Consider the following 55,436-nt stretch of genomic DNA (forward strand, 5'->3'; position numbering starts at 1 on the left):
CTTATCAAGACAAAAGCAATTACCCCAATGTGCCCTATGTTGCCACGGATAACTTTGCGCTCGTAGAAGCCGCATTTGAACACTTACGCCAAAAGGGTATAGAAAGGTTTGCGTTCTATGGCAGTCCAATTAGTGAAGGGCAGCGATGGGCGCAAGAGCGCGAAAACGCGATGTTAGCTCTTACTAAGCAGCATGGATATGAGTGTTATGTATATCGTGGTCATGCTGTGAGGGCCGAGACTTGGCAATATTCTCAAAAGAGGCTTACCGATTGGCTTAAAAGTTTGCCTGCGCCTACCGGGATTGTAGCGGTTACAGATTCCCGTGCTAGGCATCTACTCCAAGCATGTGACCATTTAGACCTACTGATTCCAGAGCGATTTGCCGTTATTGGTATCGATGACGATGAACTTACGCGATTCTTGAGCCGAGTTAGTTTGTCCTCTGTCAGACAAGGTTGTCTCGAAATGGGTTTTCAAGCTGCGAAGCTACTTCACAGGCAACTAAAAGGGCACGCGCCTAAGAACACCCAGTTACTCGTCCCCCCCGTTACCGTAGCAGAGAGGCAGTCAACAGAGTTTAAAGCCATCAAAGACCCTCTTGTAATGCAAGCCTCGCATTTTATAAGAATGAATGCTTGTAAGGGTATAAAAGTTGACCAAGTGCTGGACCACGTAGGCATTTCAAGGTCTAACTTAGAGGCCCGATTTAAAGAAGAGCGGGGTCATAGTATTCACACCGAAATACACAATGAAAAATTAAACAGAGCATGCAGAATGCTAAAGGAGACTGACGCGCACAGTAGCGAAATAGCAAAGCGCTGTGGCTATCCTTCTGTTCAATATATGTATGCGCTTTTTCGTAAACACTTTGACCAAACTCCTGTTGAGTACCGCCAAGCAGCGCAACCTGATTATTTAGAAAGTGAATCAGAAAGTTCGGTTATCAACATCTCCTAGATTAGGACCACAACAATAGAGAAAACAATATGGACACAACGTTAACCAATGATACTTCCAGTGAATCGACAAACACTGGATTTATTCTCTTCATAACTATTGTAGCGACGATAGGAGGGTTCCTTTTCGGATTCGACAGTGGCGTGATAAATGGCACTGTTGATGGGCTACAAACCGCTTTCAATTCTGAAAGTGTAGGCACGGGTTTTAATGTATCCAGTATGCTTTTAGGCTGTGCTGTCGGCGCTTTTTTTGCTGGACGCTTAGCAGATCAATATGGCCGCAAGTCTCTACTACTCGTTGCGGCTATTTTCTTTTTAATAAGTGCGTGGGGTTCAGGTGTTGCAACAAACAGTGTCGAGTTTGTTCTTTATCGAATTATCGGAGGTCTTGCTGTAGGCGCCGCTTCTGTAATGGCGCCCGCGTACATCGCAGAAGTATCACCCGCAAAATACAGAGGTATGCTCGCTTCAATTCAACAAATAGCTATTATAGGGGGCCTTTTCACAGCATTTCTCAGTAACTATTTTCTTGCTGATATTGCATCAGGGTCTACTCAAAAACTGTGGTTGGATTTTGAAGCTTGGCGCTGGATGTTCTGGATGGAGATAGTGCCGGCGTCGCTTTTTTTCATAATGCTTCTTTTCATTCCTGAGAGTCCTCGTTTTTTAGTAGTCAAGCAGAAAACTGGGGAGGCAAGTTCGGTACTAAGCAAGCTTTATGGACAACAAGCGCAGCATAAACTCACAGAAATAGAGGCATCACTGTCTGACGATCATAAGCCTCAGTTAAAGGATTTAATTGATAAAAGCTCAGGGAAGCTGAAATCTATAGTATGGATTGGAATTGGTTTAGCTGCGCTGCAGCAACTCGTGGGTATAAACGTTGTTTTTTACTATGGAGCCGTACTATGGCAAGCAGTAGGTTTTTCTGAGTCTGACGCATTATTAATAAACGTTATAAGTGGGGCTATAAGCATAGCAGCATGTATTGTCGCCCTCGCCGTGATCGACAAAGTGGGCCGTAAACCGTTATTAAAGTGGGGGTCTATTGGCATGACAGTTACGCTTGCCGTGGTCGCCATTGCCTTTTTAAATGCTGAACAGTCTGTTGATGGAAAATTATCTCTAAACGAATGGGGCCCAATAGCCTTGATTGCAGCGAACCTTTATGTTTTCTGCTTTAACTTCTCATGGGGGCCTGTAATGTGGGTAATGTTAGGAGAAATGTTTCCAAATCAGATAAGAGGTTCAGGCCTTGCTGTTAGTGGTTTAGTCCAGTGGTCAACAAACTTTCTAATAACTTGGTCATTCCCAATGTTGCTTGCCGGTATAGGGCTCGCAGGAGCTTACGGCCTTTATGCGCTTTTCTCACTGCTGTCGATTGTATTTGTTATACGTTATGTCTATGAGACTAGAGGCGTAGAGCTTGAAGAAATGAAGGGCTAATTACCTGTCCTAAAGAATTAGGCTTCTGCAATTTAGTTAAACAGGTGCCTCAGTGAATGCTTGCTGGCACCTAGTTACTACTCTTTCTAAATAAAACTTGTGACACCGTAAGAGAATTTTGATAGCAGCTCTCAAGTAGTTAGTTACGTCAAAGCCCTTACATATTGAAAGTGCTCTTTTGCGACGACTAATTTTGAAAAATAACTACAAATCTTGGGTATCAATCTTCAAGAAGATTGCCTATTCATGATGAACCTTTGAATTGTTATGAGAAGAGCAAAATTACATGTTAAGACACCTTACCTTTGTCGCCTCATTACTTATATTAGTTGCTTGTACCCTTCCTGAACCTGAATCAAGTTCCAGCAAAGTAAAATACAATGAACAGCCACAACCTAGTCACTTACTAGTTGAAGATAATATCCACCCGCTTAACGTTCACACCGAAACTCCAAGGTTATCTTGGCATGCCAATGTTGAATCACAAGAGGCTTACCAAATACAAGTCGCTACTAGTCGGGACAAGTTAATTTCTGGTTTACCAGATCTTTGGGACAGCGAGAAAGTCATATCTAGTGTTTCTGTTAACGTTCCCTATCAAGGCACGGCGCTAGAGGCAAACAGTAAAGCCGTTTGGAGAGTTCGAGTCTGGTCAAAGGGCGCCGAACAGCCCGGCGAATGGAGCACTCCCTCAACCTGGGAAATGGGCTTACTTAACAAATCCGACTGGCGCGCAAAGTGGTTGCAAGTTAAGCAGCGTGATATCGCACAAGTAACAAAAGACCGAATGGATTGGATAAAATATGCAGCCAATGTTCATCCAAATATCACAGAGAAACTAACAGAGACCGCTTTTAACAAACAACTAGGCGTTGTTGAACAATTAAAACAGCAGCCAACTGCCAGCTTATTTCGTCACTCATTTACTACAGAAACTGGCAAAAAAATCGCGGGAGCAAAACTTCACAGCACAGCTGGTGGGTACTATCAAATATTCTTAAACGGACAGAAGGTTGATGATCGACTTGCTGACCCGGGTCAAACTGATTTTGATAAGCGTATTTTATATAACACAGATGAAGTCAGCGATTTACTTTTAAACGGTGAAAACACTATCGCCGTTCACCTAGGTAGCGGCTGGTATGACGAAAACATTGCCTTTAGTAAATGGTCGAATCCAGACGCTGCTAAGAATAAAAGAAAGCAAAAAACCTTATCCTATGGTCAGCCGAAATTCATAGCCCAATTAGAATTTTTTTATGAAGATGGAAGCAGTCAAATTGTAGCGTCTAATGAAAACTGGATATCACACCCTTCACCTATTTTAAAAGAAGGGCTTTTTTCTGGAGAGCTCTACGACGCCAATGAAGCTGTTGAAGAATGGAACGTAAATACATCTGCAAATAACCTAGTTAACTGGCAACCGGTTGAAGCCTTGGATGAATGGCCTACTGAATCATTGGAACCACAGCTTCTGCCGCCAATAAGAGCAATAAAAAAATTAGAACCTATTAAGCTTTATCAACCGCAAAAGAATGTTTGGGTTTTCGACTTCGGACAAAACTTCACTGGTATACCAACATTAAACCTAGAAGCTCTAAATTTAAAACCAGGGCAAGCTGTCCATATGCGCTACGGAGAATGGGCAGACATAGACGGTAATTTAAGCCAAAAGTCTGGGGGAGGTGCACCACTTCTAAAACAGGTTGATACCTATATAGCTTCTGGAGAAGACGCACAATTCTGGAGTCCGATTTTCACATGGCATGGTTTTCGTTATCTAGAACTAACTGGCATAGACTTTGAACCAGAATTAAATGCCGTATACGGACATCTAGTTCGAAGCGACGTTGAAATTGCTGGGCAATTTAAAAGCTCTAGTAACTTACTAAACAAAATTCATGACATGGCGCTGTGGAGTTACGAAGGAAATTTAATGGCGCTACCGATGGATTGCCCAATAAGAGAGCGAGCTGGGTGGACAGGTGATGCACATGCAGCGCTGATTACTGGTAACTACAATTACGACATGCAAAACCTCTGGGAAAAATATTTAGGTGACTTCGAGACATCGAGTCACATCGCACCGGCAGTCGTACCTGGCAAACGTTCACATGGCGAAAAGTACGATTGGGCTGTAGCTGAAGTTATTATTGCTTGGGAGCATTATCGCCATCATGGAGATATCCAAGTAATCGCCGAACAGTACGAGAGTATGGTGGAATACATGGACGCTGCAGAGACACAACTAACCGATAACCTTCTGCGCGATGGCTATGGTGACTGGTGTGATCCAGTTCGAGTACCCGGGATGACGCGCAAACGCTGTAATCCTGAATATACTCTACCAACGATGACGACATCTGGCTTTTTAGCACATGGCGCCGACCTAATGGCTAAAATGTCTACGCTTCTGAATAAACCGGAAAAAGCGAAACACTATAGTGCTTTATTCGAAAGGATTGCCTCGCAATATCACAAAGAATTTTATAACCCAGAAACCGGGCATTATGGGAGCCAAACCGCTGACGCCATGGCACTTAGATTCGGTATTACCCCTATACACTTAAGGGCTTCTGTTGCCGAAGCACTGAATAAAGATGTTGTGGAAAACTGGAATGGTCACGGCTCTATTGGAGCATTGGGTCAAACTTATGTATATCGCGCACTGAGCGATTACGGTTACGGAGATACTGCTTTTGGTATATTTACAGCTCAGGGCTATCCTGGTTATCAGTGGCAATTCGATAATCTAAAAGCAACAACCCTATGGGAGCGTAAAGGCGTATGGGATCCAACTAAAGACCCTGAAGGTAGAAACCCGCCGGGCCGCTCATTAAACCACCCTTTTCACAGTGGGTATGACGGTTGGTTTTACGAGGGTTTAGGCGGTATTCGGCCTCTCGGCGACAATCCAGGATACCAGCATTTCGAACTATCGCCTGTGTTCCCTAAAGACCTGGAATGGGTTGAAGCAAGTTATAAGACCGGCTATGGAAAAATAGTGAGCAACTGGCAGCGCCATGGCAAAACTATCCATTGGCAGTTCGAGGTACCGAACAATTCATCAGCCAAGGTTTCATTGCAAGGGAAACCAAGGCGTATATATGAAGCTGGGCAATATTCAGTGACGATTGAACAGTAGAATATAATGATGTGTTAAAAAGCGCCGTCTTCAATACGGCGCTTTTTTTTGATTAATTGAAAATAAATTGAAACGATTCAGTTTTAGAAAGTTGAACGAACGCCTAGAAGGAAGCGCCTGCCAGTGTATTCGTTCAAAATGACACGCTCTCTTACATCTGCGAAACGAATAGTGTTTTCGTCTAACAAATTACTCACATCAAGTGTAATTTTGGTATTTTCACTTAGCGCGTAGCCAAATCCTAAGTCTAACTGTCCGTAAGCATCAAAGTGCTCTGCTATGCCCGCTAGCCCAGCACGTTTGACTAAGAATTGATCTCTCCAGTTCCAAGAGACCCTTGCAGAAAAGTCATCATCTTCATAGAACGCAACTACGTTATACGAATGAGGTGTAAATCCCTCTAACCCGTTTCCAGGCGCAGTTGCTAGTGGAAGGTTTTGGGGCGACGCTAGCGCCTCATCGTCTTGGCCCGTTACAAAAGTATAATTTGCTTGTATACCTGCATTACTGAGGAAACCAGGAAGAAAATCAAAGTACATTAGCCCTGCAAGCTCGTATCCTTGAATTGACCCACCATCTCGGTTTCTATCTGTCGTGTCTCGGAAAATAATTTCACCAAAGGCGGGATGACTAAATCCAGAGGGTACAAGTTCAGTGCTTTCTGAAATAAAAGTCTCAATATCTTTATAAAACAGAGATATTGAAAACGCGTTACCGTTGTCAGCATAGTATTCTAAAGAAGCGTCGTACTGCCATGCTTCGTAAGGTTGTAAATCCGTGTTGTTGGAACGACGAGTGGACAGTCCAAATAAACCGCTAAAACTTTGATTTGGCGTGATATCGCCTAAGTTAGGTCGCGTAATGACTTTAGCTACTGCCGCTCGCAAATCCACGTTGTCACTCAGTGATACTTTTGCGTTTAAACTTGGGAGCAAATTAGAATAAGAGTTCTTCTTCTCAACTATTTGTCTCTCTGTTGTGACATAGTCTAGACCCGATGTAGCGCCATCAGCGTCCACTGGGTCAATTCTTATCAACTCTACTGATGGGCCCGATGCTGAGGTATCGGTCTCAACATACCTTAGACCTAAATTTGCAGACCAAGGGAATTCATTAAACTCACCATCAAGATCTAGCCTCACATAGGCACCGTAAGTTGTTTCCTGTACATCTCGAGCTAAATCAGGACGCGCCTGTGAAGAACAAACGTCATTATTTCCAGACCCCTGACGAACAGCCTCGCAATAGCCATCTTTATCAGTCAACAAAAACGAGGTTGGAAAACTTGCGCCTGAGTCACTAAGTAGACTCGGTACTGAAATAGGAGTGAAAATATCTGAAGGCAACGCGAAAAAGCGACCTCCCATATTGGGCCTTGGGCCATTCGGTACATTTATCGTCTCCCATGGCGCCTGAACGCCATCGGTTGGGTCAAATGGCGCGACGAAGTTTGAGTCTGCAAATAAAGTGCCTGCAGAATTATAACCTGGGTCGAACGGTCCTTCTGGAGAGTTAGGTCTATAAATACCAGAGTTGAAAGGCAACGCAGCTTTCTTACGGTCACTGTAGAATACTCCCGTTTGAAAACCACGGATAGCCCCGGAATCCAATTCGAACCCGACATCAAACTTACTTTCAAAAACTTCATCCTCTAACTCAATGGAGGGTGTCAAAGCGACATGCGCACGGGCATTTGCAGGGTCCGCCAAATCGAGAGAAGTAGACCATGAAGGAACATCAGCATTTGTCCATGTGATAATATTTGTTTCAAAATCGGGGCTTACCTCACCTGCTCTAGGGTCGTCAAGGCTCCCGGGCTCTAAGGGGGCGTTCCACGGATTAGTATCTTTGATTGCTGCTTGAATCCTTGTTGCATCGTTTCGAGTTGTAGCCCGCGACCAAGAAATATCGGCATTGAACGAAACGCCATTATCTAAATAAAGAAAACCGTTCCAACCCAACGCAATAGTTTCACTATCGCCGCCGCCCTCTTCGTAACGATAATCTACGGGACCAAATGTCTTAACAAATGATGTAGCCGTCCCGTTCTCATCTGTTTTCACATCAGAAAAGAATGGAAACTGCATTGGCGCGTTGATGCCCTGTGTGGTGGTGGTTCGTTTAAAATCTACATAGAGAGCATCAACCGTCATACCCATATCGGCGCTTGGTTCGTACTGAAAAGTACTATTAATACTTAAACGCTTTCTATCATCTATAGTAAAACTTTGCCCCATCTCCTGGGGGAAACGAAACTCAACAACGTCATCCGAGTCAACAGTTGGTCCGTTATAGTAAGACCATGCTCCACCACGGTGTTCTTCTAACCTTGTTTTTCTATCTTCATAAGATACAGCGAAGAGCAACCCCATCGAGTCCTCAGCGAATGTATTGCTTACCAGTCCAGATACTCGAGGTCCCCATTCCTCCCCTAAATCTTGATATCGGGCCTGTGCAGAGCCTGACATATGAAAACCGATACTATCGAGTGGGCGAGCAGTACGCATGTTTACACTAGCACCTAAACTCCCTTCCCACATATCAGAAGTGGGACTTTTTACCACATCAGCTCCGCTCAAAACCTCTGCCGCAAGCGCCTGAAAATCAAATGCTCTTGACAGATTTACATCGGAGAAGAAGTAATCTACTTCACCAGTTTCAATAGTTGCTATAGTTCGATTATTTAACCGTACAGTATTGAATTCAGGCCCGAACCCTCTAACTGTAATTTTTGAACCTTCACCAGATTGACGGTCGATAAAAACACCTGAAATCCTTTGTAGAGATTCAGCGATGTTTTGATCTGGAAATTTGCCTAAATCTTCTGCTGAAATTGAATCTACAACGCTATCTGCTGACCGTTTATTATCCAGAGCTCCTGTTAGAGATGATCTTATTCCTAACACTTCAACTACTTCGACATCGTTTGCCTCTGGGGTGTCTTGTGCTTGAGATTCGTGAGAGACGTAAAGTGCAGACATGCACGCTAAGTAAATTAAACTATGTTTCAATGTGTGACTCATTTTTTATCCTTAAAATTTAATAAATGAGGTAGGCACTGCCTTGATGTTAAAAATATTGTTCTTATCAGCCACTCAGTGTCTTTCAACTATGAAGGCAACAATAAACAATTAATTAACACGGATTTAACACTACCACTCATGCAAAAATTTAGAATCAAAAATGATCATTTATAGTCAAAAAGTGAAAAATCATAACTTCTATGTAAAATTGAATAAGCAATTATACTTTAGTAGCGAAAACGGTTTCGGTAATACCGAGTAGCTGGAGCGCCTGTTTAATCAAGTTGCTACTCAGTACTTTTAAGTGCGGCTATATCGTTAGGTGAGTTTGCAGCATCTATATTTATAACGTTATTAACATGCAATAAGGTGCTAATTACCTACATTATTTGGGCTACTCTGTGGTCCTTAATTATTAATCACTAGCTACAAATGGCGGAAAATAGCGTATATCAGAGGGTCAAAATGGATCTAACCTTGTTGTGGGTTAACACCGAGGGATTTCTTAATTAACTGAATTACATACTCATATCTGAAGCATTACGCTTTTTGCCGTCACCGGACAGAGCTGCACCAATGGTTCCTACATTATCAAAAGCTATCTAGTAGCTAGAATTTACACAATGAGCTGTCCACTTACTTCGCTCATTAAAACAAAAAATCCACCTCTAGATAAGCTAGAGGCGAATTTTGTAGATTTACTTAATTATTGAAAAGTTAATTAAAGGTTTGCTGTAACCCCTAACACTATGCGTCTGTCAGTTAACCCTTGTGCACAAAGCAACGCACCTTCATTTACGCACCACTCAGTACGATCTTCGCGAAGTAGGTTTATGCCGTCTAGCCCAACGGTAAAGGTGTCGTTTATATCGTAACTCACACTCATGTTAAGCTGTGCTCTATCATCAACTATTCGCGGCATATCAAAGCTTATCAAGTCCCCAGTTTTGAACGCTGAACGCCACGTGTATCGTGCTCGCACACTGAGGTCATACTTATCGTAAAACAACGTAATGTTGTATGCGTTTTGAGATAAGTCTTCCAACTCAATCCGTTCCTCTACAATATCGTCGGCAAGTGTAGGTGTAGATTGATCAGCATCTGTACGCCCCAATAGTTTATTCAGCGCGTTTCCATCTCCTGTTGCTGGACGGAACGTTTCAATACCTGCACCTGCTTCCTGATATGTATAGTTTGCGATTACCCCAAAACCAGAAGCCCATCCAAGCTCCTCCTCATATTCAGAAAGGTCATGTTGAAACGCGACCTCAATACCAGTTTGTGTCTCCTCATTCGGCAAGTTAATTGTTGTTTGGAGTGGAACACAAATTCCCGTACCGGGAACCGACGACCAAACATTTCGGTCAGTAACAGTGGGGTTAAATATACCGCCACCTTCACATGGGGCTGTAATATCACGCTCAATTTGACCATTTTCCCCGATAGGTTCCTCTGGATTATCACGGACTGCGGCAAAGATATCCGTTCTTTCTTTATGGAAGACACCTACACTGACAAAGCTTGAGTCAGAAAAGTAGTATTCGGCAGATAGATCGTAAGAAATAACCTCCTCAGGAGTCAAAGCGGGATTTCCAACTGTTACTGCGGCACCGGCGCCTCCTGGAAAATTTATGGACGTGGAAAGGTTATCAAAGTTGGGTCTTCGAATATCTTTAGCAACACCAGCTCGAATTACTAAATCATCGATAACTTCAGACGCAATATTGAATCTTGGCAGATAATAGTCATAAGACGCACTTTCCTCGCGCAGGCCTGTTACTACACCGTTCTCTATGTTGTTACCTACCGAAGTAATATCTGTACTAACGTAACGAACCCCAACATTTCCGCGAAATGTCATATCATTGATATAAAAGAAGTAGTCTCCTTGCAAATATAACGCTGTTGTCTCTTCTTCAATGTCAAAAAATGAATCTAGCTGAAGCTCAGGCTGTGCCAATGACGGATATGGCTCTGATATATTTCCATTTGCAATTTGAGCAGCGTTATTCTCAGCGATAGCGTTATTAATCGCAGTCAAAACTTGGTCTGGGTTGTTAAACGATAAGTCACCGTCTACGGTAAGGTAGTCAGCAATGTACAAGCGTCTTCCATCAGCATCGTTAAAGTTTGAAGGGCCAGCAGAAACAATATTTGAAAACAGATCAGCCCTAGGTCTATAGAATGCTGAGTTAGGGTTAGAAAAGTTTGACGTGGTGTTTATATCGTTACTTTCTGCCTTATTCTTATTCCATCTCAAACCTGCTTTAATGCCCGAAAAATACGGATTTAAATCGGAGATGTCGTAGTCCCCATCTAGTCTAAATGCGGTTTCGGAGTTTTCTTGAGTACTTCTACCCACACCGACACCACGAAGTGCATAGTTAGCTGGATTCAACAAGTCTTGGCTAGAAGGTCCAAATTCAGCATTTTGAGCTATCCCGAATTGAAGTGTGCCGCCCGAAGCATCAAATTCAACAGGCACACCGTTATCAATACTTAACCCTTCACTTGGTTGCGGGCCATTCAGATTGATAAAATCGAGTGTCGTATTTAAACGAGGAAACACTGAATCTGAACTTGAATAAGATACTTCACCTTTAAGAGCAAGGCGATCTAACAAAAGATCGAAACCGGTAGCGAATACATCACTGTCGGTAATACGTGAGCCTGTATTGACGCTTGTTCTTAAATTTGGGTCGATATTATTGTTATTTGCATCAACACCTACTCCTAATGTTCCCGTAAGGACTGCTTGAACCTCACCTAATTCTAACGGCCCATTTGGACCATCAATTGTTCCTAAGTCGACGGTTTCAAACGCTGTGTTATCCGTATTGTCAACAACAGCCGATCCACCGGTTCCTGAAATAAATGCGCGGGAACTTTTCTGTGCTCGTTCTTGGCGATTAACTGTCGCATCAAAATATAACCTCAGGTTATCCATAGGCTCAAACTCAAAGGAGCCTGTGAAATTCTTGGTTTCATATTCATATCGGGAAATGACTTGATCTAAAAACTGCGTTCTCAAAAAAGGGAAAGACTCTGCACTAGCGCTGCCAGAATCAGGGAGTACTTCCCTGTCCCTGTCGAAACGTGGGTCAAACGAAGCAACTTGCTGCTCTGCGTAGCTACCGGTGAGAACCAAACCGACTCGTCCATAATCGGTGTCAAAGCTATCTCCAAAGGTTGCGGAAACTCGCGGCGAAGTAGCATCTGCCAAATCACTGTTCTCCGCTTGTGCACGAATTGAAATCAGCTGCTCTTTTAGACTAAGGCCTCTAAGTGTACGTAGATTTATCGTTCCACCTACAGAGCCCTCAACAGTTTCCGCAGTCGGCACCTTAATGACTTCCAGAGATGAAATCAGCGCTGCTGGTAGGTCGTCAAAACTAATCCCAGAGCGGCCGTTACCACTTCCAACAGTAGATACACCATTTATTTCGACACGGTTTGCGTTCGTACCTCGTATTTGGACCCCAGTTCCTACACCTGCAGTTCGGTCGATTTGAACACCCGTGACATTTTCTAAAACTTCTGCCAAATTCTGGTCAGGTAGCTTACCGATGTCTTCAGCTTGAATAACTTCTTTAATACTGTCGGCAGAGCGCTTTTCAGCCAATGCACTAGCTAGCGCGCTCCTTATTCCTCTAACCTCTATCACTTCGGTTTCTTGGTCAGCACTTGTTGATATATCTGCATCCTGTGCGGCAGCCTCTGCACAATAGCAAGCAATCGCAGATGAAATAGCTACAGCTAGCCGTAATTTCTTCGCACCGATTAACGTCATGTACTCTCTCCCTAAACAATCATTATCAATCACCAAAAATCACGATAGATCACAAGTTAACCAATATCAACATATTTGTTATATTTTCGTTAACATTAGAATTACTTTATAGGAAAGACAGAATTACCCGAAAACAACGCTATTTTAATAACTTAAAATAATATCAGTTAGTTTAATTCTATAAAACGCGTTCTAAATCCATTGCAAACCGTCTCACAATAATGCAATATCGCTCATTAACAATCACTTCATTGATTGAAAAGAATAAATGAGTACGCTTGTAAACAATGTCCAAGCACTTGCTTTGCCATCAAACAGAGGAAAGAGTAGATGTTTAAACATACGCAAATTTGTTTAGCCGCGGCGATCGCTATTGGATTATCAGGCATGTCAGCGTGCTCATCTGAAGTACAAAAAACTGATAAAGACAGCGCGCCGGCTATGGCTAACCAAGTCAAGGCATATGCTAAATTCGTACCTGAGAGACGGGACGATTTTGCATGGGAAAATGATAAGGTAGCGTTTCGGGTTTATGGCCCTGCCGCACCTTTAGCTGGCCACGCCAGCGGCGTCGACGCATGGCTAAAGAAGGTCGATTATTCGATTATCGACAAGTGGTATGACATGCACTTCAGTGGTCAGTCGTATCACGAGGACAGAGGAGAAGGTTACGACCCTTACCATACGGGTATTAGTCGTGGCGTGGGTGGCTCAGCAGTGTGGATAAACGAAACACCGTACTACGCCCACAACTTCACTCGTTATGAAATTCATGAAAACAATGCTGACGAAGTCAAGTTTACCCTTCACTACGAATTTGAAACGCCTATTGGCATGGTAAAAGAAGTTAAAACCGTGTCGCTTGCGCTAGGCTCTCGGATGTACAACGTCGATTCGACTTTCTATCTAAATAATACCCCGGCCTCTCTCCCTATTGCCATAGGTGTAGCTACACACGACGAAAAAGCCGATGTGTATAAAAATCAACAAGAAGGATGGATTGCCGCTTGGGAAGAAATTGACAACCAAGGGTTAGGCACCGCGGCCGTTATCGCGCCGAGTAAAATTAGTAACATCATTCATACACCTTCTGAAAAGAAAGATGAAAGTCATATTTGGCTAATAACTCAAACATCACCAGAAGGTAAGTTGAACTACAAAGCTGGCTTTGCATGGGAAGGTGACAGTGAGATCACCACTGTGGAGCAATGGAAAGAATACTTAAACAGCCTGGAGGACTAATAGATGGAAAAAGTTGCCTTTGTTATGACACTAAAGCCGGGTTATGAGCAAGAGTATAAGAAACGTCATGACGAAATATGGCCCGAGCTGGTAGAAGAGCTTAAAAATGCAGGCGTGTCAGACTACAGTATTTTCTATGAGGAAAGCTCGAATAAGCTCTTTGCTGTGTTAAAGCGTGAGGACGACCACACCATGGATGCGCTGCCAAATAATGCTGTAGTTAAGAAGTGGTGGCAGTATATGGCAGACATAATGGACACTCACGAAGATAACCAACCTGTAGCTACAGACCTAACAAAGGTTTTTCACTTAGAGTAAAACCTTTTATGTCTATCCGAGAGTAGCCGGTGTGATACTAACAACACCAAAGCACCGGTGCCATGCTTAACATAGTTAAGCAACGGGCTTCTTTAAAACATATCAGTTAACGACAGAGAAGTTTACTGAATGAGTTACCTCATTCTCCTACAGTTTTGAAAAGGAGAGTTAATTGAAAATCCTAATTTTAAACGAAGCCCTAGAGCAAAGGCACCACGCTCATGTGGAGCGGCGCTGCGCTGTGTCTTCACAAACTATCGCCAAGCTTGTCAAAAAAGGCATCGAAGTCTATATCGAAAAAGGTGCTGGCCTGCTATCACACTATAAAGATGAAGACTTCGCGAAAGCTGGCGCTAACATTGTTGCTGATATAACAGAAATAGCTAAGCAAGTAGATATACTAGCCTGTGTCAACACACCTAGAGAATCAATTGTTGAAAAGCTGCCTGCTGGCACAGTTGTTATTGGACACTTAGACCCATTTTTTAACGAAGCGTTGGTAACTAAACTAGCAAAGGCCAATTTGACGGCGCTCTCAGTAGAAATGATCCCCAGAACCTCTAGAGCACAAAAAATGGACGCATTGAGCTCTCAAGCGAGTTTGGCGGGATATGCGATGGTGATGAAGGCCGCGGACACACTTCCTTCTATATTACCAATGATGATGACACCTTCCGGTACAATTAAACCTGCCAAAGTATTTATTATTGGAGCAGGCGTTGCGGGTCTGCAGGCTATTGCGACAGCCAAGCGCCTTGGTGCCAATGTGCTGGCGTATGACACGCGCCCAGTTGTAGCTGAACAAGTAGAGTCGTTAGGCGGCAAATTCCTTAACGTTGATATAGGTGAAACTGGCCAAACAAAAGACGGTTACGCTAAAGAACTCTCTGACGAGCAAAAAGCGTTGCTCGCACAGGCACAAAAAGAAGCCATAGCAAGTTCAGACATAGTTATCACTACAGCGCAGCTTTTCGGTCGTAAGCCGCCCGTGTTGATTTCAAAAGAAACACTGGCGTCTATGAAACCAGGTAGCGTTGTTGTGGATATGGCTGCGGTCTCTGGCGGCAACGTAGAAGGCTCTAAGCCAGGTGAAACCGTTGTACTAAATAACGTTACTATTATAGGAGACGGCTTCTGGAGTGAGGGCGTATCTCGGGCTGCGACCGATATGTACGCAAACAACATTTACAACTTGCTGGATGAGTTTGTAAAGAGCGAGCCTATTGAATTCGAATTAACCTTTGAAGATGACATTCTTAATGGTGCTGTCATTACTCATGGTGGAAAAATTCGAAATGACATGCTGTTGTCTGCGTACGAAGGAGCTTAATAATGGAAACTATTTACCTACTGTTTATTGTATTACTCGCTGCATTTCTTGGATTTGAACTCATTCGTAAAGTTCCTGCCACGTTACACACCCCATTGATGTCTGGTTCTAATGCTATTTCAGGTATTACCTTAGTCGGTGCTCTAGTCTCATCTGGTTCTGATAACAGTATGTTGACAACAATTCTGGGGACTGCAGCTGTAACGTTAGCAAGTATTAACGTTGTGGGCGGTTATCTTGTTACCGATCGCATGCTTGGCATGTTTAAAAAGAAAGATAATAACTAAGAGAGCGCTGAACATGACAATTGAAACACTTATTAACCTTGCTTATGTGCTAGCAGCAGGGCTTTTTATATTTGGTCTTAAGTTACTTAGTCATCCTTCAACAGCACGCAAAGGCAACTTCGTGTCAGCGGTGGGTATGTTTGTAGCTGTAATGGTTACTCTGCTCGACCAACAAATCATCAGTTACCATTACATTATAGTTGGTGTCCTTATCGGTGGACTGTATGGCGCATGGAAAGCACGTAGTGTGCAGATGACACAAATGCCGGAAATGGTTTCTCTTTTTAACGGCTTTGGTGGCGCTGCTTCATTGCTACTAGGATGGGCAACAGTTAGCAGTATGGACGCCAGTGCATCGGGTTATAACCAGGCTTTTGTTTTCATTACTGTTCTTTTAACGCTGCTCATTGGCGGGATTACGTTTTCAGGATCCGTAGTTGCTTGGGGAAAACTTTCTGGAAAACTGTCTTCAAAGGCGTTCATTTTCACTGGGCTAAGGGAATTAAGTATCCTTCATTTGCTGGCTATGGTAGCCGTGGGGTATCTCTTTGTTACACAACCGTCTAATGAAGTATGGCTGTATTGTATTATTGCATTAGGGCTGAGCTTCGGCCTATGGGCAACGATCTCTATAGGTGGCGCAGATATGCCTGTAGTTATCGCTTTGCTAAACAGCTATTCAGGTATTGCCGCTTCAGCAGCAGGTCTTGCAGTAGGCAATACAATTTTGATTGTAACCGGCCTACTGGTTGGCGCCTCAGGATTGATCCTCACGAATATAATGTGTAAGGCGATGAACAGATCGCTGATGAACGTTTTGTTATCTGGGTTTGCCAAACCTATCGAGCAAGGCGAGGTTATTACTGGCGAAATAAAAGTGCTATCACCTCAAGATGCCTTTTATGTGCTTGAGGCGGCGCAAGCCGTACTCGTTGTGCCCGGCTATGGAATGGCCGTAGCTCAAGCGCAACATGCTGTTAGAGAGCTTCACACCTTACTAGAAGAAAACGGTTGTACAGTGGATTATGCCATTCATGCGGTAGCAGGGCGTATGCCAGGGCACATGAACGTTCTGTTAGCGGAAGCGGATGTTCCTTACGACCAGCTTTACGAAATGGACGACGTTAACCCTCGAATGGAAAATTATGACGTTGTTATTGTAATTGGCGCTAACGATGTTGTTAACCCGGCTGCCAAAGAGATGAAAGGTAGTCCCATTTACGGGATGCCGGTTATTGAAGCTCATCGTGCAAAAACTGTATTTGTGTTGAAGCGCTCAGCTAACGCTGGCTTCGCTGGTGTCGACAATCCTTTGTTCTTTAAGGATAACACGCGAATGATCTTGGGCGATGCTAAAGAAACGATTAACGGCCTAATTCGCGAATTTGGCGACTAATTGAACGAACCTAAGCTCGTATTTGTATGTTTACGAGCCTTTTTCTAACTGTTAAGTGGGTACATCACAAGCATGTCTTTTACTTCCCTTGGTCAGCTTTTTGGTGTGCTCGCTTTTTTAGTTGCGATTTACTCTTTTACACAAAAAAGCGATATAAAACTTAAAATAAGCCTAATTGTTATGTTTTCATTTCAAACGGCTCACTTTTTCTTTTTAGGTTCCGTCACTGGAACTATCGCTAATTTTCTCAACTTTTTTCGCACGATCATATCGGTCAAAACTAACCACAAGTTTATAGGCATTGTATTTATAGCAATAAATATTGTTTGGGGCGCTTTTAACGTTAACCGGCTAATAGACGTTTGCCCCATTTTTGGCGCATGTTTTGGCACTTACGCTATCTTTTACGCTTCTGGCATAAGAATGAGACAACTCTTTATTTGCGGGGCCGTTTTTTGGTTAGCGAACAACATTTATTTAGACTCTGTTGGAGGAATTTTGCTTGAAGTAAGTGTGATAGTGGCAAATACCATCACCATTTATCGATTGCGCAGTGATCATTGAAAGAATGAAAGAAGCTTGCGGCAATTCCCACAAGCCCCATGGGTGTTATTGAAGGTGTTACTGAATTAGCTTACGTTCTACCAATGCATACCACTGTTCGATTTCTTTTTTCAGCTCGCCAACCTTTTCAGGGTATTGTGCAGCCAAGTTTTTCTCTTCGAATTCATCGTTGGCGAGATTATAGAGTCTTGGGCCAACCAAAAATTCATCATGATATTTCTGGTAACTAACATTTTTACCATCATAGCTAACAATTAATTTCCAATCGCCTTTAATGACCCAGCGATAAAGCAGTGTAGACTCAACGTCGTCTAAGTCATCCATATCATGTGCAAAACCTTCACCAAATATTAATTCTCTGTCGATATCTTCACCCGTTACTAAATTATCGTATAAATTAATACCTGGCAGTTCACTTGGAACACTTATACCCGCAGCACCTAAAATAGTAGGGACTATATCAATACTACTTACCCTTTCTTGTCTAAACGAAGACTTAAATTTATTTGGCAATGAGTAAATAATAGGGGTTCGAACACCACTTTCATTCGGGCTCTGCTTAGATTTTGGTAAGAACCTATCAGTTTGCTTTGGGTTAGTAATCCACCCGTTGTCTGAGACATAGACAATCAGCGTGTTATCTTTCAAACCACGTTTTTCGAGATGGCTAAACAATTCTCCATTCGTTTCATCAAACCATTCAATCATCGCGTAGTATTTAGCAATAGACTCTGGTAGGTCATACTTTTCGTACTTAGATAAAATTCGCTTAGGAGGTGTGTGTGGCGAGTGCGGCATAAACGGCGCATACCAAACAAAAAACGGCTTATTTGCCTCATGAGTCTTGTCTATAAAGCTGGTAATAGTATCCACTCCCTCACGACCAATCTTTAAGCCCTCATCGCCATGTCGACCAACTGGGTTCGGAAATCCCTTTGTCATTCCCTCATCAAAACCGCCTCGTTCGTAACTGCCTTCCCACCACTTGCCGGTTTGCAGAGATGCGTAGCCTTTTTCCCTTAATAGCTCTGGTAAAGTTTTAACTTCGTCAATCTTTGCAATAATCTGCGAACGAAGTTGTTGGTATTCCTTTCCTTTTTTTCCTCCTGGAGTTTCTCTAGAGGGATCGTTTCCAGTAATGCCGTGTTGACTGGCGTAAAGGCCTGTTGCAATTGTTGCAAGGGAAGGTCTACAAAGTGAAGTTGGAACATACCCTTTACTGAACGTCACCCCTTCGTTGGCCAAACTATCTAAGCTTGGTGTATTAACAATTTCATGCCCCATGAAACTATAATCATTCCACGCATGATCATCAGATAATATTAACAATATATTCGGTGGCGTTTCCTGCTCTGTAACTTTAGCTGTCACTTCTTCTTTGTTCTGATTAGCACAGCTTGCGATCGAAAATAAAACAATTGCACAGCTTGTCACACCCAACAGTTTTTGTTTTATTTTTCTTTTTGATAAAGGCATTTTAAATTCCTTAATCTTTACATTAATAATCTCAACGCGCTTTTATTTAACCTATAGCAGATACAAAAAAGCCCCTGACCAACGCGCGTAAAGTCAGGGGCTAAAGTAAAAACGTTTCTATTTATTCCATTTAAGCATTTCTGACGCCGCTAGTAGCACAGCACCAGAACCGTATAGCTGTGAGTCAGACTCTTTTACAGGGTCAGGGCTCTTTCCAACATGTTGAACCCAGTGAACACGGCCATCGTCGGTAACAGCTTCAGTGATTGCTTTCCAACCTTTTTCTACGATTTCTTTTGAACGCTGGTCAGTCAAGATGCCGTTATTAACTCCCCAGGCTAGACCGAAAGTTATAAACCCTGTGCCACTCACCTCTGGTGTCATCACCTTATCAGGATCCATCAAAGAGGCTGGCCAATAACCGTCTTCTTTCTGAAGTGCCATAAGTCCTTCAGCATTCTTCTTATAGAGCTCAATGTATCGCTCTTTAGAGGGATGATCGTCAGGTAATTCTTCAATAATCATCGGAATAGCAGCAAAGACCCACCCATTTCCGCGCCCCCAAAAGACCGGTTTTCCGTTGTCGCTTTTTGCATCAAAATAGCGACTGTCTCGATAAAACAAACCATATTCATCAGAGAATAAATAGTCTGCAGATGCCCAAAACTCTTTGTCTCCGTACTCAAGATATCTGGGGTCACCGGTAACTTTCGTCATTTGTGCCCACGCACGAGGCGCCATGAATAACGCATCGGCCCAACACCATCTTAACTGGCAGTTTCCTTCTAAATGGTATTTGCCAGTGCTTGACTCTGAATTACCCATGTCCAGACCGACCTGTGGGGGGTTAGATAAAATCATATCGAAAACCTGTTTAGTAGGCCCATAAGCTGATTTCATTCCTGTCTTTTCAGCAAGCCATAAATAGGTTTGAGCAATAGCATGATCATCTGCGTGATAAGGACGCTCTAGTATTAATTCGTACTGTTCTCTCTCTGCAACTGTTCTTACAAAGTCCAGCAGACGTTGATTACCTGTTTCGTCAATCCAACGAGTTAATCCAATGTAGAAAGAGGCTTGAATCCAAAATTTTGCATTTTCAGATTTCGCGCGATGCGACTCAGGGATATAGTTTAGGTTACCGAACTGTGCAATTTGCCAATTTGCGACACTTTTCCCGATACGCTGTGCTGTTTTTTGAATGTCCTGCTCAGTCACATCTTTTGATGTTTTCATTTCTTTTTTAGGCTCGACATCTACGCTTTGTGTCTTCTGTTCAGGTGATTCACCAGAACAAGCACTAATAGCTAATGCTAAACTCATCGCGATGGCAGATAATTTTAGTTTTGTGTGATTCATAGTTATTCCCAACTAATTTGTTGCAGACTACTAGCAAATTTCTTGGTCCAATAATCTGGATACTGACTTACATAGACGCATTATTCGAAGATTTAAAGCTACTCAGCGACCTTGGTATCGGACCATCTTCACCGACCAGATAAATTTTAATATTTTCATCACTCTCTTTTTCGGCAACTAGCATCTGTGCCTCAGGGTGAGCGTTCTCAATTAGCGTTGTAATAGCGAAACTCGCATTTTCGCTTTTTAGCACAGTTGACTCTTCAGAAAATGATTTTCCGTCGTTATTGCTTTTCCACCACGACAAAACAGCGTCCCCGTCTTTCTCATAAGCAACGAGGTAGCGAATATCTTCAGGGTCGTTAACACGGAAGTCTCCGCGAGATACACCTTCGTACCCTTCGATAATTTTATTGCCGCCTAACCACTGCTTGCCATCCCACCAAACATGCCTAGTTTGTTTCGGGCCGCCGGTTTTAGCGCCTTTATCAATTCCTGCGTTTATTGCGATATGTGGGTAACCTTTGCTGTCTAGATGTGAAGTACCGTTGAAAGTCCAGAGCTCACCGGTTTTCATCGCCAGTGTTTTTTCATCAGCGACTTCTTTCGTAACGGGAAGAGTCAAAGACTCACCTTTTACATTGCTCCATTCATTTGTTTTGGTATTGAAATTCATGAAGTAAACATCGTGACGTTCAGTTGTATGTCCACGACCGTTAACACCTGCGCCGTTATCCCAACAAACATGATAGTCGTAGGAAACAATTAGGTTATCTCCTTCTCCCTTACCAACCCAGGCATACCAGCTATCCACAGCTTCAATATCCGTACGCCGTTTGTGTTTAAGAAATGACACAGGCGCAGAGAAAGTTCGCCCGTTGTCTACAGACTTTTGATACACCCAATCACTGCGGTGAGCACCGTGACGAAAGAATAGGTAAATATCGCCGTTATCCATTTTGACAACTTGGTTATAAGTACCAAAAGGGGTTATGTTATCTAGATCTACCCATTCGGTAATGTCGTAAGGACGTTTAGAAACGGCATGCTTGTTTGCACCAAAATGCGTGTTACCTAAAGGATTGTGACCGTTTGATTTATGTCCGCCATGGCCACCATAAAAAATGTGGATATAGCCTTCGTTATCAATAAGCATGGTTGGTTTACCATGGTTATCGAACTTTTTGCCACCATCACGACGGCCCAATTCGCTGGTTCCCGCTTTAAAAGGACCTTTCCACTCTTTGGTTCTGTGGTCATAAGTGGCCACAAACGGATCTTCTTTAGGTCCTTGATAAGAAACATAAGTGATACCGTTTTGGTGTATGGCCGCTGGATGTTGAACAATAGCAAGAGGGTTACCTACTGCGTTATCTGCAAAGTACTCTACAAACTGAGTGTTTTCAGTGGCTGTAGGCCCTACTTTACTCGTTTGCGTAGCACAGCCAGATAGAGTTACTCCGCTTATTAAAGCTACACTAAACGCTATTTGCGCTTTCTTGAGTAAAAATTGACGTTTTCGCATAGTATCTATCCCCGTCACCTTCTCTACTGATCTTTATTTTCTTCAAATAACGCCAAAAATTCGCTGGCAATATCTGGATTTTTCTTAGAAAGATCACGCAATTCAGCAGGGTCTTTTTCAATATTGAACAGTTCAAGTGGTGCATCGTAGCCGTAACGAACCGCTTTCCACTCGCCTTTGCGAGCCGCCTGGTAGGTATCGCCAATTACGCCTGAGTTAGGATCTCCCACCTGCTTAGAGAACTCCCAGTAAAGGACGCGCTCGCCCATCTCGCTGGGCTCAGTTTTTAAAAGCCCTACAATTGATTTACCGTTAGTTTTAACTCTAGGGACCATGTTTAGATTTACGCCCGCTAGCTCAGCTACAGTGGGCATAACATCTGCAAATAGCCAAGGTGTATCGTCTGTCCGACCTGCTTTGATGCGCTCTGGCCAATGAACAATCATTGGAACGTGAATACCGCCGTCGTACAAATCTCGCTTCATACCACGATAGGGCTCAGAGGCTTTTAAGTATTCAGGGTCTGCGCCGCCTTCATCATGCGGGCCATTGTCAGACGTAAAGAAGATTAGCGTGTTATCAAGTTCACCCATTTCGTCTAACTGTGTAACAATTTGACCAATATAGTGATCAAGTGCAGATACCATGCCTGCCAATGTCGCGTTTGGTTTATCAACTGGTTCTGGGTAGTATGAGGCATATTTGTCAGCTGGATTACCACCTCTCATACCTGTATAGGGTGTTTCAGCGAATTTGTACTGCTCACTGAACTTCTCTGGTACACCTAATTCAGCATGTGGCGACGAGTAAGCAAGCATGATAAAGAATGGGTTTTCTCGCGGCTGCTTTATGTATTCAATGGCTTCCTTGGTGAAAAGTTCCTGAGCATAGGCGCCTTTTTTACCGCCTTCGTTCTCAGGGACGCGAATTTTCTTACCGTCTTTCCAAACTATGTGAGGGTACTGACGATGACCCTCGAGTATGGAGTAAAACCCGTACCAAGTATCGAACCCCATGGCATGAGGGTCTGTGACACCCATTTGTGAACCAATAGAATATTTACCAAATAATGCCGTGTCATAGCCGCCGTGTTTTAATACGTGCGCTAGGGTTATATCCATTTCGGTTAACTGAACAGTGTTTGAATTATTTGTCATCAAACGACCATCTCTACCTGTAAATAAAGAAACACGTGATGGAGAACACACTGTATTCCCCGCATACGCTTGGTCAAAGCGTATGCCATTAGAAGCAAGCTCATCTAGGTTTGGCGTTTTAATTGGCGTATTGCCATAGGCACCGACTTGGTTGAAGCCCAAATCATCTGTAAGGATGAATAGAATATTGGGTTTGTCCTGTGCTGCTACACTAGAAGAAAGAGATGTGAATAGAGCACCAAGTACGCTTATAAGACTAAACCTTAGTTTGTTCATGGTATTTCCTAGTAAAAGTTAAAAATTTAAAACCGCTTGTTTCTTTTTTCTGCATATTATTCAAGGCAATGTGCAGTTAATGTTGTTGGCTCTGGTATAAACGCCCTTCCTTTATCACGGTTAGGCGGCAAGGCTTCCCATGCCAGGTAGAAGCGTTTTCCAGCAGTAAGATGGTTTTGCTCTCGCGAAAGCTGTTTCAAAGCCTTTGTATATAAGGGCATGTCATTCGTTTTATCATAGGCAAGCAAAGCCGATGGAATTTGTGAGCCGGTCGACTCAGATTTAACCTTTAACGAATCAGCATCAAGTGTGTAAGCGTAAGATGTACCGTCTAGATCCGCATATACCTCTATATCTCCGCTATCAAGGAGCTTCGCTGGTTTCTTGACTGTAAGAGTAGTAGGAAGGGCACCAGTCATATTCAATTCTTGACGTGAGTCTTTCCAATTAGATATTTGAAAGCTTTTCCAATTCCCGTTGTCATTTCTAGCTATAAAGAGCTGGCTATCTCCCTTCTCATCATAGGCTTGATATGAAATTAAAGGTCGAGCTTTATGGTCGAACCCAATAGGTGTGTGACCATTTAAAATGCCTGAAAATTGAGGAAGCGGAACAGCCGCTTCACTATTACTCAATTTCATAGGAAGAGAGATTGCAGTACCGTCTGATTTCTGCCAATTCACAAGATCTTTACTCTTGGCATATGAAATATCGTGATTAGAGGCTGCGACTGGCGTTTCTCTCCAAACCCACGAAAGGTGAAAGTAACCGTCTGGACCAAGAACGGGCCCCCAGAAATAACCATTCCTTTCTCCCTCTCCATCAACTAACGGAGAGTCGTGTAACCTCTGCCACGTTCCGTCTTTGGCATTGAAAGCGTTATAAATTTCGTTACCGCTCCCACTTCGTCCGTTTCTGTACTTAAAATAGAGTTTCCCCTCAGCATCGTTAAAGAACTCTGGATAAGTCATTCGACTTTCTGTTTCCTTATCAGCCATAAAGTCCACACGTTTTAAACTTCGCACGTCATAAGGTTTTTCACTTTTAAAATAGACGATAGGGTTAACGTGTAGATTCCCAACGATATGAATATACCCTTTTTCGTCGAGGCCAATAACAACACTGTTGTGACTGTCCCACCCTAAATAGCTGTCTAACTTTTGGTATATCCAGTTTCCTGTAGGATACGGTTTATAAGCGACACTCATTTGTCTGCTAGCATCGTAATAAGCCACAATTTGCTGGTCACCCTTTCCGATATAATCAAACGCAACGCGGTGCCCCGACCAAACACGATCTATTGCTTCAACCTCGAAGCAGCCTGCTTTATCGAAAGTCTGTGCAGCGGCTACGCCACTGATGCTAACCGCACAACCCAACACACTCTGAAGAAGCAATGATTTTATTCGGTTCACTAATATAACCTCGAAACGTTAATACATCGTTAATACTCGTAGCAACTTTAAACAAAACAACGGTCATTTACAATCTTTTTCACTCACACTATAAACAATACGATAGTCTCTTCTATTGCATAATAAAGAACGATTTAGCGTTGAATGTAACTCCGTAAAAGTATTGTAATTCCACCGAACAATAGCAACATGCTGTAATAATTGAAAAAACAAGCGCTTTAGAAATAGGACTGATAAAAACAGCGATTGCCTTAACTGAGAAAGTAGAAAGCACTCAGAAAAGATTGAATTTGACCTATTATTTACATTTATGATTAAAAAGATGTTAATATCGGGTTTGAAAAACTGATCTGGATTCTTCTTATAAAGTGTTGAATGAGAAAGGGGTGTAGTGTGGTTACTATCAAAATGAAACCTGGTGTGCTCAAAGTTTTAGCAACTTTAGCTCTCATACTAAGCTGTTCAATGCAGGCCAGCGCAAGCTCTGAACAGCCGAATATTTTGTGGCTAGTAATAGAGGACATGAGCCCACTACTGCCTATGTACGGTGACGACAGTATTGAAACTCCGAACATATCTAGATTGGCTGATGAGGGTGTTGTATATAATAACGTTTTCTCAACATCAGGCGTTTGCGCACCAAGTAGAGCAGCGTTAGCGACAGGGCTCTACCCTAATGGGTTCGGCGCTAACAATATGAGAACATTATCTAACACTGAAGAGACAGGCCTGCCAAAGTATGAAGCAGTCCCTCCTCAAAACACAAAGATGTTAAGCCAGTTGCTGAGGGAGGCAGGTTACTACACCACTAACAACTATAAAAACGACTATCAATTTAAAGCACCAAAGACAGCGTGGGATGAAAATGGAATTTACGCTCACTGGCGCAACCGCCCGAGTAACCAGCCTTTTTTCTCTATTTTCAATTTCACTACAACTCATGAGTCAGGCCTATTTGAACCTTACGGCATAAGAATGCTGGAACAACGACATTACTTTTCTAATGACGCTGACAAGATTTCGGCACTGCCTACCGATCATAGAATTAAGACGGATAAAGACTCTACACCTATTCATGTAGACCCAGAGACCAAGTTTCCAGTCCCACCTTACTTACCCGATACGCCAATTGTGCAGAGAGACCTATGGAAGGTTTACAATAATTTAGCCGAAACTGATAGACAAATCGGAGCAATTTTAGATGTGTTAGAGGATGACGGCTTGTTAGACAACACTATAATAGTTTTCTACTCTGATCACGGCGGTCCAATGCCAAGGCAAAAACGCCTAATCTATGACAGCGGGCTAAAAGTACCATTAATTATCCGCTTTCCCAACGGTAAGAAAGCAGGAACGATAGAAGAGCGTCTTGTGTCTTTTGTGGACTTCGCACCGACTACACTCGCTATGGCTGGCGTTCCCATTCCTGATTACATGCAAGGGGAAAACTTTTTAAACACCGCAAATGAAAGAGAATACATTTACGCTGCAGCCGATAGGTTCGATGGCTTTACCGACACAATAAGAGCCGTCAGAGATCACTGCTATAAATATATTCGCAATTATCGTCCTAATGACCCGTATTACCTTCCTGTTGCATACCGAGAGAAAATACCGAGTATGCGCGAGCTACTTGCATTAAATGCTGCGGGTAAACTCAATGAAGCACAAAGCCAATGGTTTCGAAAAACCAAGGACGCTTATGAGCTTTTCAATGTTTGCAATGATCCTTACGAACTATCAAACCTTGCCTATATCAAAAACTATCAAAATAAACGTAAAGAGATGGAGAGTGCACTGAACGAGTGGTTAAAGGATATTGGTGACGATCCTTTAGTAACAGAGAGGCAGCTCATTACTACCTTATGGGACGATGCAAGCACTCAGCCTAAGACCCAAGCACCCGAATTAGTCATTGAAAATGGCAAAGCAGTAATTGCTAGCGAAACCCCAGGGGCTTTTATTTCTTTTAGATATAAAGAAGAAAAAACGTCACAAAATTGGCAAATATATAAAGAAGGGCAACCTATTAAACCCGGTGTAATAGAAGCTGTCGCACATAGACCAGGTTACATCGAGAGTGCTACAACAACGCTGACTTTTGAAGAAAATTGATGTTCAAGGACTAAAAATGAATTTTGTAAGAGTATTTTGGCTTGCCGCAGTAACGGTTATTTTCTTAGGAGCCTGTTCATCTCATTCTTCTTCTAATTATGATAAACCCACATCATTAACTGTAGGAGAAGGGTTCACGAACCCGCTTGGCTATTATGAATCTACTCCACGTTTTTCTTGGAAGGCACCGTTAGACAATAAAAAGTCTACTCAACAATTGGCGTATCAAATACAAGTAGCGTCAACATTTGAAAACTTAATGGGTAAACCAGATAAATGGGATAGTGGCAAGGTCCAGTCTTCCGCCATGTCATGGGTAAATTACGAAGGTAAGCCAATCACCTCAAGAGAAAAGGTGTTTTGGAGAGTTAGGTTTTGGGACGAAAACAATATCGCCTCGCAATGGAGCGACGTAGCGCACATTGAGTTAGGCCTGCTTAAAAATAGCGACTGGAAAGCTTCATGGATAGGGGCGAAAGAAACCCAAGCAACTGAATCACCCTCACAAAGCACTTTAGCTACACCGCAGTATTTTAGAAAGCCGTTTTCGTTAGATAAGGAAGTAAGTAAAGCAAGGCTATATGTAACGGCGAAAGGTGTGTTTAAGGTTTTTTTAAATGGTGAGGACGTCACCGCCAACGATGCATTGCCACCAGGTTGGACACCTTATGAAAAACGAATTGAAACCCTTACCTATGATGTAACCTCTTTAGTTAACCAAAACGAAAATGTACTTGGGGCCATCATTGCAGGTGGTTGGTATTCGGGAAGAATTGCAGACTTAAAGGAAACCGACCATTTAAAACCGCCACGGTTTCTTACTCAGCTTGAAATTACTTATTCAGACAATACGACATTACTTGTTACAACGAACGACTCTTGGAAAGCAACACAGGCGGGACCCATTCGTTTTGCGAGTAATTACGATGGAGAACGATATGACCAGCGGTTCGAAATGGACGGTTGGACTAAACCAGGTTTTGATGATTCTAAATGGAGCACTGCTGTTACCGAGTTGGTAACACCTGACACACTCTTACGACCGAAACGTCACTCACCCGTTCGTAATATAAAGCAGTTAACCCCAATATCATTCAAGCAAATTGATAAAGACACCGTTATTTTTGACTTTGGCCAAAATATGGTGGGCGTGCCTTCTATTAACATTCCCGTTAAAGAAGGAAAGGAAGTTAAGTTACGCTTTGCTGAGGCACTAAATAAAGGAAGCTTTTACACAGAGAATTATCGTTCGGCGCATTCAACGGATTACTACTTACCTTCTAAAAGCGGCGTTGCCAAATATACTCCTACTTTCACCTTCCATGGATTTCGTTACATAGAAGTATCTGGTTTTGACGACAGCAAAGTTCCTGTAAAAGATTGGATAGTAGCGAACGTACAACATTCTGACGTAGCGCTATATAACAATTTCTCTAGTGCCAACCCAAAATTGAACAAACTGTTTGAAAATATTAATTGGGGGTTAAAAGGCAACTTTTTCGATATCCCATTGGACTGCCCTCAGCGCGACGAAAGGCTAGGCTGGACAGGTGATGCCAACGCTTTTATAGCTCCATCAATGTATATGGCGGATGTATATGGATTCTGGTCTGCCTATCTTAAAAGTTTGCGAGAAGAACAAACAGAAGACGGCTTCGTTCCGCTCTACGTCCCCTTTGTAAAATGGATAAATTGGACGTCATCGGGTTGGGGCGACGCTGCGACTATTCTCCCGTGGGAGCTCTACATGATGACAGGTGATAAAAAGATTCTGGATGACAGCTACCCATCAATGAAAGCCTGGATTAATTACCACGAGAGCCAAGCTAAAGACAACATCTCAAGCATGATGACGTTCGGAGATTGGCTACAACCCTACCCTGAAAAACAAGGAAAAGGGGCAAACCGAGGAGACACTGACTTCTCTCTTATCTCGACAGCATTTTTTGCTCGTTCGGTAGAGCTAACCAAAAAAACAGCATTGGAGCTTGGCTTCAATAAAGATGCTAAACGCTTAGCGAGTAAACACAAAGAGCTAGCGAAGGCTTTCAGAAGCGAGTTCTTTGACTCAAATTTAAACGTAGTTAAAGGAAAGGAAACACAAACAGCTTATCTTCTTGCACTCGCTTTCAACCTTTTACCTGATAACGAAGTAAAAGTAGCACAAGCTAGACTCGTTTCGTTACTAGAGGCGTCGGACACTCACCTAAGAACGGGCTTTCTCGGAACACCGTTACTGGCTAATGTTCTACAAGAGGCTGGACGTACTGATTTAGTCTATGCACTGTTATTTAAAGAAACTTATCCATCTTGGTTCTACTCAATCAACAATGGCGCTACCACCACATGGGAACGCTGGAACTCGTACTCAATAGAAGACGGATTTAACCCACAAGGCATGAATTCGTTGAATCACTACGCCTACGGTACGATTTCAAGGTGGTTTTACGAGGGTATTTTGGGCGTCAAGCCTTTGCTACCTGGCTTCAAGAGAGCGGTTATCTCCCCCCAACTTACTTCGAAACTTGGCTATGCTGATGGTTCCATACCTACACCTAGTGGAACTATTGATGTCAGTTGGAATATGGCAAGTAGTGGGTTCGATGTATTTGTCACGATTCCTTTCAATACCACCGCAGAGTTTATTCCACCGGCACAATACAAAGTTGAACTGGCTGAAAAATCTAATGGGGAAGTACTTAACCAGTGGACATCTCTACCGACTGGGCAATATCAATTTCGCATAACCCTTGAGGCCAAGGGCTCTAACGGCTCTAAGAGAACGCTATAATGATTAACTATATGAATAGGTTCACAGCTTTTACTTGCCTACTTTTTTCACTAAGTGCGGCAACGAGTAGTTTTGCGAGCACTCAAGACTCCATTATCTCTGTTGAAAACGGAACTGCGGTGATAGAAGCTGAACATTATTCTACACAACATAAAGCCGATACGCGCCGTTGGATTGTTTTTAACAGTCTAAGTAATAGCACACATGGATTAGCCGATAGCGACACAATCCATTTAGAGGGCGCCAGCAACAATGCGTATATTGAGTTATTGCCAGACACAAGAACAAACCATTCCGAGCCTTTGGAGCATGGCGTAAACTTTTCTGCAAAACCAGGTAAGTTGGCTGTGCTAACCTACCCCGTTTATTTCGATACACCTGGTAAATACTTCGTTTGGGCTCGGGCTTTTAGCACAGGAAGCGAAGACAATGGTTTGCATGTTGGGTTAAACAATACGTGGCCTTCAAGCAGCCAAAGGCTTCAACTTTGTGAGGGTAAAAATAAGTGGACTTGGTCGTCTAATCAAAGGCGCAAAGACAACCATTGCGGGACACCAAACACTATTTGGTTAGATATACCTGAAAGTGGTGTACACAATATCACCCTATCTATGCGTGAAGATGGCTTCGAGCTAGACAAAATCATTCTGACTAGAGACGCTAATTACAAGCCCGTGGGCGTGGGTCCAAGCGAAACCAGACATACACCATTGCCCCTTCCGTTAAAAGAAACGTTCGTTGACGTACAGAAATACAGCCTTATTTTAGAAGCTCCCCAAACCTTTGAGTCTGCCGGTGATGTTCCCTTTTATCATGACCGCAGAAATAGTGCGTTAGGCATTGATGCTAGAGAGATTCAGTATCGAAATGTCTGGGCGACATCAGAACTTAAGGTTCCTGAAAAAGTGTGGGGTAAAAAGGCTAGCCCTCAAAAAACATTTAAAAACGTAATATTGGTTACGCTTGGCGAAATAGATGGTGAGTCACCTTATAAAGTTCTACTTAATAACAAAGAAATAGGTAGCTACACCAATAGTGAAACCGAGACAGATTACCAAGAAAACTATTTTGACTTAGGCTCACTTACTTTAAAGCCAGGTGACATCATTACCGTTAAATCAAAGGCAGTAACGAACGGAAAAATTCCTGAAAACGGTGGCACGGCTTACGCGAGAGGAAGGTGGCGCGGACTGGTATTTCAGGAATAATTTATAGTTTGTGCTAACTGGAGATTTAATCATGAGATGCTCTACATTTTTTAGTCTCTTTGCTGCGCTTTTAATGTTAAATGGGTGCACTTCTACTGAGTATTTATTAGACGAAAAACTGTCAAAATTCAAAAATGTTTATAATGACGGCGAAGCACATTTTGTTGATGGAGAACTGCAGCTTATAGCTGAAAAAAATTGGTTCTTTTCAACTAGAAAAATTTATGAAGACTTTGTACTTGAAGCAGAAGTAATGATGCCAGATACGTCAGAGTACAGTAATTCAGGCATAATTTTCCGAGGTCAAATTATCGAAACCGATAAAGGTAAACAAATTATAGGCTATCAAGTAGATATTGACCCCAGTGACAGAAAATGGACAGGCGGGCTTTACGATCAGGGCCGCAGAAAGTGGCTTTACCCAATACACCCCACCCGTTCTCACCCCGATGAAGACTTTGTTACCAACTACTTAGGTGAATGGACTAAAGAGCAAGGTGAAGCTTATAGTCACTTAACGTGGAACAAGATAAAAATAGTGTGTAAAGGTTCTGATATCAAAATTTTTATTAATGGCCTGCTGACGACCCATGTTAAAGATGTGAAAGACAGCGAGGGAGTAATCGCATTTCAACATCACGGCAGCAAAGCATATAGAGAAGATCGGGACAAAAGTAACATAGTGCGCTTTAGGAATATCGCGATTACTTCTCTGTAGACTCAAGAAGATGCAGAAGCTTGAGTGCTCAGCTTTCTTAGATAATTCCTTTAAAGTCGTAGGCCTAAAATACAATGGTATTTATGGAGAAAAGTTATGAGTAACAATTCAACCACGTTCAAAGCGCTGTTTGTTGAAGAGCATAGCGATAATAGCTTTAGTAAAAAAGTAGTTGAGCGAGAAGTGAGTCAACTTCCAGATAATGACTTGTTGATAGATGTCCATTACTCGTCTTTAAATTATAAAGACGCTATGTCAGCAAGTGGCAATAAACGAATTACTCAAAACTTTCCTCATACGCCCGGAATCGATGCAGCAGGAATAGTAGTTAGCGATAAGTCAGGTACCTTTAGTGCTGGTGACGAAGTCCTTGTGTTTGGTTATGACTTAGGTATGAACACACCTGGCGGCCTTGGCCAAAAAATATCAATACCAGCCGATTGGGCAGTTAAGCGCCCCAGTTCATTGTCTCTGAAAGAAGCGATGATTTATGGGACTGGAGGATTAACCGCTGCGCTTTGCATACAAAAATTAGAGAAAATGGGAGCGAAGCCCAGTGATGGCCCGGTGGGTGTGACTGGCGCTACTGGAGGTGTTGGCAGTATCAGTATTGCCCTTCTCTCTCATCTTGGCTATGAGGTTATAGCCTTTTCAGGAAAGCCTGAACAATCTGAGAAGCTAAAGTCACTGGGTGCTAGCGAAGTTTTGCACAGAGAAGTTATTTTAGAAGTAAAGGACGCTATTGCCGGCAAGCCTAAGTGGGCTCACGCTATTGATACGCTTGGTGGAGATTACTTAACGGGATTGCTTAAGCAAGTTAAACCTGGTGGTGGAGTCACTTCTGTCGGACTCGCTGCTTCACCTGACATAGCAATGAACGTTATTCCTTTTATCACACGAGGCGTATCTTTGTTGGGTGTCGACTCTGTTTATATTCCACTTGAAGATAAGCAACACATTTGGAAACGAGTCGCGACAGACATGAAACTACCTAACTTAGAAAGCTACTATCAAGAAATATCACTAAATGATACGCCAGAATATCTAGATAGATTCTTCAATGGTAAAGTGGTTGGGCGGTACGTCGTGAATTTAAAAGACGCGTAAATTCAACAAAGAAAGCTGATTGCTGAACAGGCGCCTCATTTTTAGAAATGAGGCGCTTATACCAACACGTACACCATCAACTGAAAACAAGCATACCTGACGCGATTAGTCGACGGTACGAAAACAACTGCTACGCCAGAGCCTTAACGGTGTATTTTACTTGATAAAGCTCAGCTTCAGACAACATCTGGGCGTTTAGCGTTTGAATTTGGACTTCCGCTGTCACAACGCAGAACCCGCGCTAAAGCTTGAGGTTAGCGATTGTTTCTTTGATGCAGTTATGAAATATTTCATTAACCATACGCTCCTCTCCAGCTTTGCCAGAATGCTGTTCTTCATTTTTAACAATATTTATTAAACGACTAGCATTTTGCTCGATAGCTTTTGTCATTTTTCTCACCTGAACCGCCGCCAAAGAAGCGGGGACATGTAATTCCTCAGCAAATTCCATAATGTTTGCTTCTGACAATTCTCCCAAGAATTGTGCTTTTCCCATAGGCTGGGATAGTTCATGATCCATGTGTTTATGCGGCAGTTCATATATCGCCGTCGACAATAAATCATAATGTGGGGTCATAACTACATCAGAGTCTTTGATGAAGAATGAGAGGTTTTTCAGATGAGCGTCGCCATTACCAACTAACGCATTAAATAAAGCCCAACGAAAGATATCCAGCGTTGTTTTGGCTTTCATTCTGGAAAGCTGCGCTAGCTGGTTTAGATTCTCTGCAGTGCTGTTGAGGTATTTCATATTTGGTGCAAGATTCAGTAACTGACAACCATCTAAGACGTGGCAACGATGTTGATTAGGGTACAAGCCTACGCGATCAAACCGCTCTATAAGGTATACCGGCTCCGGCAAATAGCGAATATCTACCGAAGGAACGTCTAAACCACAAAGCTTTGCCAACTTCATTACAAACCATTCATTCCTAACGGTGTGGTAATAAACATCTGGCGAAGAATGTTCAGGTTTAAGAATGTGAGTCGACGGAAAAAATCCCGAAGGCTCCAAAATTTCACCGTCGCGATAGATAACCAGCATCTTGTGCTGCGCCCCGGCTACGGACATTCTTTTACGCTCGGCGCGGTTCAAAGGCGCTTTTGGCAAATTTTTTATTCGCTCATTCACTTCTTCGTAAGTAAGTGAATGTACTTCACCTCTTGTAAGCGGCTCGCCCTCCGGCAACAAGGTTATGGCACCAGCAGATTCAGCACCGGCAACTTTGAGTAATCCAAAGGCATCTTCTATTGGCACTCTCACGTTTTTTGCCAGCAAATCACGCGCTTTCTCTTCGGGTAAAAGGTTGTCAAAAAACCACTGCACCGGTCGATAGGTAGCACCGTCGATGTGCTTCCCTTCTCGTAAAGGAATATGAGGAGACAGCGGGTGGCGATTCTCGCTTGCTAACCAAGCTGGGGCGTACTCAAACCCCCAAATATTATTCTCGTCAGTCAATTTGCCAACGAACGTATCATCCGCATATACATCAAGAGCTCGGTTCATAAATCAATGCCGTCTATTATTTGTAACATCCGTTTTCGTTGTGCATCTGAAAGTGACTCTTGTTCAATTGGTATATCAATGGTGACCGCGATCCCCAATGAATCCAAAACTCGCAACACTCGACCTAATTCAACCGTCGGCTTGCCATTCTCAAATTCACTAAGGAACGTTGTGCCATTGGAAGACAAAGAGGCAACAGACATCTGATCAAGACCTTGCGTCTTCCTGACTAGTTGCGCGGCTTTACCCAATTGTTTGACATCTTTAACTGAAAATTTCACACAATACCCTCAAATATATGCGTCCGCGGTTATTTTATAAAAGATGAGACAAATAACAAGCATTTATATGCGTTCGCGGTTAAATCAAACATCAAACCTAATGAGGGCAAGAAGTAACCGCGAACGCGGTTGTAATTTTTTCTTCTGGTTCACGCCATCTAATAATGATCGCTAATTCAGGTTACATACTTTCTCTCATTAAAAAAGGCCGTAGCACTACGCTACAGCCTTTCTTTATCACCAAAGCTTTAGGCTAAAACATTATCTGTTGAGTACCCTTAGGGCCATCGTAGTCATATTTGAACCAGTCTACGTCGATGTAACCATCGTCCTTTTTCTCGTTCCAAGAAAAGAAGCCTAATCTGTCACCCGTCCATTTACCGAAGCTGATGGTGAAAGTTGGGCCGAAAGCCCGATAGCTTTTGCCATCTAAGCTGTATTCGTATGTTGCTTTGTTCCTCGCATTAGAAGTTCTGATATATAGCGTGTCACTTTCGATTATTGGACCAACTTCTTTTTTACTCATTCCATCCATGTAAAACAAACGAGTTGTGCCATCTTCTAGGCCTTCCACGCCTAATAAGTTAAACGTACCGCCGTACCTAACAAAACCCGCTAATTGATTTGGCGCTATACCGCTAATATCGAACTTAGCTACAGCCGTGCCTGTTGTAATGCCCATTATACGTTGGCTAATGGTATTACTAGCGCGCCAGAAATCGCCATCTGAACCATCATTATTAGTCCATTCGTTAATTTTAGGGCCGTACTTATCGCCTTGCGGTAAAACCTTACTAGCCTTAAGCCTTAACCAACCATCTCGTTCTGATAATGACCAGTGACTGTCTCGTGGATTATGGTTCCACTCCCACTGTGGGCCTAAATCGCCAGCAGAAAAATCGTCATCTGAACGCGGCGCCGCAATAGGGTAACCTTTTATCGGCTTTTCAAAACGTTTAACAGGCTCACCTATCCCATCATTGTCTTCATCTACACCAATAATTGGCCAGTCGTTTATCCAAGTAACAGGCTCCAGACATTGTGGACGACCTTGGAATGGAATATCGTCATTTTGAATAAGCTGATGCATATACCACCAACTACCGTCAGGGGCTTGCATTAACCCACCTTGGCTTGCACTACGGTTACCAAATTCTGAACCTTTCTCCAATACGGTTTTAACCTCATACGGTCCATAGATACTTTCTTTAGACCGCAAAACCAATTGCTTTCTATCATTCTTTGGATTTTTAACGCCAGGCTTTGTAGATTTGTCTCCCATGGTCCACTGCGCCATGAATATGTACCAATACCCGTCTTTCTTATAAATTTTGGCAGCTTCAGCACCCATTCCGGTATATACCAGCTTGCCCTCATCAAGTATTTTAGTGCCATCCCAGCTCATTCGGTAAATTCGATTTTCATTACCTTCAATGGTGTTATCTGCACTTTTTTGTTTAGTGCCTGAGTTAACAATAATATAGGCTTCGTGTGTTTCCTCGTCCCAATATACAGCTGGGTCGTCTAACACATCAGCTTTGGGAAGCATCATGATTGGCTCGCTCCACGGGCCTTCAATATTGTCAGCTGTTGTGACCATTAATCCGTGTTGATAGTCTATTTGATACACGTACCACTTACCCTCGTGATACGCTAAGTCACCAGCCCATACTCCAAAAGAATAGCCATTCATTCGATCCCAGTTGTATTCCGGCGCCCAAGATAGACTGGAAAAAGCGTGACCGACGTTTTCCCAGTTCACCATGTCTTTTGACTTAAGAATAGGCATACCTGGTGACATATGCTGCTTCGACGTGATCATGTAATACGTGTCGCCCACTTGCTCAATATCTGAGTCTGGGTAGTCGGCGTTTAAAATGGGGTTTATATAAGTGCCGTCACCTTGATCACCGAAGCTTCCGGTAGTTGCCTGTTTTGTTGGCCTCTCTTGCATAGAAAGCGTGCTTGAAGCATCAACCTGACAACCGGAAAGCACCGTAAGTAGTACGGATGCAATACCCAATTTTTTAAAGTTCATTTGCTTTAATGTGTCCATAGAATTTCAACTACTCTTTTCAGTAAGTAACATTGGTGCGATCGTTAACAATATTTACATAGTGACACATTTTGATTACCATTGACAAATATCAATCATTTGCAATCACGAACTTTCTTCGGATACATTCCTGCCTCAGGTTTTGAAGAGATACGTGTTAGGGGCCCTCGTGAAATCTTTTATAAACCTTGTAGTGGCTGGTTTTGCACTTTCTGCTTGTAATTCAGCATCTATTATCAATAAACAATCCGAGTCTTCGACTCTTGAACACGTCAATTTACCTAGCGGCACACTTGCGGTTGTGATAGACGGCAATTCACCTGACCCTGATGATATAGGCGCAACTCCTGTTTTATTGGCGTTACTTGATAAGGCCGGCGCTGCAGACAGACTTGTTCATATTTCTCACTCTTGCGATTTAGACCCCTTCAGAAATAAAGCTAGGTATCAAATAGATCCAGAAAACGAGAGCAGACGTCAACGAGTGCTCGACAGTTCTATAAACCGCGCACTTAATGTTTTTGGTCCATTCGAAAACGTTGAAAAATTATTTAATTGTAGAGCAGAACAACAAGCTGCAATTGAAGACTTAACGCTAGCAATCAACAATGCTACCGCAGATAGACCTTTATGGATTATTGAAGCTGGCGAACCTGATGTTATTGGCTATGCCCTTCAAGAATCAGAAGATAGCAAACGACAATACGTGAAAGTAGTTTCTCATCACCCCGCAAATGATAACAGCGGAGACTATTTTACATGGCAACAAATACTGGACTTCGGTGTTGAAGAGCACCAAATAGGCGATCAGAATGTAGGCTTGCAAACGCCGATTAATGCTTGGGATTGGGCCAAAGATAGTAAAGATGACGGTATCTCGCTTATCTACGAAATGCTCGAATATGCTGAACAGGACGATATCGTTCCCTTTCAAGCAGGCAAATTTGATAGCTCTGATGCCGGTATGATTTACTGGTGGATTACGGGTGCGGATAATGGTGGAGACAAACATGCCACACCCGAGAATATCAAGCTTACGCTTAAACAATAAACGTATTAGATTAGACAATCACGCGCCAGCATAGCTTGCGCGTGCTACTTATTTATTCACTTGCTGTCGCTTTTTCCGTTAGCGCTTTAAAATACTCATTACTTTTATACTGGGATACAGGCGACCATTCAGCATTTTCTTTTGGTAGCTTAGCTTTAAGCTCATTTTTTAAATCAAAATAGAAAGGGTTACTAGCTAAGTTGTTCCACTCGTTAGGATCTGTTGAGTGATCGTATAACTCTTCACTACCATCTTCGTAGCGAATATAGCGGTATCTATCATTCTTTACAGCATGGTTGTTTGGGCCAAACGTAGTGAGAGCAACATGCTCCCATTCCGCATTCGGGTTGATAATTAAGGGGGTAATATCATGCCCTTCATTAAGCGGATTTTCTGGTAAGCCCGCCATTTCTACTAGTGTAGGATACAAGTCAACCAGACTTACTGGGCGGTTACTTGTTAATTTTGAAGAAGAGTTAGGCGACTTAATAATAAGTGTAGTTTTTGTAGACGTTTCCCATAACGCCATTTTAGCGAAACGATTCTTCTCTCCAACGTCATAGCCATGGTCCCCCCATAGTACGACAATTGTATTGTCGGCATATTCGCTAGACTCTAAAGCATCAAGCACTTGTCCGATATAATGGTCAACAAAAGAAACGCTGGCCAAATAGGCCTGTACAATATTCTTCCATTCTCCAGATTCTATCGCCCAATCGGTCGTCGGCATCATGTCATAGGTAGAAATGCGTTTTGCTATTTCGGGCACATCATCTAGATCGCTGGGTAAATAGGGAGGGAGTTCGATATCTTCGATAGGATGCATATCAAACCACTTTTGTGGCACAGTCCAAGGCACGTGTGGACGAAGGAATCCACCAGCGATGAAAAAAGGTTTATCGTGTTTACGCTGTAACTGCTCGACTAACCACTTAGCCGAATCATAGTCTGGCATCATTTCATCTTTTTCTGGATAGGCTCCCCAGTCAGTACTGGTCCCTTTTCTATCCCATTTAATTGGTTCTGGGGAATACGGACCAAACTGAGCCTGTCTCCCGCCGAATACTTCGAAACTTCCATCAGCTATACTTTGATGAAATATCTTGCCAACCGCTGCAGTGTAATAACCGTGCTGAGCAAAATATTCACTGAGAAATGTCGATTGTGCAGCTTTTCTGTTTGCAGAACGGATGTCGTTATCCTTTACGTGCCCATAAATTCCAGTTGTTGAAGGAAGAAGCCCGGTCATGATGCTCGCTCTTGATGGGCCACAAAGCGGTGCCGGAGCATGAGCGTTAGTGAACGTGATGGCTTCTGAAGCCAGTCTGTCGATGTTCGGAGTTTTGGTACTAGGATGGCCATCCATCGCCCCTACCCAGCTGTTTAAATCATCGACCGCTAACATAAGAATGTTCGGACGATCACTTAATTCTTTTGACGTGCTCTCACCAAAGGCATTAGCTGCAGCGAAAACAAATATACTACCTAGTAAGAAAGCTTTTCTGCCTATCATTCTTTAGTTCCTTAATTAATTATTTAGTTTTACGCCACGAGAACGTTCAAACTCAACCTTTCTAATGTTGGCCTCGACAAAGTAAAAGTCGCCATAAATTATAGGCGTATCAATTTCTCCAGCGTTCCCCATGTCTCCCGTAGCTTCATCAAGCACAAATCCTAGTTCGAAGCTCATATCACGCCCATTTTTGCTTCTATCTGTTCTATAGTTAGAAGTCAGTTCGGCCATGATTTTGTCAGCGAGGGCTCCATATTTTTGTCTTTGCTTGTCGTCTTTCGTTATAGTTGCGTAACGATAAAGTGCAGATGCGTAGATAGCGGCGGCTGAGGTGTCTTTAGGAATTTTAGTATGCGTTGCTGGGTAAGGTTCGCGTCCGCAAGGAACAAGTTTATCTCCCTGCAAAATGTCAGAACCATACCAGTTTTTCTGGTTTTTGAGTTTGTTTAGCGATTCGTCGGTTAGCATTGAAGCATCTAGTATTTGAGGGCGATAACCTTTATACGGCAGAATGTGCGGCTCTATTCTGTTGGCACAGAGCTCTAAAATTCCCGAGTACACAGACGTTTCTAAAGACGTGTTTTCGGCATACTCATAAGCGTTCTCTCTGCTCGCCCAAAAGTCCCAAAAAGGAACGATGTCTTCTTCTAACAAATACTCAATGCTGTTTAGCACGTTACCTAAATGCTTTTCGAAAGCCTCGCGTTCCGCGTCGCTCAGGTTTAAATCAGACATATAGTCGGCAATCGTAACATAACCGTATAACGACCACCCCTGCCCTCTCGCCCATGCTGAAATATTACCTAACCCCTGCCAGTTTCCCGGCTTCCGTTTTCCGTAGTCGAAAACATGATATGCGATTGGAAAGCGCCTTTCAGAATCATTCTCTTCATAGAAGTAATGATTTTTGAGCGTTGTTTTAGCGTGCGTTATAGCAATGTCTTTATAATGTGATGAATCGCTATCTAGCAGGTATTCTAGGTTCATCATGTTGTCGATGATAACTGGATATGTCCATGGCTCTGCAATTCGGTGTAACTCTACAATGTCTTTACCGTTTCTTGATACAGATACCTTCATATGAGGGACGAAATCCCAAGATTTTATAGCGCCTTTTTCTTCGCTAAATCTGCTGGAAAGCGTTTCTCTACCTTTGTCCAAAATTCTAACGTACTTAGCCCTAAGCTCATCGCTCAAGCCTTCGTAACTTAGGGCTTCTCCATATGAATCATAAAGCATGAACCCCAAATCGTGTGTTGAATCAAGCGTAGCATCACCGTCCAACGCTTTCTGATAGTGTATGGCAAAGTTTAAAAGTTGCTTTTCCTCATCACCGTCCCATTCCACATAGTCTTTCTTAGACAGTAGTTTCCACATTACTCCAGGGAAAAAGCCATTAGTCCATTTTTCATATTTATCCATAAAAATGCCCCCGTGCTCATATGAGCGTGGCACACAAATCATTGACGTATCTTCAACGCAGGCCGGTCGATAATATAAATGGCGCTCACTTTCTATATGATTCGCCATCTTCAGATATTGATTCTTAGCAAAGGTAAGATTACCGAGAGCGCTTTGCAGACTGAATAATTGCTCATTGGCTTGCGTTGCCTTAGTTTCCTGAATTTCTGGTTTTGAATTATTTTGGTTGCTGCACGCACTGATAAAAGTGAAGGCAGCAAGCGTCGCAGCTATCCAGCTTATATTTTTTTGCACGCTCCCTAAAACAGTGCATTGTCGTACTAGAAAGTTCTTCTTCTTTTCTTTTTTATGTTCCAAGGCTACTCGCCCAAAATGACTACTTTTGACTAATATTGATCATAAAGTAATGCTTTTGTAAACGCAATGTAATATGGTATGCCCGAAACTGAATGTTATTGAAATGTTGCGGTATTAACATTTAGTAATAAACACACATCATTTAATAACAAACTTGAGCTAATAAAATTATGAAATGCCTAAAAACATTGTTAGTTTCAACCACCTTACTGGGTGCGTTTTCGTTAAATGCGGAAGTGACACTTGAACAACAAGTAAAAATTACCGATGAAGGACTGCACTTCGATGGCAGGAACCTCGATTTTTCAAACGTAGGTACACCTGATACGGGTGAGAAGTACGACTATTTTTTCGGTCCGAACATCTCTGCACATGGTGATGCAGTGAAAACCTATAAGCACTATGTCTTTATGACCTGGTATAAGGGCGGGAAAAGCGAAAGAAACGTGATGCTCACTCGTTACAATACAATTAGCGGTGAGTTATCTACGATAGAGTTCCCACACAAGCACACAGGGTTTAGAGGGGACCCGCTCGTTGGCGAGTCGCACAACACAATTGGTTTAGCGGTTAGCCCGATTAATGGCACTATCCATATGGTGTTCGACATGCACGCATATGATAACAATAACCACGGCGGCAAATTTAAAGACGATTTCTTTCGCTATTCTTATAGCATGCCTGGAGCAGCTGAGCTTCCCCACTCAGAATTTACGCTAGATAAGTTTGTGAAAGATACTAGTGAGGTCAGTCAAGGGGATGATGATTACAAACACCTCACCATGACCGGTGACCTAAGCGATAAAAGTAATTTTGCTCGCCTGACCTATCCCAAGTTTTTTACCACAGTAGATGGTACGCTACTTCTTTATATGCGCCTTGGCGGAAACAATAATGGCGCTTATGTTTTCAATCGCTACGACGCTGAAACAGAAAAGTGGTCGACGTTCACTAAGTTTAATGAAAACAACCAAAAGCTTAAAGGCAACGACTATAACTGGGGCCTTTATGGAAACATGAAATACGTGAATGGCAAGCTTCGCGTGGGTTTTCAACAGCGAAGTAACAATAATTCAGACAAGTATAAATACCAAAACGGTGTCTATTACGCATATTCAGACCATCCAGATGGTTTCGGTGATTGGAAGAACCACAAAGGTGAACCAATGACGTGGCCGCTCGTTAATTCAGATGAGATTAAAGTATTTGAACCAGGTGACTATATAAGCCACACCGAAGCCAACTCGGTTTACATTGTGGGAAGTTTTGACTGGACTGTTACAGAGAAAGGCGACATTCATATAATCAGCAAAGTGCGTTCTACAGACCGTAATAGACCTGATTACGAAGAAGTATATATTCATTCATATAAACCGGCTGGCGCTGATGAATTTATAATTAGTACTGATTTCACCGGTGCAAGTGAGATTTATACATCAGGTGACAATGTCTATATTGTAGGTTTAGAGGGTGGCCGCCCCTATGTTGAGAAAGCCCAAGGCGGCACCAATAACTTTGTCAGAGTATATAAAGCCACCGATGGACCAGTTTTCGATCACGGTACACTTTATATAAAAGATGGCAAGGTCTACTACTACCTGATGGAGCGTACTTCAGGTAACGCAATGCCGCTTTATCTCCAAATTATCGATTTGGATATAGAGTCTGACGCTAATGCACCGCTAGTATCTTTCCCGTCCCCTTCACTATCTGTAGAGCAAGGTTTTGAAAAACTAAGTCTAAACATTTCTGCTGAAAGCCCTGTAGAAGGTAGAACCATACAGTCTGTTACGCTTTATATTAACGATGAGTTAGTACGTACAGACACATCTCTGCCCTACTTATTTGGTCATGGGTCTAAACCCCATGAAACGGGCGCTATGGGATGGTTGGACACCCATGAGCCAAACCCTGCCCCACTTGAGGCAGGACGCCATATATTTAAAGCTGTAGCGGTAGATAGCGAGGGTGATAGCGCTATTGCAACAATGGTACTTAACGTTAACTCAAACGCCCCCATCGTTTCATTTCCTCAAGAGAATTTAGAAGTAGATGAAGGATTTGAAAGACTCAACCTTACCATTAATGCAGAAAGTGCTGTAGAAGGGCGTTCTATCGAATCAGTATCTCTCTACATCGATGGCGAATTGGTTAGAACAGATACTTCTCTTCCTTATCTATTTGGACATGCATCAAAACCACATGAAACGGGTGCCATGGGGTGGCTTGACACTCATTCACCGAACCCCTCACCGTTGACAGCTGGCACCTATGAGTTTACGGCTGTTGCTATTGATAGTGAAGGCGAGGAGTCTACAGCGTCGATGCAGTTAGTAGTGAAAGGTGAGCCTCAACCGCCAGTCGTTACGTGGCCTAATTCAACTGTGACAGTCTATGAAGGCTATGAAAAACTAGCGATTACTATTGACGCTGAATCACCTGTAGAAGGCCGTGATGTACAGTCGGTTACTCTGTATAGAAATGGCGAATTGGTAAGGGTAGATACCCGCCCAGTTTGGAACTTTGGCCATTCTCATGCGCCATACGAATTTGGCGCTATGGGTTGGTTAGACCGTCATGAACCTAACCCCTCGCCTTTGGGTGTAGGTACTCATACGTTTACTGCTGTCGCGAGAGATAGTGCAGGTCTTGAGGGTGAAAGCGATATGACACTAGTTGTTCTTAGCTTACCAGGGCCTTCTGTAATGATAAACGAAGGCGATATCTCACTACTTACTGAATACCAAAACCTTGCAATAACGGCAGATGCCTCTCCCGCAACCGACGATATTACGATTGTTAGTCTAGCACTTTACGTTAATGAGCAATTAATTAGAGAAATCTACGAACCTCCTTTCGAATGGGGAGCTGAAAACTATTCAGATGAGTTACTCGATTTGCCAGAAGGTACGCATTTAGTAAAAGTCGTTGCTACTGATTCAAACAATAAGCAGTCTGAATCAAGCATTTTTATAAATATTAATCTACTCGGTGACCTTAACAATGACTCTGTAGTGGACAAAAGAGATATTCGACTTTTCACAGCCGCCATACGCAATGGAGAGGAATTGAGTCTCCGTTATGACTTCAACAAAGATGGCGTTGTAAATAACAGAGATACCCGAGGTCTTGTTAGACGCTGTACCTATTCACGTTGCGGTTCAAACTAGGATTCAAAAAAATGAAAATAGCTAACTTAATTCTAATTCTTGGTCTAGTAATGTCTTTTTCTTCAAAAGCATCGCTAATTACCTTTTCAAATGACTCGTCTTCTTACCTAAATGGAGAAATCATTGAGGTAGAGGTATTCATAAACGACGCTAATCCTGCGATAGACTTCCTTGAGGTCGTATGGAATTTCGATTCTAGCCTATTAGAGTTCGATTTACTTTCCGTCACAGACAGCGTGTTTAATAACTCATACTTTGACGATGCTTATGCCGTTAGCGATGAATTAATATTCCAACTAGGCCTATCACCCAATTGGAGTAGTGTTCTCGGTACGTCATTTAAACTGGGTACGTTTAGCTTTGTTGCTTTAGAAGACGGCGTGTTATCACCTGAACTTACATTGGTTGAAATGTTTGCACAAAATTTTGACGGAGACGACATAGACGCAACATCGGTTCCTGCCCCATCAACCCTGGCAATATTTTGTATTGCAGGGATTATATTTTTCAGAAAGCGGATGAGTTAAATAAAATGGCCCAAGATTTCTAGTCTTGGGCCGAATTTTTCCTACCGTTTTAGTCTTTTTTGTTTCTGATATTCATAAAGAGAGGGTATAGACACTTTTGAATTTATGTCAGCTATATACGGTGAAGGATAATGTTCCACTGCAAACTTCCTGTTTCCGTATATACCAACAACTCTTGCATCAGGCCCTTCTGTTTGGCCTAAAATTCTTACGGTTTCGTTACTATCAGCACCACTTTCAACAAATATTTTTGCGTTCCACGTGGTGTTATAACGCCCGTGTCCAGGTTGCCAATACCCTGCCCCCCCGCCAAACCATAAATCATAGTAAGGACCGTCTTCATCGCGCTGAGCTTCTATATGAAAAGTCATGTTATCGTAAAGGTTTTGGTGATTAGCGCCTGCATGCTGATCTAGCGTTGGTTGAGTGAAAGCTTCTCCCCGCAAAAATACACTTTTAGTCGACTTGGTATTCATGCTAAAGGTATGAACAGTCGGATTTGATATTTTGACATCTTCGACTAAAAAATTGTGCACGCTGCCAAGGTGAATACCATAATGACCAAAACGTGTTCCATAGCTGTGTATATTGGAGATAGTCACGTTTCCGCTGTTTTCAGTCAATATGGCACTATCGGCATTGTTAAAGCTTACATCTCTTATCCAACCATTAAACACACTAGTTAAATAGATCCCGTTGAAACCTTGTTCAACGTGATGGCCGTAGGTTTCGCCCGAAGGAAATTGTATAGAGAGCCCTTCAATACCAACTTCTTCTAGGTGTTCCCATGATGATAAGTGAGCGGGAATGTTCTCATTTATGTCGTGTAAAAGAGGGTCACGTATCTCAACCGTATTTCCACGAATAGATTTAACTTGGGTGGGTTGCATTACTAGTGGTCGGTCTGGAAAATCATAATGATGCGAACCGATCACCAGGTCGGTGTCACCATAAATTGATTTTATGATACCGGCTTGTTTACCGTTTTTGTTGTGCCAGTCTATTCTCAGAATGTCGCCAACCGAAATTTGTGATGTGTTGCTAACTTCTAAAGTTTTCGTTCCTCTCTTACCTTGGGTAACCGTCGCTAACATTGGAAGCTGTTCATCCAATTCTTCTAGATAAGGTACTGGTCGAGTTCCTTCCTTTTGAATCCATATCACTCCTCCAGACCAAGAGTATTCTGAAAAGTAATCATCGATATAGATCTCAGCATTACGTTGTTTTTTGTTATGTAACCTCAAATAGTTTCTTAATTCATCTAAGTGAGGGGTTTTATCAATGATTGAAAGAGGCATTGGAAAGTAGAGTTGAGTGCCCTGTCCGCCCATTCCTTTCCCGCTAACCGTAATATTTCCCCGAGTAATTTTAAGAATGTCTTTTACGATAAACTGCCCTTTGGGAAATGTTACTGTGACATGTCCATTTATACTATGGGCGTGTTTCAGGGCGCTTAAAATAGCCTTTGTATCATCCTTTTCATCATCAGGTACTGCACCGAAGTCCTGAACGTCTACGTAAGTGGTCGTTTCTCGATGTGTAATATCTCTTTCACCAAAGTGATAACCTGCATAAGAATAATCAGGGAGATAAACGTTATTTGATTGTAGTTTTTGTTCAGTATGAAGATCCGGTGCTGCAATAATTGAGTTATGAAATGATGTAAACATTAGTGAGAAGCAAATATACTTTAACGGTGTATATAGCAGTGACTTTCTATATGTAATTCTAGCAACCCTCATTGTTGAAGCTTTCTCTTTATTCAAAAAGTGGTGTCTTAACAATATATTCACAATTAATCAATAACAAGCACTATCGGTCAAATATACTGTTGTATATTCACTTGAAGCGATTACCAAATAGTAAAAACTTCTCTAGCAAGGCTAACGTTTGTTACAAATAACTAATTAAAAATTAGTGAGAGAATCGGCGAAGCCATATATAAACTCTTTATCTAACTTCTATATTACTTCTAATGTGTGCACCAATGTGATTATAGGACCTTGTAAGTACAATGTTGCTCTTCAATGACAATAGTGGCGCATGTATGTACTCTTCTTGGCGCATCAATGGCGCTGTTTTGATCTTTAGCGCTCTAGCAAATCCTTAATATGGCCTGGAGATAGGATAGGTAAGCTCAGAAAGAGGCAAAAGTAGATTGTCTTTTAGTAAAAAGAAGAAAATGAGAGTTATTTATTGAAATATACGCGCAAAAAAGCCCTCGAAAAGTCGAGTTTTTCTTAATTGAGCGCTAAGCTAGCTAGATCTTACCTAAGCTCTTTAGTTTTTGTAGGTGTTTAGCTGCTTCCTGAGGTGTTCTTGGTGAGGGGTTTAGTGGTTCAGGTGAGCGGATGGTCTCTATGTGCTTCTTTCTTTGAACAACATTGCACAATTTTGTTATGAGAGATTTCACACATTTAGCTGCAGTGTTGAACTGTCTTACAGTTAAGAATTTCACAAACCCCTTAGTGTAACTATAGTCTATGATGCCCCAGTACTTTAAGGTGTTGATTACACGTCTAACAGTGTTTTGAGACCATTTTAAAAATCGAGCAAGTGAAGGCACTGTGCGCTGTAAGCTATTTCGATTTTTCTCAACATTCCACTTATGCTGGTTTTGAAGATACCCATGCATGATAAGAGCTTTGTGAACATGTTTAGAACTGTTACCTGATAATAGAGATATATTACGTTTCAACTGTCCTACATGCACTTTAAAAAAAGTCATGGCGCGTTCTTGGCTACTTTTACTCTTATTCTTTGAGGTAATAAGCGTCTTTTCTAGCTCCCGAGCGAACAAAGCAGCATAGCTATGCTCGCCCACGTGCAGCCGGTGGGATATTTTATCGTAATACGGGTGAAAAGTGCCCTGCCCTTCCTCTAATGGTTGGCTCTTCTTTAAAAAACCTTTTTCTATCAGGGATGTTATAGCTTCACGAACAGCATTTGGCGAGTAGCCAATCTTGTTACAGATTGCTTGTGTTGTCTGTTTGAATTGTCGTTTGTATGGCCGCATTTGAGATGCAAAAAAAGCAACATGTGCAAACACAAAGGACTCTGTGTCTGACAAATACTCAAATTGCCCTGGCGACATAAAAACAACGTCGTCATAGTTGTTATTAGAATTCATCTTTTTTACCAACAATATACGCAGATTTGCTGATAAAAAACGCATTAGTGGTTGACCTGATCTGGTAAACCGCTAGAATTAGATGTGTAACTGCTTCGAAAAGTTACATCTAAAGACCCGTGCAGTGCGCCAACACTCCACGGGTTTTGTTTTTAGCGCTTCTTATCTATCCATATTTCAAAGTGCTCTTCACTGAGCTTTTAAAGATAATATCATTTTTTTTCTTGTTTTCTCGATAGGTGTAATCTTTATATGAAAGGTATGATAGATCAAGGCGGATCACGATCTATTTGTGATCTTTTTAAAGATTCGATCCAAGTGTTAATCCTTGATTTTGCTAGATTAAAGATTCGATCCAAATACTAATTCAATACAGCGTTATCTGCGATCTTCTAATTTACCCAAAATATGGAGCGCAGACATATCGCGTCTAAAGGCGATCACAGGTATACCCTGCTCTGGGGAATAGCCAATATTGATTAAATAGCCCTGTACAGTAGCTCTTCCATATTCAACGACGAGCTCTCCTTTTCGCTGTTCTGATAGATGACAAGTTCCGACCTGCTTAACGATCTTATTCTCTACAGCTTCGTGTATTTTTGCTTTATAAGACGGATCTGAATTAGCCAAGACCATATTTGAGAATTTTCGTTTGAATTCATTTAGGCTAGATGAAGGTGCCACCGATTCTCTTAGCTCATTCCAGGCATATAGTTGCTGTGCTTGACGACCAGTAATTAAATGCTCTCTAGCCCACAGCCCAAAAAGAATTTCGATCTCATTTTTAGTTGCAAAGACGTCACTATCAATGAGTAACATATCGTCTAATGTCCGCCTTTCCTTAATCGCTGCAACAATACTCTTCACCGTCGAGCGTGGAAATTGAATTACTGCAGCCTTTTTTTCGACGTTTTTTGAATCCTCATAGGTCACTATGGCTTCCAATCGAAACAACTTGTAATACAATTCGATATCAACAATAAAGTCCTTATTACTATCGTAAAAATCTCTCATATCAAAAGTCGTAGCTGAGAGCCGATGTAGCGACTGAATAGCATTATTAATGTAGCCGCCAGCAGAGGCTTCCGATACGGGAATATCTTTGGCCATTGTTATCAGAGGCTCTAGAGGTAGAGTAAAGGTCTCCCCAATATTTTCCGACTCATCTAATTGCTCGGATATATGATTTATTAGCCAAGTGATTGCGCTAGCGTAGTAGCTCATATCGGGAAGATATATAAGCCTCCCCTCCTCTGCTCTGGCTGTAATAAGAACAGGTTTAGGTCTTCCCTCTTCGCGTAGCTTAATGCTAATTGTACTCGATTTATCTTTACGATTAGTCCGCATTGCTTTGACCAAGTAGCGAACTATCTGAAGCTCCATGAACCTTGTTTTGTCGTCGTAGCGTTCAATATTTATCGTTTCAACAGTACTTGATGATACGGACTGTAAATTATCTGAAGCAGCATCTTCTTTTTCTACATCAGTTGCTGTTAAGAAATGACCTTTAGGAATTGCTAATTTATAAAGCTTTCCTCTACGTTTCTTAATGGGATCGGTAGTTATAAACTCACTTGAAATTAGCCCTTCCTTTTCCAACTGCACTAAATGATGGCGTACATTTGAAATTTTACGGCTTATTCTCGCTGATATGAAATCTAAGCTAGCCGTTAGTTCTTCAATCTCTTGCAGGGCAATAAATATGTCTGAAGCCACAGTACTAGTAGTAGGTGATATGTTTAAAGAACTACAAAGTCTCATAAATACTTTGAAATCGAAGTCGTCTTGAACCGATACCAGTGGAGCCTTGAATCCATATTTTTCAGATAAACCGAATAGCTCACGCACTTTACTTTCTTCCTATAGATTTTAGTCTTTTTGCAGATTCGATCCAAAGGTTATCCGAGAAGCTTTATCATGTCTACGACTACGCGAAATTGCTAGAATAGATATGGATTGAAATACTGGACGACAAACTGTCAGCAGTTAAAACTAGAATCGTAAAGAGACGCTAAGTTATTCCTTTTTTATTTAATGCAAAGGACGATAATAGAGCACTGAACTTTGTCTATTGTTCTTCCATCAAAATTGCAGGTTGGTTCTCTCCAAAACTGAAAAGAAAAAGTTGTCTTCTGCTGACATGGATATACTGAAAGAAGAGCTCACTGTGGCGGATTGTTGCTTCGACTATGTAAAAAAAGCTTATGACGGACTTTTTCTAACCTCCTTTTCATATCACTATTGTTTCCGCGGAAACAACTAACATTTGTTTCCTTGTAGACCAATAAAATCGCGACTTCACGCGTGATTTAATTTTATTAGTAAAGTACATAAATATGCTGGAAATATCTTGTTGCTTAACTCGTGAGTTCAAAATTTCTATATAGCCAAAAAAAAATCTCGTCGATAGCGAACTAAGATACAAACTCTTGGTAGGACTTAATCTAGCTTAAGCGAAACTGAAACTAGTTGGAATCAGAAACGTTATATATACAGGCTATTATAATGACATTCGCGGAAGTATTTATATTGTCTTTCAAAATAGCAAAATTCAAGCGAAGTACTATGCATATCTCTTCCTCAAGAGCTGATAGCTAGATATATCAGCATTTAGTTATCCTCCATGAGGAGATACAACATATCATGACGGAACAGCCGGACATCATTTTATTGTTGGCCTAAGATTGTGGGCTTTGTGTAAAACGAAGGTTAATGTTTTCCAGTTATATGATTGGCGTAAACAACTCAACAGGTTTGTTTCTAGAAATTGTTTCCGCGGAAACAATTAGAAGAAAAAACGGTATGGTTTAGTTAAGACGCAGCCTGTAGCAACTCGAGAATAGAAAATTAATTAACGTAAAGTTTTTTGATACTCAGTATTTAAGCGAATACAACGAGAGCTTTACGCGTAAAGGTTGTACGTTTGAGACCTTATTAATCAATCCTTATTCGTCTTCTTCCTTTCAATTATATATATGGTACTGCAAGTCTATCAAAGTCCTCACTTCTAAAGATTCGATCCGAGACATTAAATAGTTGGCGTGTCAATATAACGAAATGTCCTGAAAGAAGGTTAGAATAATGAATAAAACAGAGTTGTATAACGGAATGCGTGTTCTTTCTAGCTATCACCGCAAGGGTGGTGTAGGTAAAACTTTTTTAGCTTCTACTATTGCTTACCTACTTGCCACTGGTGGACCAGATGGAAAAGGTAAAAAGCGGCGTGTTTTAGTATTAGACTATGATTCACAGCAAGATTCATCAAAAGCTTTTCTCAAAATGGATGCTATCCCAGGAGATGATGAATATGCTGCGCCTTTACATCCAGAGTTTGATGATATAGATGACCCCGAATGGAGTGGTAGAAACACCAGTACGGATATATTGTTCAATTCTCCCGTATACGAATATCCAACTGCTTTTGAAAACATTAAGGTACTACCTTCAGAAGGCAACGTTGATAGAGTGCTCGCGCTCACTCCTGAATCTGATAGATTAGTTTCGAAAATTACCGCTCATATGCGAGATTGGTTCTCAGTTGAGGAATTGGCCGACGATTACGATATAGTTATCGTTGATAACCCACCAAGTAAATCCCCCGTGTCTGCTGGCATGTTGGGTGCTGCTACGCATGTGATTATTCCTACAGAACCAGAATACGACTCAATTGATGGCGTGCCGATGCTTCTTAATAGGATCGATCGAATTAACGAAGACAGGGCGCACAACCCACTAAAGATTATTGGTGTAGTTCCTAATAAGGTTCCTAGTAAGTCACGATTAACGCAAAAAGACGAAGTAGCATTAGCGAAACTCTATGATAGCGAAGGGCCTACAGGTAAATACATGAGTGCATTTTGGCTTCAGCAAAGAAATTGTTACAGAGTAATGGAACGGCCATCTGTTGATGAAACACACTTTAACTATGTTCATAACCACCACGCAAAAAGCGAAATGCAAAAACTTTATGCATTAATTGAAAGTAGCTTATGGGGAGATGAAATATGACTGCTAAAAAACCAAGAAGCCGACGTGTTACGAAGCCATCTTCACAGGAAGATTTGATAAGTAAGTTTCAGTCAGGTGAAGGTGTATCGAAAAAATCTCAACAGATGCTAGATGATTTGAAGCAACGAGATAAGTCTAAAGAGAGTAACGTACACGACGATCCATTGTTTAAGACGTCATCTGAAATAGACAGGGTGCTTGTGGACTACATCCAGCCTCAATCAGATAATCCGCGGTATTTACCTGTCAAGTTTGCTAAACGTGATGATGCTGATTCAATTGCTTTGCTAAAAAACTGCGTAGTATGCGAAAAAGGGCTTATTGAAAATAGGCTGGATAAGAGTAACCCTAGATATGATGCGGTAGACGCAGAAATTGAGGAGATTAAAGGTTTAGCTGAGACACTAAAGCATAGTGAGTTAGTGCACCCTATCGCTGTGTGGCGTAAAAATATGTCTGATTATGCAATTGTAGCAGGCCACAGAAGATATTATGCGATACGTTATTTATATGGTGGTCTGATAAAAGTAAAAGTAAAAATATATGCAGAAAAGCCAAAAAACATAAATGTATTACGCCACATCGAAAATTTTTCGCGTAATGATTTAACGCTACCCGATGCTCTCAATAGCTATTCAAATGCTGTTACTGAGTTAGAAAGTATAGAAGGTGAAAAGCTATCAAAAAGTAGAGCTTCTGTTGTTACTTCATATTTAGGGATAGGTCGTACTACATTCTACCGTTATGACAAACTCTATGAATATCGAGAGTTTGTCATGCCTCTTCTGGAAAATAAAGTCGTAGAATCTTTGCGAGGATTATACGAAGAGATCATCAAAGCTGAGCAAGAGGGTAGGGAAGAGGTAGAAAAATATCTCGGCTCTTTATTATCACAAGAAAAATTCCACAAATATCTACAAGTACCAGTAGTTAAGAAAGCAGGCAGAACTAAACAGTTTATTTCACTTCCTAAAGTAAAAGTTGACAAGGCATCCGCAATAAAACGTTTATTAACGGAAGATGTGACTCAGTTGGAGTTAGGAATCGATTGGAACAGCGTAGACTTTAATGACCCGGTGATGTTAGAAAAAGCATTAAAGGAGTTGTTTAAGTCCCTTTCAAAATAGCTTTTGTTTCCGCGGAAACATTTAGGCTCGTAGGCGCTGAAACTCTTTACAATAGCGGGTTTCAGCGCTTTTAAGTAAGTGAATTAAATATCGAATAAAATATAGATTATACTTTCCGCCTGTATTCGATCCAGAGAGATAACAGCCTCATCTTAAAATGTTTGTTGTTGTAGCCCGATGTTAATTATCTCGGCTTAAACCTCTCCAGTACCTTCCCAACTAGTCTTACCGAAATGATATAAACAATTTGTTATATGTAGATTCATCTTTGGCTCTTTTGTAAGCGACACAATTTGATAACAATTTTATTGATTGGTAATTACAATTAAGTCATAATCGCTCAAAAGTAATCATCTTTACTTCCTTTTAAGCGGCTTTCTTGCGGAAGCCTAGAATGAAAATAATGGAGGAAATGTGTCGAGTTCAGATGAGTTTGAAACACAACCGATAAGTCCAAATAAGTTACAGCCAGCTCGAGCATTTGCAGGGAGTTATGCAGGAGAACATGTCGCAGGAACAGAATTTGTAATTGGAGCACTTTTTGTTTCTTGGGGAGTTGGGGCTGGTGATATTTTAGTTGGCCTACTTCTAGGTAATCTACTTGCTGTACTTACTTGGGGTCTTTTAACCGCACCAATAGCAACAGAAACCCGGCTTACTTTATATGCTTATTTAGAAAAGATAGCAGGTAAAGGAACAATTAAATTATATAGCGTTGTAAATGGTATTCTTTTCAGTGTACTTGCCGGAGCAATGATTACTGTATCTGCGTCAGCTGTAAGGATATTGTTAGATATTCCTCCACAGGTGGACTGGTTTCCATCCGATTTTCGCTTTGTACTCGTCGCGCTCTTTGTAGGTGCTGTTGTCGTATTTATGGCTGTTAAAGGCTTTAAAAAGTTAGCTGCGTTTGCAGAAGTCTGTGCACCATGGATGATTTTAATGTTCATTATTGGTGCGCTTTTCTTACTTCCCGCTCTAATCGAATCTACGCCTGGTATTACTTCTATTTCGTCATTTTCTGATTTTTATACTATTGCAAATGAATCTATATGGGTTAGAACGAGTAATGAAGTCGGCTTTTGGCACGTTGCCGCGTTTGCTTGGGTAGCAAATTTGGCTATGCATGGCGGTATGGGCGACATGACATTATTACGTTTCGCTCGTTATTCTCGATACGGTTTTTTCTCTGCGTTAGGTATGTTTATAGGCCATTATATGGCGTGGATATGTGCAGGCATCATGGGGGCTGGCGCAGCAATTATCTTGGGCACGGCAATTACTAATTTAGATCCAGGTGCAGTTGCCTATCAGGCATTAGGTACATGTGGAATCATTGCAGTAATTATTGCGGGATGGACCACTTCAAACCCTACGATCTACCGTGCTGGCCTAGCATTTAGTTCGTTAAACCCAAAGTGGAGTAGGGAGAAGTCGACTATTGTGGTGGGCGTCGTAACGACTATCATAGCGTGCTTTCCGTTTGTGTTTTCCCAACTACTCGGCTTTGTAGGAATCATGGGCCTTATGATGGCGCCAGTAGGTGCAATTATTGTCGCAGAACATTGGATTTTCCCTAGGATTGGGCTAACTCGTTACTGGTCACAATACAAAGGGAATAACACAAACTGGGCGGCAATAATCACATGGCTATCAGCGCTCGCTTTAAGCTATGTACTAGAGCAGTCAGGCGTACTTCATCTATTTTTCCTTCTAATTCCTATATGGATTTACTCAACGATAGTTTATTGCTTGCTATCAATTTCTATGGGCGCTAAAACCAGATTTAAGGAAGCGGAAATCGCCGAAGCTGCGGAGGCAAGCCGTAGGCAAGAAGAGAAAACGTTTCTAGATGGTTTATCTAAGAGTTCGACACAAGTTTCCAAAGAAAAGTCTACGATTGTGGTCTCCGTTGCGACATACGCTGCTATCACTTCGTTAGTTGCCTGTCTGGTGATTGGGGTAATGGCTTTCGTCAATAATGGTGACAGTGGTTTGCACACGCCATTGTTGATTGCGACGATCATTTATTTCATTACAGCTACATACGTCTATCTTGCTAACACAAAAAACTCAAAGTCAGACAGTGAGCCTTCGACTGTAGCTAACGCAACTCAAAACTAGTTTCCAAAGTAGGGTTTCCCCTCTAGCGCCGTGAGTTAGAGGGGCTTTTTCTTTTCAACAGGACGAAGGTTGTGAAAATAACATTCTTTTATTTAACATTACTTCTCAACTTCTTAGCAGTATGTTTCAACGAAGCAGTAGCTAACGAAGATAACACTGCAAATACTAAAAACAGGCCTCCAAACATACTTTTCATACTCGCTGACGATCATCGCTGGGATTTGTTAAGCAGAAATTCGTCTCAAGTTCAAACGCCTAACCTTGATGCATTAGCTAATGACGGGGTAGTGTTTGAAAATGCCTTTGTGACAACTCCGATATGTGCTTCAAGTCGAATCAGTATTCTGACAGGTTTAACAGAGCGTACTCACGACTTTACTTTTGGGCGACCGCCCACAGGCGAAAAAGAATCGTCAAATGTATACCCGGCGCTTTTAAAAAGTGCAGGTTACAGCACAGGCTTTGTGGGCAAGTATGAAATAAAATTGTCGGGAGAAGATGATGAACGGTTTGA

Annotated in this window: 36 protein-coding genes (1 of these 36 cut by a window edge); 21 read left to right on the forward strand and 15 right to left on the reverse strand. The window is 42.0% G+C overall.

Translation table 11 applies throughout. The features are described from left to right. The 3 genes from AC27KT_RS17960 to AC27KT_RS17970 all read left to right on the forward strand — a co-directional run. On the forward strand, positions 1-959 hold the 3' portion of the coding sequence (locus AC27KT_RS17960) for a XylR family transcriptional regulator (protein WP_487132205.1). 256 nt of this gene lie to the left of the window's left edge; 959 of the gene's 1,215 nt are visible here — the last part of the coding sequence; its start codon lies beyond the left edge, outside the window; the stop codon is at positions 957-959. A 29-nt stretch (positions 960-988) separates the two neighbouring features. Beyond that, the gene (locus tag AC27KT_RS17965; protein ID WP_487132207.1) at positions 989-2,407 is read left to right on the forward strand and encodes a sugar porter family MFS transporter; all 1,419 of its coding nucleotides are present in this window, start codon (positions 989-991) and stop codon (positions 2,405-2,407) included. A 286-nt stretch (positions 2,408-2,693) separates the two neighbouring features. Continuing rightward, positions 2,694-5,552 (forward strand): family 78 glycoside hydrolase catalytic domain, encoded by a 2,859-nt coding sequence (locus AC27KT_RS17970; RefSeq protein ID WP_487132209.1) that lies wholly within the window; start codon positions 2,694-2,696, stop codon positions 5,550-5,552. 83 nt (positions 5,553-5,635) lie between these two features. Here AC27KT_RS17970 and AC27KT_RS17975 read toward each other — a convergent pair whose 3' ends face one another. Then, positions 5,636-8,575 carry a TonB-dependent receptor gene (locus AC27KT_RS17975; protein WP_487132211.1) on the reverse strand — a complete coding sequence of 980 codons (2,940 nt, stop codon included), beginning with the start codon at positions 8,573-8,575 and terminating at the stop codon, positions 5,636-5,638. 721 nt (positions 8,576-9,296) lie between these two features. Beyond that, entirely contained in the window at positions 9,297-12,365 is a 3,069-nt protein-coding gene (locus tag AC27KT_RS17980) for a TonB-dependent receptor (protein ID WP_487132213.1), read from the reverse strand. A 330-nt stretch (positions 12,366-12,695) separates the two neighbouring features. On the opposite strand from AC27KT_RS17980, the gene AC27KT_RS17985 reads away from it, so the two are divergent. From AC27KT_RS17985 to AC27KT_RS18010, 6 genes are all read left to right on the forward strand, one after another. Next, on the forward strand, positions 12,696-13,607 hold the full coding sequence (locus AC27KT_RS17985; RefSeq protein WP_131094893.1) for a DUF4861 family protein: 912 nt from the start codon (positions 12,696-12,698) through the stop codon (positions 13,605-13,607). A 3-nt stretch (positions 13,608-13,610) separates the two neighbouring features. After that, on the forward strand, positions 13,611-13,925 hold the full coding sequence (gene rhaM, locus AC27KT_RS17990; protein WP_131094892.1) for an L-rhamnose mutarotase: 315 nt from the start codon (positions 13,611-13,613) through the stop codon (positions 13,923-13,925). A 172-nt stretch (positions 13,926-14,097) separates the two neighbouring features. Next, a complete protein-coding gene (locus AC27KT_RS17995; RefSeq protein WP_487132216.1) occupies positions 14,098-15,255 on the forward strand; it encodes an NAD(P) transhydrogenase subunit alpha in 1,158 nt (385 codons plus the stop codon). Between the two features lie 2 nt (positions 15,256-15,257). Continuing rightward, the gene (locus AC27KT_RS18000) at positions 15,258-15,542 is read left to right on the forward strand and encodes an NAD(P) transhydrogenase subunit alpha part 2 (protein ID WP_131094890.1); all 285 of its coding nucleotides are present in this window, start codon (positions 15,258-15,260) and stop codon (positions 15,540-15,542) included. A 13-nt stretch (positions 15,543-15,555) separates the two neighbouring features. Further along, positions 15,556-16,938 carry an NAD(P)(+) transhydrogenase (Re/Si-specific) subunit beta gene (locus AC27KT_RS18005; protein ID WP_269918670.1) on the forward strand — a complete coding sequence of 461 codons (1,383 nt, stop codon included), beginning with the start codon at positions 15,556-15,558 and terminating at the stop codon, positions 16,936-16,938. A 72-nt stretch (positions 16,939-17,010) separates the two neighbouring features. Continuing rightward, a complete protein-coding gene (locus tag AC27KT_RS18010; protein ID WP_269918671.1) occupies positions 17,011-17,502 on the forward strand; it encodes a YgjV family protein in 492 nt (163 codons plus the stop codon). A 57-nt stretch (positions 17,503-17,559) separates the two neighbouring features. Here the strand turns inward: AC27KT_RS18010 and AC27KT_RS18015 are convergent, their stop codons facing one another. From AC27KT_RS18015 to AC27KT_RS18035, 5 genes are all read right to left on the reverse strand, one after another. Beyond that, positions 17,560-18,978, reverse strand: a complete 1,419-nt coding sequence (locus AC27KT_RS18015; protein WP_487132219.1) for a sulfatase family protein — start codon at positions 18,976-18,978, stop codon at positions 17,560-17,562. A gap of 117 nt (positions 18,979-19,095) precedes the next feature. Further along, positions 19,096-20,337 carry a glycoside hydrolase family 88/105 protein gene (locus AC27KT_RS18020; RefSeq protein ID WP_487132221.1) on the reverse strand — a complete coding sequence of 414 codons (1,242 nt, stop codon included), beginning with the start codon at positions 20,335-20,337 and terminating at the stop codon, positions 19,096-19,098. Between the two features lie 67 nt (positions 20,338-20,404). Continuing rightward, on the reverse strand, positions 20,405-21,862 hold the full coding sequence (locus AC27KT_RS18025; protein ID WP_487132223.1) for a BNR-4 repeat-containing protein: 1,458 nt from the start codon (positions 21,860-21,862) through the stop codon (positions 20,405-20,407). Between the two features lie 23 nt (positions 21,863-21,885). Then, complete coding sequence (locus tag AC27KT_RS18030) at positions 21,886-23,295, reverse strand: sulfatase-like hydrolase/transferase (protein WP_487132225.1); 1,410 nt, start codon at positions 23,293-23,295, stop codon at positions 21,886-21,888. Positions 23,296-23,351: 56 nt separating this feature from the next. Next, complete coding sequence (locus AC27KT_RS18035) at positions 23,352-24,710, reverse strand: BNR repeat-containing protein (protein ID WP_269918676.1); 1,359 nt, start codon at positions 24,708-24,710, stop codon at positions 23,352-23,354. A gap of 393 nt (positions 24,711-25,103) precedes the next feature. Between AC27KT_RS18035 and AC27KT_RS18040 the strand changes: the two genes are divergently transcribed. From AC27KT_RS18040 to AC27KT_RS18060, 5 genes are all read left to right on the forward strand, one after another. Next, positions 25,104-26,825 carry a sulfatase family protein gene (locus AC27KT_RS18040; RefSeq protein ID WP_487132228.1) on the forward strand — a complete coding sequence of 574 codons (1,722 nt, stop codon included), beginning with the start codon at positions 25,104-25,106 and terminating at the stop codon, positions 26,823-26,825. 16 nt (positions 26,826-26,841) lie between these two features. Further along, on the forward strand, positions 26,842-29,616 hold the full coding sequence (locus AC27KT_RS18045; RefSeq protein WP_456252713.1) for a family 78 glycoside hydrolase catalytic domain: 2,775 nt from the start codon (positions 26,842-26,844) through the stop codon (positions 29,614-29,616). Between the two features lie 11 nt (positions 29,617-29,627). Then, a complete protein-coding gene (locus AC27KT_RS18050; protein WP_487132230.1) occupies positions 29,628-30,824 on the forward strand; it encodes a hypothetical protein in 1,197 nt (398 codons plus the stop codon). Positions 30,825-30,834: 10 nt separating this feature from the next. After that, a complete protein-coding gene (locus AC27KT_RS18055) occupies positions 30,835-31,542 on the forward strand; it encodes a 3-keto-disaccharide hydrolase (protein ID WP_487132232.1) in 708 nt (235 codons plus the stop codon). 96 nt (positions 31,543-31,638) lie between these two features. Beyond that, complete coding sequence (locus AC27KT_RS18060; RefSeq protein ID WP_456252710.1) at positions 31,639-32,649, forward strand: YhdH/YhfP family quinone oxidoreductase; 1,011 nt, start codon at positions 31,639-31,641, stop codon at positions 32,647-32,649. Between the two features lie 241 nt (positions 32,650-32,890). Here the strand turns inward: AC27KT_RS18060 and AC27KT_RS18065 are convergent, their stop codons facing one another. The 3 genes from AC27KT_RS18065 to AC27KT_RS18075 form a co-directional block, all read right to left on the reverse strand. Then, positions 32,891-34,156, reverse strand: coding sequence for a HipA domain-containing protein (locus tag AC27KT_RS18065; RefSeq protein ID WP_456252797.1), 1,266 nt, complete (start codon positions 34,154-34,156; stop codon positions 32,891-32,893). Then, positions 34,153-34,437: a helix-turn-helix domain-containing protein gene (locus tag AC27KT_RS18070; protein ID WP_456252796.1), complete on the reverse strand. Its 285-nt coding sequence runs from the start codon at positions 34,435-34,437 to the stop codon at positions 34,153-34,155. Before AC27KT_RS18070 ends, AC27KT_RS18065 begins: the two co-directional genes overlap by 4 nt. A 253-nt stretch (positions 34,438-34,690) precedes the next feature. Continuing rightward, complete coding sequence (locus AC27KT_RS18075) at positions 34,691-36,493, reverse strand: glycoside hydrolase family 43 protein (RefSeq protein ID WP_487132235.1); 1,803 nt, start codon at positions 36,491-36,493, stop codon at positions 34,691-34,693. A gap of 169 nt (positions 36,494-36,662) precedes the next feature. On the opposite strand from AC27KT_RS18075, the gene AC27KT_RS18080 reads away from it, so the two are divergent. Next, a complete protein-coding gene (locus tag AC27KT_RS18080) occupies positions 36,663-37,544 on the forward strand; it encodes a hypothetical protein (RefSeq protein WP_456252794.1) in 882 nt (293 codons plus the stop codon). A gap of 52 nt (positions 37,545-37,596) precedes the next feature. Here AC27KT_RS18080 and AC27KT_RS18085 read toward each other — a convergent pair whose 3' ends face one another. Further along, positions 37,597-39,057 carry a sulfatase gene (locus AC27KT_RS18085; protein ID WP_269918686.1) on the reverse strand — a complete coding sequence of 487 codons (1,461 nt, stop codon included), beginning with the start codon at positions 39,055-39,057 and terminating at the stop codon, positions 37,597-37,599. A 15-nt stretch (positions 39,058-39,072) separates the two neighbouring features. Beyond that, positions 39,073-40,773: a hypothetical protein gene (locus AC27KT_RS18090; RefSeq protein ID WP_456252793.1), complete on the reverse strand. Its 1,701-nt coding sequence runs from the start codon at positions 40,771-40,773 to the stop codon at positions 39,073-39,075. 233 nt (positions 40,774-41,006) lie between these two features. On the opposite strand from AC27KT_RS18090, the gene AC27KT_RS18095 reads away from it, so the two are divergent. Both AC27KT_RS18095 and AC27KT_RS18100 read left to right on the forward strand, forming a co-directional pair. After that, positions 41,007-44,006 carry a BNR-4 repeat-containing protein gene (locus tag AC27KT_RS18095; protein WP_456252792.1) on the forward strand — a complete coding sequence of 1,000 codons (3,000 nt, stop codon included), beginning with the start codon at positions 41,007-41,009 and terminating at the stop codon, positions 44,004-44,006. Between the two features lie 11 nt (positions 44,007-44,017). Further along, positions 44,018-44,533, forward strand: a complete 516-nt coding sequence (locus tag AC27KT_RS18100) for a hypothetical protein (protein ID WP_456252791.1) — start codon at positions 44,018-44,020, stop codon at positions 44,531-44,533. Between the two features lie 41 nt (positions 44,534-44,574). Here the strand turns inward: AC27KT_RS18100 and AC27KT_RS18105 are convergent, their stop codons facing one another. The 3 genes from AC27KT_RS18105 to AC27KT_RS18115 all read right to left on the reverse strand — a co-directional run bounded on the left by AC27KT_RS18105 (position 44,575) and on the right by AC27KT_RS18115 (position 49,511). Continuing rightward, positions 44,575-46,203, reverse strand: coding sequence for a glycosyl hydrolase family 28-related protein (locus tag AC27KT_RS18105; RefSeq protein ID WP_487132239.1), 1,629 nt, complete (start codon positions 46,201-46,203; stop codon positions 44,575-44,577). A 590-nt stretch (positions 46,204-46,793) separates the two neighbouring features. Next, positions 46,794-47,708, reverse strand: a complete 915-nt coding sequence (locus AC27KT_RS18110) for a hypothetical protein (protein ID WP_269918640.1) — start codon at positions 47,706-47,708, stop codon at positions 46,794-46,796. A 333-nt stretch (positions 47,709-48,041) separates the two neighbouring features. Next, complete coding sequence (locus AC27KT_RS18115; RefSeq protein ID WP_269918639.1) at positions 48,042-49,511, reverse strand: hypothetical protein; 1,470 nt, start codon at positions 49,509-49,511, stop codon at positions 48,042-48,044. Between the two features lie 1,233 nt (positions 49,512-50,744). Between AC27KT_RS18115 and AC27KT_RS18120 the strand changes: the two genes are divergently transcribed. From AC27KT_RS18120 to AC27KT_RS18135, 4 genes are all read left to right on the forward strand, one after another. Next, a complete protein-coding gene (locus tag AC27KT_RS18120) occupies positions 50,745-51,671 on the forward strand; it encodes a ParA family protein (RefSeq protein ID WP_269918638.1) in 927 nt (308 codons plus the stop codon). After that, positions 51,668-52,798 (forward strand): ParB/RepB/Spo0J family partition protein, encoded by a 1,131-nt coding sequence (locus tag AC27KT_RS18125; RefSeq protein ID WP_456252789.1) that lies wholly within the window; start codon positions 51,668-51,670, stop codon positions 52,796-52,798. Before AC27KT_RS18120 ends, AC27KT_RS18125 begins: the two co-directional genes overlap by 4 nt. A 414-nt stretch (positions 52,799-53,212) precedes the next feature. Then, the gene (locus AC27KT_RS18130; protein WP_487132243.1) at positions 53,213-54,922 is read left to right on the forward strand and encodes a purine-cytosine permease family protein; all 1,710 of its coding nucleotides are present in this window, start codon (positions 53,213-53,215) and stop codon (positions 54,920-54,922) included. A 71-nt stretch (positions 54,923-54,993) separates the two neighbouring features. Beyond that, positions 54,994-55,436 (forward strand): sulfatase-like hydrolase/transferase (locus tag AC27KT_RS18135; protein WP_487132245.1); only part of this gene is annotated, 443 nt, incomplete at its 3' end.

It is taken from the genome of Alteromonas sp. 5NW40-0090 (assembly GCF_057552975.1).

What these genes read in the sequence shown, in the direction of transcription:
- AC27KT_RS18100 (WP_456252791.1), top strand. Translation starts at nt 44,018, where the DNA reads ATGAAAATAGCTAACTTAATTCTAATTCTTGGTCTAGTAATGTCTTTT.
- AC27KT_RS18000 (WP_131094890.1), top strand. Translation starts at nt 15,258, where the DNA reads ATGGAAACTATTTACCTACTGTTTATTGTATTACTCGCTGCATTTCTT.
- AC27KT_RS18010 (WP_269918671.1), top strand. Translation starts at nt 17,011, where the DNA reads ATGTCTTTTACTTCCCTTGGTCAGCTTTTTGGTGTGCTCGCTTTTTTA.
- AC27KT_RS17985 (WP_131094893.1), top strand. Translation starts at nt 12,696, where the DNA reads ATGTTTAAACATACGCAAATTTGTTTAGCCGCGGCGATCGCTATTGGA.
- AC27KT_RS18025 (WP_487132223.1), bottom strand. Translation starts at nt 21,862, where the DNA reads ATGCGAAAACGTCAATTTTTACTCAAGAAAGCGCAAATAGCGTTTAGT.
- AC27KT_RS17975 (WP_487132211.1), bottom strand. Translation starts at nt 8,575, where the DNA reads ATGAGTCACACATTGAAACATAGTTTAATTTACTTAGCGTGCATGTCT.
- AC27KT_RS18095 (WP_456252792.1), top strand. Translation starts at nt 41,007, where the DNA reads ATGAAATGCCTAAAAACATTGTTAGTTTCAACCACCTTACTGGGTGCG.
- AC27KT_RS18085 (WP_269918686.1), bottom strand. Translation starts at nt 39,057, where the DNA reads ATGATAGGCAGAAAAGCTTTCTTACTAGGTAGTATATTTGTTTTCGCT.
- AC27KT_RS18045 (WP_456252713.1), top strand. Translation starts at nt 26,842, where the DNA reads ATGAATTTTGTAAGAGTATTTTGGCTTGCCGCAGTAACGGTTATTTTC.
- rhaM (WP_131094892.1), top strand. Translation starts at nt 13,611, where the DNA reads ATGGAAAAAGTTGCCTTTGTTATGACACTAAAGCCGGGTTATGAGCAA.
- AC27KT_RS18050 (WP_487132230.1), top strand. Translation starts at nt 29,628, where the DNA reads ATGAATAGGTTCACAGCTTTTACTTGCCTACTTTTTTCACTAAGTGCG.
- AC27KT_RS18015 (WP_487132219.1), bottom strand. Translation starts at nt 18,978, where the DNA reads ATGCCTTTATCAAAAAGAAAAATAAAACAAAAACTGTTGGGTGTGACA.
- AC27KT_RS18030 (WP_487132225.1), bottom strand. Translation starts at nt 23,295, where the DNA reads ATGAACAAACTAAGGTTTAGTCTTATAAGCGTACTTGGTGCTCTATTC.
- AC27KT_RS18075 (WP_487132235.1), bottom strand. Translation starts at nt 36,493, where the DNA reads ATGGACACATTAAAGCAAATGAACTTTAAAAAATTGGGTATTGCATCC.
- AC27KT_RS18005 (WP_269918670.1), top strand. Translation starts at nt 15,556, where the DNA reads ATGACAATTGAAACACTTATTAACCTTGCTTATGTGCTAGCAGCAGGG.
- AC27KT_RS18120 (WP_269918638.1), top strand. Translation starts at nt 50,745, where the DNA reads ATGAATAAAACAGAGTTGTATAACGGAATGCGTGTTCTTTCTAGCTAT.
- AC27KT_RS18105 (WP_487132239.1), bottom strand. Translation starts at nt 46,203, where the DNA reads ATGTTTACATCATTTCATAACTCAATTATTGCAGCACCGGATCTTCAT.
- AC27KT_RS18060 (WP_456252710.1), top strand. Translation starts at nt 31,639, where the DNA reads ATGAGTAACAATTCAACCACGTTCAAAGCGCTGTTTGTTGAAGAGCAT.
- AC27KT_RS18110 (WP_269918640.1), bottom strand. Translation starts at nt 47,708, where the DNA reads ATGCGTTTTTTATCAGCAAATCTGCGTATATTGTTGGTAAAAAAGATG.
- AC27KT_RS17980 (WP_487132213.1), bottom strand. Translation starts at nt 12,365, where the DNA reads ATGACGTTAATCGGTGCGAAGAAATTACGGCTAGCTGTAGCTATTTCA.
- AC27KT_RS17965 (WP_487132207.1), top strand. Translation starts at nt 989, where the DNA reads ATGGACACAACGTTAACCAATGATACTTCCAGTGAATCGACAAACACT.
- AC27KT_RS18020 (WP_487132221.1), bottom strand. Translation starts at nt 20,337, where the DNA reads ATGAATCACACAAAACTAAAATTATCTGCCATCGCGATGAGTTTAGCA.
- AC27KT_RS18125 (WP_456252789.1), top strand. Translation starts at nt 51,668, where the DNA reads ATGACTGCTAAAAAACCAAGAAGCCGACGTGTTACGAAGCCATCTTCA.
- AC27KT_RS17970 (WP_487132209.1), top strand. Translation starts at nt 2,694, where the DNA reads ATGTTAAGACACCTTACCTTTGTCGCCTCATTACTTATATTAGTTGCT.
- AC27KT_RS18065 (WP_456252797.1), bottom strand. Translation starts at nt 34,156, where the DNA reads ATGAACCGAGCTCTTGATGTATATGCGGATGATACGTTCGTTGGCAAA.